At 38.6% G+C, this 57671-nt stretch carries 65 protein-coding genes, 1 tRNA gene and 1 pseudogene (1 of these 67 running past the window's edge); 8 read left to right on the forward strand and 59 right to left on the reverse strand.

What is annotated here, in order from left to right; translation table 11 throughout:
• Nucleotides 1-360 precede the first annotated feature (360 nt).
• The 8 genes from J6O61_RS04115 to J6O61_RS04150 form a co-directional block, all read right to left on the reverse strand.
• Nucleotides 361-828, reverse strand: coding sequence for a CvpA family protein (locus tag J6O61_RS04115; RefSeq protein WP_292209947.1), 468 nt, complete (start codon nucleotides 826-828; stop codon nucleotides 361-363).
• Between the two features lie 9 nt (nucleotides 829-837).
• The gene (locus tag J6O61_RS04120) at nucleotides 838-2064 is read right to left on the reverse strand and encodes a DUF5711 family protein (RefSeq protein WP_292209948.1); all 1227 of its coding nucleotides are present in this window, start codon (nucleotides 2062-2064) and stop codon (nucleotides 838-840) included.
• A gap of 29 nt (nucleotides 2065-2093) precedes the next feature.
• Nucleotides 2094-3134: an aldose epimerase family protein gene (locus J6O61_RS04125; RefSeq protein ID WP_292209950.1), complete on the reverse strand. Its 1041-nt coding sequence runs from the start codon at nucleotides 3132-3134 to the stop codon at nucleotides 2094-2096.
• 24 nt (nucleotides 3135-3158) lie between these two features.
• On the reverse strand, nucleotides 3159-3758 hold the full coding sequence (gene recR, locus J6O61_RS04130; protein ID WP_292209952.1) for a recombination mediator RecR: 600 nt from the start codon (nucleotides 3756-3758) through the stop codon (nucleotides 3159-3161).
• The gene (locus tag J6O61_RS04135; protein WP_292209954.1) at nucleotides 3758-4105 is read right to left on the reverse strand and encodes a YbaB/EbfC family nucleoid-associated protein; all 348 of its coding nucleotides are present in this window, start codon (nucleotides 4103-4105) and stop codon (nucleotides 3758-3760) included. Before J6O61_RS04135 ends, recR begins: the two co-directional genes overlap by 1 nt.
• 3 nt (nucleotides 4106-4108) lie before the next feature.
• Nucleotides 4109-5713: a DNA polymerase III subunit gamma/tau gene (gene dnaX / locus J6O61_RS04140; protein ID WP_292209956.1), complete on the reverse strand. Its 1605-nt coding sequence runs from the start codon at nucleotides 5711-5713 to the stop codon at nucleotides 4109-4111.
• Between the two features lie 38 nt (nucleotides 5714-5751).
• Complete coding sequence (locus J6O61_RS04145) at nucleotides 5752-6825, reverse strand: 6-phosphofructokinase (RefSeq protein WP_292209958.1); 1074 nt, start codon at nucleotides 6823-6825, stop codon at nucleotides 5752-5754.
• A gap of 117 nt (nucleotides 6826-6942) precedes the next feature.
• Nucleotides 6943-7896, reverse strand: coding sequence for a GGDEF domain-containing protein (locus J6O61_RS04150; RefSeq protein WP_292209959.1), 954 nt, complete (start codon nucleotides 7894-7896; stop codon nucleotides 6943-6945).
• A 173-nt stretch (nucleotides 7897-8069) separates the two neighbouring features.
• On the opposite strand from J6O61_RS04150, the gene J6O61_RS04155 reads away from it, so the two are divergent.
• Nucleotides 8070-8158, forward strand: a tRNA-Ser gene (locus J6O61_RS04155).
• A gap of 41 nt (nucleotides 8159-8199) precedes the next feature.
• Here the strand turns inward: J6O61_RS04155 and J6O61_RS04160 are convergent.
• The 13 genes from J6O61_RS04160 to J6O61_RS04220 form a co-directional block, all read right to left on the reverse strand.
• On the reverse strand, nucleotides 8200-8748 hold the full coding sequence (locus tag J6O61_RS04160) for an ANTAR domain-containing response regulator (RefSeq protein ID WP_292209961.1): 549 nt from the start codon (nucleotides 8746-8748) through the stop codon (nucleotides 8200-8202).
• A gap of 15 nt (nucleotides 8749-8763) precedes the next feature.
• A complete protein-coding gene (gene glnA, locus J6O61_RS04165) occupies nucleotides 8764-10080 on the reverse strand; it encodes a type I glutamate--ammonia ligase (RefSeq protein WP_292209963.1) in 1317 nt (438 codons plus the stop codon).
• A gap of 122 nt (nucleotides 10081-10202) precedes the next feature.
• Nucleotides 10203-10904 carry a LytR/AlgR family response regulator transcription factor gene (locus J6O61_RS04170; protein WP_292209966.1) on the reverse strand — a complete coding sequence of 234 codons (702 nt, stop codon included), beginning with the start codon at nucleotides 10902-10904 and terminating at the stop codon, nucleotides 10203-10205.
• Between the two features lie 28 nt (nucleotides 10905-10932).
• Nucleotides 10933-12552 carry a hypothetical protein gene (locus J6O61_RS04175; protein ID WP_292209968.1) on the reverse strand — a complete coding sequence of 540 codons (1620 nt, stop codon included), beginning with the start codon at nucleotides 12550-12552 and terminating at the stop codon, nucleotides 10933-10935.
• Between the two features lie 22 nt (nucleotides 12553-12574).
• Complete coding sequence (locus tag J6O61_RS04180) at nucleotides 12575-13381, reverse strand: FRG domain-containing protein (RefSeq protein WP_292209970.1); 807 nt, start codon at nucleotides 13379-13381, stop codon at nucleotides 12575-12577.
• A 158-nt stretch (nucleotides 13382-13539) separates the two neighbouring features.
• Nucleotides 13540-14346, reverse strand: coding sequence for a hypothetical protein (locus tag J6O61_RS04185; protein ID WP_292209972.1), 807 nt, complete (start codon nucleotides 14344-14346; stop codon nucleotides 13540-13542).
• Between the two features lie 99 nt (nucleotides 14347-14445).
• Nucleotides 14446-16041: an ABC transporter substrate-binding protein gene (locus J6O61_RS04190; protein WP_292209976.1), complete on the reverse strand. Its 1596-nt coding sequence runs from the start codon at nucleotides 16039-16041 to the stop codon at nucleotides 14446-14448.
• A 236-nt stretch (nucleotides 16042-16277) separates the two neighbouring features.
• On the reverse strand, nucleotides 16278-17027 hold the full coding sequence (locus J6O61_RS04195) for a carbohydrate ABC transporter permease (RefSeq protein ID WP_330613722.1): 750 nt from the start codon (nucleotides 17025-17027) through the stop codon (nucleotides 16278-16280).
• A gap of 77 nt (nucleotides 17028-17104) precedes the next feature.
• On the reverse strand, nucleotides 17105-17995 hold the full coding sequence (locus J6O61_RS04200; protein WP_292209981.1) for a carbohydrate ABC transporter permease: 891 nt from the start codon (nucleotides 17993-17995) through the stop codon (nucleotides 17105-17107).
• Nucleotides 17992-19086: an ABC transporter ATP-binding protein gene (locus J6O61_RS04205; protein WP_292209984.1), complete on the reverse strand. Its 1095-nt coding sequence runs from the start codon at nucleotides 19084-19086 to the stop codon at nucleotides 17992-17994. The genes J6O61_RS04200 and J6O61_RS04205 overlap by 4 nt, the downstream gene beginning before the upstream one ends.
• A 12-nt stretch (nucleotides 19087-19098) precedes the next feature.
• Nucleotides 19099-19269: a DUF6472 family protein gene (locus J6O61_RS04210; RefSeq protein WP_292209986.1), complete on the reverse strand. Its 171-nt coding sequence runs from the start codon at nucleotides 19267-19269 to the stop codon at nucleotides 19099-19101.
• Nucleotides 19266-19598 (reverse strand): cupin domain-containing protein, encoded by a 333-nt coding sequence (locus tag J6O61_RS04215; RefSeq protein WP_292209989.1) that lies wholly within the window; start codon nucleotides 19596-19598, stop codon nucleotides 19266-19268. Before J6O61_RS04215 ends, J6O61_RS04210 begins: the two co-directional genes overlap by 4 nt.
• Before the next feature lie 14 nt (nucleotides 19599-19612).
• Entirely contained in the window at nucleotides 19613-20935 is a 1323-nt protein-coding gene (locus J6O61_RS04220; protein WP_292209992.1) for an ASKHA domain-containing protein, read from the reverse strand.
• Between the two features lie 162 nt (nucleotides 20936-21097).
• On the opposite strand from J6O61_RS04220, the gene J6O61_RS04225 reads away from it, so the two are divergent.
• The 5 genes from J6O61_RS04225 to J6O61_RS04245 all read left to right on the forward strand — a co-directional run bounded on the left by J6O61_RS04225 (nucleotide 21098) and on the right by J6O61_RS04245 (nucleotide 27803).
• Nucleotides 21098-22288, forward strand: a complete 1191-nt coding sequence (locus J6O61_RS04225; RefSeq protein WP_292209995.1) for an SPFH domain-containing protein — start codon at nucleotides 21098-21100, stop codon at nucleotides 22286-22288.
• A gap of 40 nt (nucleotides 22289-22328) precedes the next feature.
• Nucleotides 22329-23363, forward strand: coding sequence for a hypothetical protein (locus J6O61_RS04230; protein ID WP_292209998.1), 1035 nt, complete (start codon nucleotides 22329-22331; stop codon nucleotides 23361-23363).
• A 21-nt stretch (nucleotides 23364-23384) separates the two neighbouring features.
• Nucleotides 23385-24245 carry a TPM domain-containing protein gene (locus J6O61_RS04235; protein WP_292210000.1) on the forward strand — a complete coding sequence of 287 codons (861 nt, stop codon included), beginning with the start codon at nucleotides 23385-23387 and terminating at the stop codon, nucleotides 24243-24245.
• Between the two features lie 95 nt (nucleotides 24246-24340).
• Complete coding sequence (locus tag J6O61_RS04240) at nucleotides 24341-26119, forward strand: GGDEF domain-containing protein (RefSeq protein ID WP_292210003.1); 1779 nt, start codon at nucleotides 24341-24343, stop codon at nucleotides 26117-26119.
• Nucleotides 26109-27803: a GGDEF domain-containing protein gene (locus J6O61_RS04245; protein ID WP_292210006.1), complete on the forward strand. Its 1695-nt coding sequence runs from the start codon at nucleotides 26109-26111 to the stop codon at nucleotides 27801-27803. Before J6O61_RS04240 ends, J6O61_RS04245 begins: the two co-directional genes overlap by 11 nt.
• 112 nt (nucleotides 27804-27915) lie before the next feature.
• Here J6O61_RS04245 and J6O61_RS04250 read toward each other — a convergent pair whose 3' ends face one another.
• From J6O61_RS04250 to J6O61_RS04290, 9 genes are all read right to left on the reverse strand, one after another.
• The gene (locus J6O61_RS04250; protein ID WP_292210008.1) at nucleotides 27916-28851 is read right to left on the reverse strand and encodes a radical SAM protein; all 936 of its coding nucleotides are present in this window, start codon (nucleotides 28849-28851) and stop codon (nucleotides 27916-27918) included.
• A gap of 27 nt (nucleotides 28852-28878) precedes the next feature.
• On the reverse strand, nucleotides 28879-29829 hold the full coding sequence (locus J6O61_RS04255) for a GTP-binding protein (protein ID WP_292210012.1): 951 nt from the start codon (nucleotides 29827-29829) through the stop codon (nucleotides 28879-28881).
• A gap of 129 nt (nucleotides 29830-29958) precedes the next feature.
• Nucleotides 29959-30438: a Cys-tRNA(Pro) deacylase gene (ybaK, locus tag J6O61_RS04260; RefSeq protein ID WP_292210014.1), complete on the reverse strand. Its 480-nt coding sequence runs from the start codon at nucleotides 30436-30438 to the stop codon at nucleotides 29959-29961.
• A 172-nt stretch (nucleotides 30439-30610) separates the two neighbouring features.
• On the reverse strand, nucleotides 30611-31294 hold the full coding sequence (locus J6O61_RS04265; RefSeq protein ID WP_292210019.1) for a GNAT family N-acetyltransferase: 684 nt from the start codon (nucleotides 31292-31294) through the stop codon (nucleotides 30611-30613).
• 96 nt (nucleotides 31295-31390) lie between these two features.
• Complete coding sequence (locus J6O61_RS04270; protein ID WP_292210021.1) at nucleotides 31391-31558, reverse strand: hypothetical protein; 168 nt, start codon at nucleotides 31556-31558, stop codon at nucleotides 31391-31393.
• 327 nt (nucleotides 31559-31885) lie between these two features.
• Complete coding sequence (locus J6O61_RS04275) at nucleotides 31886-32668, reverse strand: class I SAM-dependent methyltransferase (protein WP_292210024.1); 783 nt, start codon at nucleotides 32666-32668, stop codon at nucleotides 31886-31888.
• A gap of 289 nt (nucleotides 32669-32957) precedes the next feature.
• On the reverse strand, nucleotides 32958-33827 hold the full coding sequence (locus tag J6O61_RS04280) for a BRO-N domain-containing protein (RefSeq protein WP_292210027.1): 870 nt from the start codon (nucleotides 33825-33827) through the stop codon (nucleotides 32958-32960).
• The gene (locus J6O61_RS04285; RefSeq protein WP_292210030.1) at nucleotides 33817-34929 is read right to left on the reverse strand and encodes a hypothetical protein; all 1113 of its coding nucleotides are present in this window, start codon (nucleotides 34927-34929) and stop codon (nucleotides 33817-33819) included. The genes J6O61_RS04280 and J6O61_RS04285 overlap by 11 nt, the downstream gene beginning before the upstream one ends.
• A 141-nt stretch (nucleotides 34930-35070) precedes the next feature.
• Nucleotides 35071-35262, reverse strand: a complete 192-nt coding sequence (locus J6O61_RS04290) for a hypothetical protein (protein ID WP_292210032.1) — start codon at nucleotides 35260-35262, stop codon at nucleotides 35071-35073.
• Between the two features lie 182 nt (nucleotides 35263-35444).
• Between J6O61_RS04290 and J6O61_RS04295 the strand changes: the two genes are divergently transcribed.
• Nucleotides 35445-35792: a helix-turn-helix domain-containing protein gene (locus J6O61_RS04295; protein ID WP_292210034.1), complete on the forward strand. Its 348-nt coding sequence runs from the start codon at nucleotides 35445-35447 to the stop codon at nucleotides 35790-35792.
• 198 nt (nucleotides 35793-35990) lie between these two features.
• Here J6O61_RS04295 and J6O61_RS04300 read toward each other — a convergent pair whose 3' ends face one another.
• The 21 genes from J6O61_RS04300 to J6O61_RS04400 all read right to left on the reverse strand — a co-directional run bounded on the left by J6O61_RS04300 (nucleotide 35991) and on the right by J6O61_RS04400 (nucleotide 51627).
• Nucleotides 35991-36230, reverse strand: coding sequence for a hypothetical protein (locus J6O61_RS04300; RefSeq protein ID WP_292210036.1), 240 nt, complete (start codon nucleotides 36228-36230; stop codon nucleotides 35991-35993).
• 125 nt (nucleotides 36231-36355) lie between these two features.
• Entirely contained in the window at nucleotides 36356-36607 is a 252-nt protein-coding gene (locus J6O61_RS04305) for a DUF3990 domain-containing protein (RefSeq protein WP_292210037.1), read from the reverse strand.
• Complete coding sequence (locus J6O61_RS04310) at nucleotides 36579-36803, reverse strand: DUF3791 domain-containing protein (protein WP_074892036.1); 225 nt, start codon at nucleotides 36801-36803, stop codon at nucleotides 36579-36581. Before J6O61_RS04310 ends, J6O61_RS04305 begins: the two co-directional genes overlap by 29 nt.
• Nucleotides 36804-36829: 26 nt before the next feature.
• Nucleotides 36830-37030, reverse strand: coding sequence for a helix-turn-helix domain-containing protein (locus J6O61_RS04315; protein WP_074892034.1), 201 nt, complete (start codon nucleotides 37028-37030; stop codon nucleotides 36830-36832).
• 73 nt (nucleotides 37031-37103) lie between these two features.
• Nucleotides 37104-38345, reverse strand: a complete 1242-nt coding sequence (locus tag J6O61_RS04320; RefSeq protein WP_292210043.1) for a hypothetical protein — start codon at nucleotides 38343-38345, stop codon at nucleotides 37104-37106.
• A gap of 6 nt (nucleotides 38346-38351) precedes the next feature.
• Nucleotides 38352-38867: an RNA polymerase sigma factor gene (locus J6O61_RS04325; protein ID WP_292210046.1), complete on the reverse strand. Its 516-nt coding sequence runs from the start codon at nucleotides 38865-38867 to the stop codon at nucleotides 38352-38354.
• Nucleotides 38868-39459: 592 nt separating this feature from the next.
• Nucleotides 39460-39780 carry a type II toxin-antitoxin system RelE/ParE family toxin gene (locus tag J6O61_RS04330; RefSeq protein WP_292210048.1) on the reverse strand — a complete coding sequence of 107 codons (321 nt, stop codon included), beginning with the start codon at nucleotides 39778-39780 and terminating at the stop codon, nucleotides 39460-39462.
• Nucleotides 39777-40082, reverse strand: coding sequence for a type II toxin-antitoxin system RelB/DinJ family antitoxin (locus tag J6O61_RS04335; RefSeq protein ID WP_292210051.1), 306 nt, complete (start codon nucleotides 40080-40082; stop codon nucleotides 39777-39779). Before J6O61_RS04335 ends, J6O61_RS04330 begins: the two co-directional genes overlap by 4 nt.
• Before the next feature lie 130 nt (nucleotides 40083-40212).
• Nucleotides 40213-40947 (reverse strand): hypothetical protein, encoded by a 735-nt coding sequence (locus J6O61_RS04340; RefSeq protein WP_292210052.1) that lies wholly within the window; start codon nucleotides 40945-40947, stop codon nucleotides 40213-40215.
• A 286-nt stretch (nucleotides 40948-41233) separates the two neighbouring features.
• Entirely contained in the window at nucleotides 41234-41386 is a 153-nt protein-coding gene (locus J6O61_RS04345) for a winged helix-turn-helix transcriptional regulator (RefSeq protein ID WP_292210056.1), read from the reverse strand.
• A gap of 22 nt (nucleotides 41387-41408) precedes the next feature.
• Nucleotides 41409-41591 carry a hypothetical protein gene (locus J6O61_RS04350; protein ID WP_292210059.1) on the reverse strand — a complete coding sequence of 61 codons (183 nt, stop codon included), beginning with the start codon at nucleotides 41589-41591 and terminating at the stop codon, nucleotides 41409-41411.
• A gap of 48 nt (nucleotides 41592-41639) precedes the next feature.
• The gene (locus J6O61_RS19690; protein WP_442861692.1) at nucleotides 41640-41744 is read right to left on the reverse strand and encodes an ATP-binding protein; all 105 of its coding nucleotides are present in this window, start codon (nucleotides 41742-41744) and stop codon (nucleotides 41640-41642) included.
• Nucleotides 41745-41831: 87 nt separating this feature from the next.
• Entirely contained in the window at nucleotides 41832-42125 is a 294-nt protein-coding gene (locus J6O61_RS04360; RefSeq protein WP_292210061.1) for a hypothetical protein, read from the reverse strand.
• 25 nt (nucleotides 42126-42150) lie between these two features.
• The gene (locus J6O61_RS04365; RefSeq protein WP_292210063.1) at nucleotides 42151-42459 is read right to left on the reverse strand and encodes a hypothetical protein; all 309 of its coding nucleotides are present in this window, start codon (nucleotides 42457-42459) and stop codon (nucleotides 42151-42153) included.
• 6 nt (nucleotides 42460-42465) lie between these two features.
• Nucleotides 42466-42615: an ATP-binding protein gene (locus tag J6O61_RS19695; protein WP_292210065.1), complete on the reverse strand. Its 150-nt coding sequence runs from the start codon at nucleotides 42613-42615 to the stop codon at nucleotides 42466-42468.
• 94 nt (nucleotides 42616-42709) lie between these two features.
• Nucleotides 42710-42874, reverse strand: coding sequence for a DUF7695 domain-containing protein (locus tag J6O61_RS04375; RefSeq protein ID WP_292210203.1), 165 nt, complete (start codon nucleotides 42872-42874; stop codon nucleotides 42710-42712).
• Nucleotides 42875-42897: 23 nt separating this feature from the next.
• Nucleotides 42898-45285, reverse strand: coding sequence for an AAA family ATPase (locus tag J6O61_RS04380; protein WP_292210067.1), 2388 nt, complete (start codon nucleotides 45283-45285; stop codon nucleotides 42898-42900).
• Between the two features lie 57 nt (nucleotides 45286-45342).
• Complete coding sequence (locus J6O61_RS04385) at nucleotides 45343-47454, reverse strand: class I SAM-dependent DNA methyltransferase (RefSeq protein ID WP_292210070.1); 2112 nt, start codon at nucleotides 47452-47454, stop codon at nucleotides 45343-45345.
• Nucleotides 47454-48659 carry a restriction endonuclease subunit S gene (locus J6O61_RS04390; RefSeq protein ID WP_292210073.1) on the reverse strand — a complete coding sequence of 402 codons (1206 nt, stop codon included), beginning with the start codon at nucleotides 48657-48659 and terminating at the stop codon, nucleotides 47454-47456. Before J6O61_RS04390 ends, J6O61_RS04385 begins: the two co-directional genes overlap by 1 nt.
• Nucleotides 48660-51407, reverse strand: coding sequence for a type I restriction endonuclease subunit R (locus tag J6O61_RS04395; RefSeq protein WP_292210076.1), 2748 nt, complete (start codon nucleotides 51405-51407; stop codon nucleotides 48660-48662). It lies immediately after the preceding gene.
• A complete protein-coding gene (locus J6O61_RS04400) occupies nucleotides 51397-51627 on the reverse strand; it encodes a helix-turn-helix domain-containing protein (protein WP_292210079.1) in 231 nt (76 codons plus the stop codon). Before J6O61_RS04400 ends, J6O61_RS04395 begins: the two co-directional genes overlap by 11 nt.
• A gap of 459 nt (nucleotides 51628-52086) precedes the next feature.
• On the opposite strand from J6O61_RS04400, the gene J6O61_RS04405 reads away from it, so the two are divergent.
• A complete protein-coding gene (locus J6O61_RS04405; protein WP_292210082.1) occupies nucleotides 52087-52329 on the forward strand; it encodes a hypothetical protein in 243 nt (80 codons plus the stop codon).
• Between the two features lie 245 nt (nucleotides 52330-52574).
• Here J6O61_RS04405 and J6O61_RS04410 read toward each other — a convergent pair whose 3' ends face one another.
• The 8 genes and pseudogenes from J6O61_RS04410 to guaA form a co-directional block, all read right to left on the reverse strand.
• Nucleotides 52575-52862: a helix-turn-helix domain-containing protein gene (locus tag J6O61_RS04410; RefSeq protein WP_292210197.1), complete on the reverse strand. Its 288-nt coding sequence runs from the start codon at nucleotides 52860-52862 to the stop codon at nucleotides 52575-52577.
• A gap of 37 nt (nucleotides 52863-52899) precedes the next feature.
• Entirely contained in the window at nucleotides 52900-53046 is a 147-nt protein-coding gene (locus tag J6O61_RS04415; RefSeq protein WP_292210085.1) for a hypothetical protein, read from the reverse strand.
• A gap of 101 nt (nucleotides 53047-53147) precedes the next feature.
• Nucleotides 53148-54596 carry a hypothetical protein gene (locus tag J6O61_RS04420; protein WP_292210088.1) on the reverse strand — a complete coding sequence of 483 codons (1449 nt, stop codon included), beginning with the start codon at nucleotides 54594-54596 and terminating at the stop codon, nucleotides 53148-53150.
• A 116-nt stretch (nucleotides 54597-54712) separates the two neighbouring features.
• Entirely contained in the window at nucleotides 54713-54892 is a 180-nt protein-coding gene (locus J6O61_RS04425; protein ID WP_292210090.1) for a DUF6462 family protein, read from the reverse strand.
• Nucleotides 54879-55487 (reverse strand): hypothetical protein, encoded by a 609-nt coding sequence (locus tag J6O61_RS04430; RefSeq protein ID WP_292210092.1) that lies wholly within the window; start codon nucleotides 55485-55487, stop codon nucleotides 54879-54881. The genes J6O61_RS04425 and J6O61_RS04430 overlap by 14 nt, the downstream gene beginning before the upstream one ends.
• Nucleotides 55488-55696: 209 nt before the next feature.
• Nucleotides 55697-56044, reverse strand: a complete 348-nt coding sequence (locus tag J6O61_RS04435; RefSeq protein ID WP_330613724.1) for a helix-turn-helix domain-containing protein — start codon at nucleotides 56042-56044, stop codon at nucleotides 55697-55699.
• Between the two features lie 783 nt (nucleotides 56045-56827).
• A pseudogene (locus tag J6O61_RS19700) lies at nucleotides 56828-56974 on the reverse strand (helix-turn-helix domain-containing protein); the annotation flags it as partial.
• Nucleotides 56971-57671, reverse strand: the 3' end of a protein-coding gene (guaA, locus tag J6O61_RS04440) for a glutamine-hydrolyzing GMP synthase (RefSeq protein WP_292210093.1). 850 nt of this gene lie beyond the right edge of the window; 701 of the gene's 1551 nt are visible here — the last part of the coding sequence; the start codon falls outside the window, past its right edge — the gene reads right to left on this strand; its stop codon occupies nucleotides 56971-56973. The gene guaA and the pseudogene J6O61_RS19700, both read right to left, overlap by 4 nt.

Consider the following 57671-nt stretch of genomic DNA (forward strand, 5'->3'; position numbering starts at 1 on the left):
GCCAGCGTGCATCCTGAGCCAGGATCGAACTCTCACGTTTAAAAGTTTGATCTGGTCAAAACTTAAGCTTGGCTTTCGTTCTGTCCGTTAATTTACTATCTTTGTTCTGAATAATTCTCTTGGAATTTTTCAGGGTTGCATTACTGTTTATTTGTCAAGGTGCTTTGTTGTTGTGCTCTTCAGCAGCAACTCATTCAGTATATCGCAGCTTCAGATGTTTGTCAACAACTTTTTTAAATTATCTTTTTCGACTCATTGAAATGTTCAATTGTCGGAAATCCGCTTATTTACTGAGGTTGTTCCCCTCACAGCGGGTAAAACAAAGTATATCACTACTTTTTTTACAATGCAACAGTTTTTTTAATTATTTATAAAACTTTCATTAAAAACCTTGTAAATACAAGCATACAGCTGCATTAAAACAGTCATTACACCGGTTATTATCTCTAAATCAGTAACATATTCTATGAGATAAATTATAGCTGCAGCTTCAACAGCTCCAAGCACTGCCCCCAAAAACCTGTCCAGGGCTCCGAATATCGGAACATCTCTCATCTTCTTAAAAGCATCGCCAATAGCAGTCATGATCTTATAAACCACGAAAGCAACCAATAAATATCCCACCTTAGGTATTATTACTCCGTAGTTCTGATCAAGTACACTCCCGGTAATATTTATAATGTAATATACCGAGGCAAATGCGGCAAAGACAGCAATAAGGCCTGTAGCTTCCGCAAACAGGCCATTATTTTTTCCATATGATATTCTCCAAAGGAACAGGCAGACAACAACTATAGTCAAAACCACTTGTGAAATATCAAAATTCATAAATTTCCCTTACTTTAATGTATATGTATCAACACTGTCAGCTGTAACAAGTATAAACTTATTTCTGATATTTGTTGGAACCATAGTCCTTACAGGTTCTTCAAATGTTCCGGTGAATTTGTCGTGCCCACTCATATCTTTTATGATACATTCGTCTTCATTATATATAACAATCTGTTTGTTGTTAAATATAATCTCAGAATAATCAATATCAAAGTATGTATTAAGAACGAGTTCTCCGGAGTTATTATAGACCTGAAGTCTATAATTCCCTTCATCAGTACTGTTTGAGAAGACCAGCCCCACGTAAGACTCATTAAAAAACACAGATCTTACCTGTTCGGTTCCTGTAAAGTTTTCACTGAGACTTACCGGCTTTTCCTCACCGGAATAAAACATTATTCTGTCATCGGAAACCGCAAATGCCGAGCTTGAGTTCATAAACTGTACATATGGAACAACCACTCCCGGGTAATCATATCCGCTTGCATAGTTATCAATTGAGTTCTGTCCTACCGATCCAAAGTTAAAAAACGCTACGCTTGTCTTTACAGTTCCGTCTTCAGGGTAGATATATGAAACACAAACCAGTTCTCCATTTGGTGAAATGCTGACACTGATAGGATATCCACTGTCTTTCATAGTGGTTTTGAAATTAGCAATAGTATTTCCCTTCGAATCATAAAGATAAATCCAGGTAACGTCTGTTCCATCAAGCACAACTGCCACTACACCCTGAGCCGATACACAAAAGTCTCTTATAGGAAGATTGGTGTCAATTTCACCCAATGCGCCGGATGAGTTACTGACATAAACGTTATGTCCATTGTAGTCGCCCACAGCAATTACATTCTGACATGTACGGGCTATAGGATTCTGCATCTCATAAGTCTGATTCCAAAGAACCTTTCCGCTTTCATCGATACAGCTGATACCATCCTTACTATACTGAACTATATATCCGCCAAGACCGATAACCTTGGCATCTGCTCCGTTGGTTATTCCTGCACCCCGAGTGACAGTAGCTTCTGAATATTCTTTATCGCGCCAACTGATATAGATTGCAGAAGCCAAAAGAACTACTATAGCAGCTATGCTCACGGTTCTAAAAAAAACTGCCAGCTTATGACTTCGTATTTTTTCCTTATATGAAGTCTCCCTGTTAGAGTTTCCTTTATCATCACCGCTATTATTCAATTTTCCGGCATAAGCGCTAAAATCTCTTACTTCCGCCAAAATATATCTCTCCGTTAAAATATTGTGTTTTAACAGAACTGGTATACAGTCTCTGTATCATATTCTCTGCTTGGTCCAAATACAGGCTCCGGGAAAGAAGGCTGATTAATCGAATCCGGATAGAACTGTGTTTCAAGGCAGAATCCATTTCTCGGTGCATACGTTGCGCCTTCTTTTGCATTGTCTGCCTTTAAAAAGTTACCTACATAGAGCTGGAATCCCAGAAGAGTTGTAAAACACTTCATTGTGATTCCTGTATCAGGAGAAGAAGCTACAGCAAATTCTTTTAAAGTTCCATCGGCCCCATCAACTACAAAATTATGATCATAACCACCGACAAACTTTAACTGCTCATTGTCTGCATCAATATCCTGTCCTATTGTCTTGGCTGAAGTAAAGTCAAAAGGCGTATTATCAACAGATGCAATTTCTCCTGTCGGAATTGCAGCAGAATCAATTACAGGTGTATACTTTTTGGCATTCAGTTTAAGCATATGACCAAGGATACTTCCTGAATTGTGTCCGCCCAAATTGAAATATGAATGATTGGTCATGTTGATTAACGTCTTTGCATCACTGCTTGCATGATAGCGAAGTGATAACTCATTATCTTTTGACAAAGATATTGTAAGTGTAAATACCCTGTTTCCGGAAAAGCCCATATCTCCATCGGGAGAATTTAGCGTGAATTTAACTGAATTATCGCTTTCTTCTCCATTCCATACACGCTTATGAAAACCTTTATTCATATCAGTATGCAGGTTGTTAGGGCCATCATTTACCGGAAGCTTAAATTCTTTTCCATCAATGCAGTATTTAGCATTTGCAATCCTATTAGCGCTGGGGCCTACTGTAGCGCCAAGAAAACAATCATTGACAAAATATCCCTCAAGATTATCAAATCCTAAAGCAACATCTACTTTATTTCCATTTTTATCAGGAACAATAATATTTCTGATTATGCAACCATAATCCAATACGACAACTTCCATATTGTCGTTGCTAATGTGATAAGCATGTACCTGCTCTCCACTTGGTGCTTTTCCAACAAGTTCTTTTCTTACTCCCATAGTTTTCCTCCGATTTAAGTGCGATTATAGTTCTGTTCTTCCCTCTAGCGCTCTTAAAAGTGTAACTTCATCAATATATTCAAGATCACCACCAACCGGAACTCCACTGGCTATCCTCGTAACCTTAATCCCCGTAGGTTTAACGAGTTTACTGATATACATAGCAGTTGTCTCGCCTTCAAGACTTGAATTAGTTGCAACAATCACTTCTCTCACATCTTCAGTCTGAAGCCTTTGCATAAGTTCTGTCAAACGTATATCACCAGGTCCTATTCCGAGCATAGGTGAAATTGCTCCATGCAACACATGATATACACCTTCAAACTTACCTGTCTTTTCATATGCAGCCAAATCCCTGGCATTTTCTACAACCATAATTGTTTTATGATCTCTGTTAGGATTATTACATATTGGACAGATATCATCATCGGTAAGTGTACAGCACACCTTACAATAGTGTACATTTTCACGAGCATTGGTTATTGAGTCCGCAAGCTTTTTAACTCTGTCCTTGGGAAGACCGATTATATAAAAAGCAAGTCTCTGTGCTGACTTACCGCCTATCCCGGGCAGAGAAGCAAGTTCATCAATCAGTCGGTTAATATGTCCGCTGTATAAATCCATTAGAAAGGAAATCCTCCGCCAAGACCGCCTGTCATCTTGCCAAGCATTGCTCCACTGGCTTCATCAGCCTGCTTCATGGCTTCATTTACGGCTGCAACTATCATGTCCTGAAGCATTTCTACATCATCAGGATCAACTGCATCAGGTGAGATTACAATACTTTTAACACTCTTATTGCCAAATACAGTAGCTTCTACCGCTCCGCCACCGGCTTTTGCAGTAAACTCTTTTGTCTCAAGTTCTTTTTGGCTTTCTTCCATCTGACGCTGCATTCTTTGCGCCTGTTTCATTAAATTGCTCATGTTACCGGGCATTCCTCCGCCCGGAAATCCACCACGTTTTGCCATTAGTTAATTCTCCTTTTCTTCGTCATCCTCAGTAACTATATTAAAATTGATAGCCTGTAGATTTACATAATTTTCTTCAAATACAACCTGCGGTTCAATAAACCTTGTTTCAAATTCCACATGTTTACCAAGCGCCTGGTCCAGCACATTCTGAAGTTCCTCAGAAGATGCGCCGTTTGAATATTTATCCGATAACTGCTTATTGTCAAAAACAATCTGCAAAATATCTCCATTTCCAAGGCTTAACCTTGCTTTTTGCAAGTAAGTCTTCATTGGATTGTCCATTCGGGAAAGAATTTTAGGCCAATCATTCACAAGTCTTTTTATGTCATCCGGGACAGCCCTGTCAAGAGTTTTCTTTTGTCCCTGTGTCATCGCTGCATTTAAAGGAGCTGCCGCACTATTTGAAGCAACAGTAACCTGCCCTGTCTGAATTTCCTTTAAAAGTCTGCTGTTTTCCTCATCATGCTGTTCAAGAATTCTAAGTCGGTCTTCAAAAGCATCTTCAGCCTTATCCATTTGGGGCTTACACATTTTTATCAGCGTTATTTCTATTAAAATACGTTTTTGCGTAGCATAACGAAGCTGCGATGACAGTTCCGAAAAAATTCTGATATATCTTAATATTGTATCAGTATCTGCACCTTCCGCCTGCTCTTTTAATGCTTTCAGATTGTCAGATGATATATCGATAACGTCCTCCATCTGATCCGAAGCCTGAACAAGCATAAGGTTTCTTAAATACCAGACAAAATCATTGACAAATTGATTAAGCTCTCTGCCCTGTATTACTATATCTGCCAAAATTGTAAGCGCATCATTGGCATCCTGTTTATACAGCGCGTTGAACAGTCTGCTGAAAACTTCAGTGTCTACAGCTCCAAGCACTCCAAGCACCTTGTCATAAGTCAATTCCTGACCGTAGTTAAAAGCAAGGCACTGATCAAGAAGGCTCAAAGAATCTCTCATGGAGCCATCAGCAGTCTTGGCAATATATCTGAGAGCTTTCTCTTCAACAGTTATGCCTTCTGCATCTACAACTTCACGGAGCCTTCCCTCTATTGTTTCTATCGTTATCCTGTGGAAATCATATCTTTGGCATCTGGATAAAATAGTAATTGGAATCTTCTGAACTTCTGTAGTAGCCAGAATAAACATAACATAAGAAGGAGGTTCTTCAAGTGTCTTTAGCAGTGCATTAAATGCTCCTGCCGAAAGCATATGCACCTCGTCGATTATATATACTTTTCTTTTACCTTTAGTTGGTGAATAGGAAACTTCGTCGATGATTTCTCTGACGTTATCAACACCATTATTGGATGCAGCATCAATTTCTATAACGTTCATGCTATTTCCTGCTGCAATCTCTCTGCACATCTCACACTCACCACAAGGGCTGCCATCAACAGGATGCTCACAGTTAACTGCCTTGGCAAGAATCTTCGCAACAGAAGTCTTACCTGTTCCGCGAGTTCCACAGAACAGGTAAGCGTGTCCAACTCTATCAGATTTAATCTGGTTCTTAAGTGTTGTAACTATATGATCCTGTCCTTTAACATCTTCAAAAACAGGAGGTCTGAATTTTCTGTAAAGAGCTACATAACCCATTTAAAACAACTTCCACCTATAACAAAACTTTTTTATAATCAATCCCCAAAGCAAACTCCCAGCATTTTGGCTTCCCTGATAATGCTGGCATCCGGCGATACATATTTGAGCTTGCCGGCAATCTCTGAAAGAGGAACCTTAACGATTTCTCTGTTCTTGTAAGCCACCATAAAACCATATTCTTTATTTAAAATAAGCTGTCCCGCCTCTGCCCCAAGTCTTGAAGCGAATACTCTGTCATAAGGATCAGGCGCTCCGCCTCTTTGCATGTGCCCGGGAACAGTAACTCTTACTTCGTGTCCACTCTTTTTCTGAATTGCCTCAGCTATTTCATACGACACAGAAGGATACTTGTAATTGGCCATCTTCTCCTTGTATTCTTTCTTGGAAAGTTTGGCATCTTTTTTAGAAATTGCACCTTCTGCAACCGCTATGATAGTAAATCTGCTGCCGCGTTTATCTCTTGCCTGGATTGCTTCGCAAATCTTGCCAATATCGTAAGGAATCTCCGGAATAAGGATAACATCCGCGCCACCTGCAAGTCCTGCATTGAGCGTAAGCCATCCAACCTTATGTCCCATTACTTCTATTATAAATACACGGCCATGAGAATCTGCTGTTGTATGTATATTATCGATGACCTGTGTAGCTACATCTACAGCACTCTGGAAACCGAAAGTCATATCTGTTCCCCAAAGGTCATTGTCTATAGTCTTGGGAAGTGATACAACATTGAGTCCCTCTTCGCTTAAAAGATTAGCTGTCTTCTGAGACCCATTTCCGCCGAGAACCACAAGGCAATCAAGTTGCAGCTTATAGTAGTTCTGCTTCATAGCCTCTACTTTATCAAGGCCGTTCTCATCAGGCTCTCTGATAGTCTTAAAAGGAGTTCTTGAACTTCCAAGAATTGTCCCTCCCTTAGTCAGAATACCTGAAAAGTCGTGAGACGACAGCATTCTAAAATCGCCATAGATAAGCCCTTTATAGCCATTTTTGAAGCCGTAAAACTCAACTTCCTCACCGCTGTGCGCAATACACTTAACCACTCCGCGCATCGCTGCATTCAAAGCCTGACAGTCACCACCACTGGTCAACATACCGATTCTCATCATGTGAAAAGGCCTCCTTTGAATTAATATGCTAAAAAGTTATTTGTAAACGCACATACTACTGACAATTATACAAAAAAAAGTAATCAATGCCAAGTAATACGCAAACCTGTTTCCGAGCTATTCTCCTGTATTTTTCACGCCACTGCGATCAAAAAAAGTAATAGCAGAGCCACAGATCTTTTTACTCTTATAAGCGCTGTTGTCAGCTCGTTTATATAACTCTCCAAAAGAAAATGAATCTGTCGGATAGTAAATTGCCGCACCGACGCTAATATCAATTTTCCTGTCTGACAGCCTTTCTATATTAAGGTTATGGATACTGTCAATCAAGCGCTTCATTATGAGTTCTCCATCTTCTCTGCTGTATACTCCCGGCATATAAGCAGCAAACTCATCTCCGCCAAGTCTCATTACTATATCTTTATCTCTGAAAACACGGACCATCTTCTCTGCTATACCAATCAGAACCTCATCTCCAACGTCATGTCCGTAGTTATCATTAACCTCTTTAAACTTATCAACATCAAAAAGGAAAAACAAGCCTCCAATATTCTGCTGCAATAAGTCACGAATTTTCTTTTCCCCGCTTCCCCTGTTGTTAATACCGGTAAGCTGATCGGTTTCTGCCAGAAATTTTAATTTGTCTCTTGTTCTTTTCTCCTCATCAATTGATTCCGTTGCAAAAATCACGCAGATGACATTTTTGTCAGAATCTCTTTCTTCTACGATAAAGCGGGCGCGATACCATATATGATCATAATTAAGAAACTCTAATGTGATTGTCTCTTTTCCTAACAGTCTCTTGTTCAAAGTGGACAGATCCATGAATTCATGCATGTCGTCCAAGGATCTTGACTCAACAAAGCTATTTGTCACTTCTTCCACAATCCGGGCGGCGTTATGGCGTCCCTTTGCAAGCTTTTCGGTTATTCCGTAGTCAGTGGATATTATGATTTCCAGATCATCATGAGCAAGATCGATCCTGACCATTGTTCCATAAATATTAGCAATAGCTCTTAATCCTCTTGCCTTAACAAAAGAATCCAAAAATCTAAAAATTTTATTTGACATTTCTCTCCTTAATACTGATTACCATTCACACAACTATTGTATTATGTTTTTTCGATCGCTTCTATTACAAAACAATAATAAAAATAGAAATAAAGTATAAACGTTCTCATTGACGACAGTTTAGGAAAAACGTATAATAAAAATCGCTGCAGTTATTCTGCAGCGTCATTTTTGGAGTTGTACCCAAGTGGTTGAAGGGTCCGGATTCGAAATCCGGTAGGTCGGCTCGTCCGGCGCAGGGGTTCAAATCCCCTCAACTCCGCTCTATATGATGTTCGTGCTTTCATGCTTCCACTCTCAATATCAAACACTGTTAAGCGATATCACCATCTCTGCAGCCTCAAGCATTGTTGTGCCTGAGTTCATGGCGCACTTTTGCAGGTACTTGTGTGCTTCGGGTTCAGACATATGATGTCTCTCCATCAAAAGTTCTTTGGCTTTGGTTATGGTCTTCATATCGGCTTCACTTTTATGAAGCCTTTTTTGTTTAGCCTTTTTTCTGGATAAAGTAACACCTTCAAGCATCATGTTGATAGTTGAATAAAAGTCTGCTTTTGAAAATGGAGATGGAAGAAATACCAGTTTTTCTCCATATTTATCAAAAGGAGCCTTATCCGCAGATGCAATCATCAGCATCTGAAAATAACCGGGAAGGTCCTGCGCAAGTTCAGAAAAGAGCATGTCATTTAAGCGGTAGCCACATACTATGACTCCGCTCCCGAGATCCTCCATGGCAGAAAGCGCCTTCACACCTGTTGTACAGACAATTACGTTATCATATCCGCCACGCAGCAATATGCTTTTTATATGCTGAGCATCCTCTGCTCTTGAAAAAGCTACGATTATATTCACTCAAGCTGCCCCGAATCAGAAATTATTGAGATACTTATCGATTTCCCACTTTGTCACACAGGTTCTAAACTCTTTCCACTCAGTTTTCTTGGCTTCAAGAATCTTGTTATGAACATCCGCTCCAAGAACTTCTCTGGTAAAAGAGTCTGTCTGATATGAATAAAGCGCCTCTCCAAGTGTGTGCGGAAGCACATCAAGATCCATTCCTTTGTTGTCATCTTTTTCAGATACTGCTTCCGGAGGTGTCATCTTTTTCTCTATTCCATCAAGACCTGCTGCCAGCAAAAGAGCTATTGCAAGATATGGATTGCAGGTGGCATCGGGATTTCTCACTTCAATTTGTGGATTTAAGTCAAGGTCTTTTGAAATTCGAATAAGGGCACTTCTGTTAGCCGAATTAGAAGACCATGATATATTAACAGGCGCATCATAACCGGGAACCAATCTTTTATATGAGTTAACAATAGGATTGGTTATCAGTGTCATCCCCTTCACATGGCAGAGAACACCGGCAACAAACTGCTTTGCTGTATCTGAAAGCTGTCCATCATCGCATGTAAAGAGATTTTTTCCATTTTCATCAGCACATACAAAGCTCATATGCATTCCGGATCCGCTTATACCTTCTACAGGCTTAGGCATAAAAGTTGCATAAAGTCCGTGCTTCTTGGCAATTGTCTTTACTGCCATTCTAAAGGTCATAATCATATCAGCCGCCCTCACAGGTTCCTCTCCGGAAAACTGAATTTCATGCTGTGCAGCCGCTATCTCATGATGTGAGGAAGCAATATCAAATCCCATTTCCTCCAGATTAAGGATTATTTCTCTTCTGACATTCTCCCCCTGATCAAGAGGTGCAACATCAAAATATCCGGCTCTTTCCTTGGTAGTGGTTGTGGGCTGACCATTATCATCATAATCGAACAAAAAGAACTCGGGCTGAGGATTTACTTTGAAATTGAGCCCCATTTCCTTTGCTTTTTCAACCACTTGTTTAAGCACATTTCTGGGATCTCCGGAAAATGGCCTGTTATCTGCGGTATAAACATTGCAGAACATTCTGGCAACCTTCCCCGCCTGTGGTCTCCATGGATATATCTCAAAACTGTCAAGATCAGGATAAAGATACATATCACTCTCTTCATTTCTTACAAATCCCTCAACAGATATTCCATCAAAGGCGTACTTGTTGTCCAAGGCCTTTTCAAGACCACTTGAAGGTATGGCAATATTTTTGGGTACTCCAAAAAGATCACAGAACTGGAGCCTTATAAAAGCCACATCCTCTTCATCAACGATACGTATAATATCCTCTCTGGTGTATTTGCTCATTTTTCCCTCCATACAAATAACAAAAATGGCGCACAAAACAAACGATCCCTCTGATCATTGTCTTGGCGCCCTTGCCACTATTTTTATATTATTTATTTTTGTCGTCACTGTCAACGAACAAATCAGAAACTATACTGTAAAACCAAGTCACTTATAATCCTGTAAGTCCCTCTTGGAACCGCAAACTCTATCCCGTCTTCCATTGTCAGAGCATCCTTTGTTATTCTTAGTACTTTTTTTAAGTTTACAATGACGTTCTTGCCCAAAAGATAAAAGTATGAAACATCCCCAAGGTCATCCATCAGCATTTGCATTGTACTTCTTACAAGGTAACTTCTATTTACTGTCACAATCCGCTTATAATGGTCCTCTGATTGAATATAAATTATATCATCTACAGAGACTTTACTGACTTCGCCGCTGTCCCTGACTGTGATGTAGTGAATCTCTTCTTCAACGCACACCCTATCCATAGCAGCAAAAAACTCTTCCTCAAGAATTGGCTTTTCCAGATAATGAACGGCATGTATTCTGAAAGCCTCTTTATAGAATGCATTAGAAGAAGTCATAAAGATAATCTGACCGCCACTATCTTTTTTCCTGATTGCATCTGCTATTTCTATGCCATTCATCTTATCAATATAGATGTCCAAAAGATATATGTCATAGCTGTCTTTTTCCATAGCGCCAAGAAGTTCTATAGATGAGTTAAAGATATCCACTTTAAAATCAACACCTGATTTTGATCTTTTATATCTTTCCAAAAGCTTTGCCGCCTCAGCAGCTGAGCTTTTTTCATCATCACAAATTGCAACCTTGTACATAAAATCCCCCGGTTTTTCTATTGTTACTTTATTTTTCAGCACTGAATTCTTCAGATTCAACGACTTCTCCGGTCTCATAATCTACCTTGCTAAAAATAATCTTATTCTCCGTTTTGTCATATTCTTTTTTATACACATAACGGATTCCTTCTTCAATAGCTTCACGGTAGCCATACCACATCGGGCATCTATTTATGAAACTGTTTGAGCTTTGAACCTCGCTGATCTCATTGGACACTTCTTCGGGTATTCCGTAATCGCTGTCATATTCGTATTCAAAATCAGCATAATCACCTACTTCAGCATCTTCTCTTTCTATACCGGAAACATACTCCTGAGCATAGCCTCGCTCTAACTTATTAAGCTCGTTGAAATCATCTTCATCGGTAGTTATGCATCTGGCCCAAAGATCTTCAGGGAACATTCTTTTTATTGAAGGAACAAAGTTACTTCCGTCTTCAGCCTCTTCATAACTTACAAGAGTGTATTCCTTTGAATCATTCAACACAAATGTGATAACCGTAGGTATAGCTCCGCTGCCCGAGCACTTTACAAAATTGCCATTCTGGAACTCATACTCGCCATACATTGCAAGGCAATACGCTTTCACCTGCGGTCCATCCTCCTCACTGCTCATAAGGATATGTCCCTCTGCTGCAAGTTCTCCCTGAGAATACATTCCTGCATTTGACTTAAGGATTGCAGAAGAAATAGCATCATCCAGCGCCGTTGGATTATCAAGGGATACCTGGTTGTAGGCAAGAGCAGATAATGCCTTGATCTCGAAATCATTATAAACGCCATCGCTTCCCATTGTAGGCACTAAAGTTCCTATAATAGTCGGCATGTTCTCATAGTCCGCTTCTGAGCTTCCCGTTGTCTTAATACCGGGTGTAACCTTGACTATCAGGTCATTTCCCGCATTCAGTGTATAACTGATATGATCACCAATGCAGATACTTTCTACATCTCCCGGATTATTGATCTCGCAGAGATTATTTCCATCACTGTTAAAAGAAATCTTGTCTTCAGTTACATTTAATGTAATCATTTCAAGCAGTTTTTCCTGAACAAGTACAGGATCAACCGCATAAATCATCTCAGACTTATCTGTTCCGATTGAGAAATAATACGGAATTTCTGCATGAACACCATTTTCTGAAATCGCTTCACCAACAAGCCACATGGTATTGTCATCATAGTCTACACCTACAGCCGGGCATCTTCCATGCCTTACTTCAGGATAAGCTGTCTTATACTTGCCGGAGCCTGTCACAACCACTGTTCCATAGTCGTTGTAATCCTTGTTTCCTTCGCCAACGCTTAATAAATCCCACACGCTGACTTCCATACTAAGATCTCCATATACCCTCTGAAATCTGCTGTCATCATCAAGTTCAGCTATTTCCTCTTTTTCCAGAATGTTAGACATTTCACCGTAATCTTCATCAGAAATGTGATCGGTAGCCCATCCATACTCAAGAGTACCTTCAAGTTTTATTTCCGGTATGTTATTTACGGTCTCGTCAACACTTGCCTCTACAGATGAACTATCTGCAGCAGTTTCTTCGCTCACCTGGCTTCCACATCCCACAGCCATAACAATCATCATTACAGATAATAACCCTGACACAATTTTCTTCTTCATAATTTCACTCCTTTTTGATAAATCACTTGACGTAATAGTGACGTGCTATCCACTTGGAAAGTCCTTCAAGTCCAGGATAAACAATTCGCTCACTCATATTGAGCTGGTCGAGCATATCTCGAACTCTCCACCTTAGCTTTTTATCAATAATATATTTAACGGTGTCCTCTGTATTGTCCGAAAGGAACTTTTCTATATCCTTAATACCTGTCGGAACTACCGCGAAAAACGAGTGCTGATTAATGATTCTCTGATTGAGAGATGGCGGCTCGATTATAACCATTGATGAATCTCCCATATCCGTATCATACTGTTTTAAGCTGTTTCCTGTAAGTTCTTTTAGCATATCTACTGTAAAAATCGTTGAGTGTTTTCTGTTTACCGCATATTTATACGGTTCGGGAAGATGATCAACCATTTCGGACATATTGATTCTCCAAACCATACAATCATGTTTGTCCATCTCTTCCAGATTCTCTTCTGTCATAGCAAAATTCAGCCCTACCAGTGCCGATTGTGTCCAGTCCAATAACCTTGTAGGAAGTCCGTAGTGCTGTCCCAGAATCATCTGTCTCCAAACAGAGTGCCCTATGGAAGGCTCATCATTTATGGCATACTTGGCAAAATTCTCCAGAATCGCCGGTTCCAGCTGTTTTTGAAGATCTTTGCAATTTCTGCTAAGACTTGTGTACATCTTAAATGACGAATCAGACATTCCCCTGTATACATATGGGCTTCTGTTTCTATCAAGATCTGGCCTGTACTCCTGTTCTGTCAAAAGAGGCAACAGCTCTTCCAAAGTATCAATATGTATTTCTTTAATCATCATTTATCCCTTTCAGTATATCTCCGGTCAAGATAAGTATAGCATAAAAAAGGAAAACCCCACAGCATACGCCGTGGGGCCCATAAATCATTTAGATTGTTATCACTTTCTCACACAGCCTGCAAAATAACAACGGCTGTTTACTAAATAATAACTTTAGATTACTTTACAGTAACTTTTGTGATGTGTGGATTAGCTCCTTCATACCAGTAAAGGAAACCTTCAACATCTACAACTGTGCCGGCTTCAAGACCACTTACAAGGTTGTAGAATTCTTCATCGCTGCCGTTTAAGTAGTACTCAAGGCAGAAATCGTAGCTAGCTCCATCCTTTGAAAGTGTAACATAGATATCATCGCCGGGCTGATCATTCTTAAACGCAACAGACTCAACTGTCATATCAGAGAAAGAAACAAGCTGATTCTGAAGGTCAATGAGTTCGTCCTTGCCAAGGAGATCTGTAGCATCCTTAGCTTCTGCTACGAAATTACCCTCTTCAATTTCATATGTAGCATCAACAATCTCAACTTCGCCTGACCACTCTGACTTAACACCAGTAACCTTAATCTTTGTACCCGGTACAAGCTTGTTATAATCGTCTTCTGAGCATGCCATTTCATAGATGAAGTAAGCGCCATCCTGATCCTGTGTATAGAATGTTGCTTTATCTTCCCACCATGACTGCTTAGCCTGTACATAAGTCTCAACTACAACCTCTGTTTCAAGCTCAGCTGCTGCGAACTCAGCGTATGTCATAACGCCTTCTGACTTAGCATCATCTGCTACTGCCTCTGATGCCTCTGAAACTGCCTCTGCAGCTACTTCTGATGCAGCTTCTGTTGCTGTCTCAACTGCCTCTGATACAGCCTCTGTTGCTGTTTCTGCAGTCTCTGTTGTTGCCTTGCTTCCACATCCTACAAATGAAAGAGCAAGACCCATTGTCAAAACTACTGCTAATGTCTTTTTCATAATATCCCTCCATGAAAAAAAGTTATGAGACATCCACTATAGATGTCTAACAATACCAAACAAAGAAATTATACTAAATAATAATTAAAATACAAATATTTATTTGGATTTACCACTAATTTTGTCTCTGATTGCAAAAGCACCTATAATCACCCAGGCTGAAAACAAGAGGATTAAGAACACTACTGATTCGGAAGGGAGCGCACCAAGTTCTTTTTTCTGTCCGCCTATGGCCCCACTGCTTCCGCCCTGATCAAGATGATAGAGAGATTTCACCTCTTCATAAAGATCATCAATAAACTTATCATCTACTGTTTTCTTTCTTCGAACAGCTTTTGTAACATTTTCGATCATCTGCCCGGCGGCATCTCTAACAGATGTTGAACCGTTAAATACCGGTGTGACAAAAGTATTCTCAGTATTGTCCATAAGAAGCTTTGCAGCATCTATTTTCACCTGATAATGATCATCATTATCAGTTCCGGCTTTAGCGATATAATCCTGATATTCAGATGCGTTCTGGGCTTTTAACGTAACAGGAACATATCCTTCTGTTTCTGAATAAGCTATCTGAACATCATTAGTCAAAAGATATTGAGCAAAAAGCCAAGACGCCAAGACTTCCTGTGAGTCAGACTTATTAAATACACAAACAGACGGTCCCTGTGATATCATCTTTGGATTTTCAGGATCATATTGTGGAATTGTCATTACCTTAGTCTCAAAATCCACCAGTTTATCTTCAGCAATATCTACAAGAGGCGCATCACTTCCCATCCAGGTAGCACCTGCTGTTGAATCAATAGCAAATATACACTGTCCGGCATTTAAGAAATTTGCAGGATATCCGGAAATCTTAAAGGTTGAAAATGCTCCTGATTTAGTGTGCTCTGAAATGGTATTCAGGATTTCTTTTGTCGTATCGTTAAATAACAATATATTACCGTCGGAGTCAGAATAAGGAGCCCCCTTTTGCCACAGGCTCTGTATCATCATATTGTCAGTGGACTTATAAATGAATGGAATCATAACCTGCTGCCCATTTATCTTAAAGGTTCCATCTGCATTTTTTTCCATGGCTTTCTCTGATACTTCCCAGACAAAATCCCATGTAAGAGTTTCGGGAAGTTCGTATCCAAGAGCCTCAACATAAGTCTTGTTCACATAGCATGCCTCAGTTGATCTCATGTATGGAACAGCATAGTGATAGTCCCCTATTACGCACTCATTCAAAAATTCCGGCACAATCTCATCGACTTTTACCGAATCAAACTTTACTTCACTTCCGCCAAGACCGTATTTCTCATCTGCAAACAAACCATCAAGCGGCACCACAGTATTGCTGCCTGTCAGATATGTAGCAATGTGATCCGGATATGTAATGCAGACATTCGGCGTTGTATTGGTTGATATATTCGTGATTACGTCATTATAGATCTTGCCATAATCCGTATACAGTCTCATATTCACAGTTATGTTCGGATATATATTCTCAAAGTCCTCTATCGCTTTATTGTATATCTCTGTCTGGACCTTATTTGTATCATTTTTTGCCCAAAATGTTATCTCTATATTCTTCGATTCATCAAATGATTCCGGTATATTAAACTCACTTCCACCTTTAGAACCATGACATCCCGTTAGCACAATTGCTGCAAATATTGATAAAGTTATAGTTTTCACATTTATAGTCATAGTAACGTCTCCGTTCTGAAATATCAGAAGCTATCATAAACCATTCATTAGCAGATGATGGTTTCATAATCAGTCTTTGTGGGAACGTCCCCAAAGCGATTATGTAACTTCATCTGCCCATCAATACTTATAAAGCTTCTTCCACCACTTGAGAGGAACAAGGAAGTTAAACCTCACTGTGTTCGGTTTAACACGTTCGAACTAGCTTCGAAAATACCTCAGCAAGTTCTCACAGCTCAGCCCTTCGTGCCGCCTCTTGCAACTCCTTCCATGATCTTATCCCTGAATACCAGGAAAAGAACCACAAGTGGCACAGATATTACAACTACTGCTGCCATCATTGCAGGAACATTCTCTCGTCCAAAACCATTCTCTCTTATCTCCTGAATACCGTTTGAAACAAGGAAATAATTCTGATCATCGGTAATGAGCCTTGGCCATACATAGGAGTTCCAACATTCAATAACCTTAAGAATCGTAATCGTAACTATGGTAGGCTTTGAAATAGGGATCATGACTCTGAAAAGATATCTGAAATCCGAGGTTCCATCTACTTTAGCAGCCTTATAAAGGTTTTCCGGTATCTGCTCAAAGTTTTCTTTTAAAAGATAGATGTAAAACACTGAAGTTACAGACGGTAAAATCAGTCCCGAAAATGTATTTCTCATATTCAAATTGGTAATAGTAACAAAATTTGTGATAATAACCAGTTCATTTGGAATCATCATAAGAGAGAGGAAAAGAGAAAACAAAAGGTCTTTCCCCTTAAAATCAAGCCTCGCAAAGGCAAATGCCGAAAGCACAACAACCACCAGCATCATTCCTGTTGTAATTACTGTGAAAACAATAGTATTAAGGAAATACTTGGCAAGCGGAACTGCTGTAAATGCTGTTACATAGTTCTCAACAGTTGGACTTAGAGCTATGAACTTCGGGACATATTCAGAATTGTATGAGCTGTAGCTTTTTATAGAGGTTAATATCATCCAATAAAAGGGAAACAGCACTATAATTGCCCACAACGTGAGAAAAGCATAAATTATCACATTTCTGGTTTTATTTTTCATTGATAATACACCGTCTTTCTACTTACCATGAGGTTTATGGTTGTAATTGTAAATACTATTGCAAAAAGAATAAGCGCTGCAGCTGATGCATATGAAGGGTAGCCGCCGCTGTTTCCGTAGAGCATATCATATACATATCCAACAATCGTATTCATCCCTGCTGCATTAAGGTCAGTTCCAAACAAAGCAACCTCATCGCTGTATGCCTTAAAAGCTCCGATGAATCCCGTGATAACCAGATAAAAAACCATAGGAGAAATCATAGGAAGTGTTATCTTGTAAAAAATCCTCCATTTAGGCGTGTCATCCACAATTGCCGCCTTATAGTACATCTCATTTACTGATGCCAAAGCACTTGTAAGGATCAGTATCTTAAATGGCATAACTATCCAAATTGTATAGAAGCACATAACGAACATTTTGGCGGCATATGGTCCGTCAATAAAATCAACGGAGGGACCTCCAAAAAACTGGATAAGAATGGAAATAAGTCCATCCGAGTACGCAGTCTTTTTAAATAGGATCATAAATACCAGTCCTACTGCCAGTGTGTTGGTAACATAAGGAAGGAAATATACAGTCTGAAAGAAATCCCTTAAAACCTTGATTCTGCTAAGCTCTAAGGATATTAAAAGAGCGATTCCGGTAGATAACGGAACCGTAATTATTACTATTATAAAGGTGTTTTTAAGAGCCTGAATAAAAAACGGATCATGAAGAACATAGGAATAGTTGTATAGACCTGTCCCCCAAAAACTCTGCGATGCAAAGTTATAGCCCTCTTCAAAGGAATAAACAAATACATCAAATAAAGGGTAAACCATAAAAATACCCAAAAACAATATAGCCGGCAAAAGGCAAAGCCACGCAGTCAGGTTCTTCTTCATAGCCTTATCCTCTCTTTTGTATTTCCATCAAAAACATGTACCTTGCCCCTCTTTAGTGAAAATCTCACTTTCCCGTCTGATATCTTGACTTCAGCATCGGAAGGAATTATTCCTCTTATCTTCTCGCCCGTAAAATCAGGGTGAGTAACAATTAAACTTGTGTCTCTTCCCATGATCTCGCGGTTTTCGTAACCACATTCAAATGGTCCATCCTCATCAAGAATAAATCCTTCAGGACGAACAGCCACAAAAACCTCACCATCCTTTGCCCCTTTGACATCAAGGACAACGGCGTCTCCAATCAAGACCTTTTCGTTTCTTATCCTGCCGTTAAATACATTTATCTGAGGCGTTCCAAGAAAGCTTGCCACAAAAAGATTATCAGGATCATCATATATATCCTGAGGTTTTCCCATCTGCTGAAGAACTCCCTCTTTCATCACAACAATCAGATCAGAAATGCTCATGGCCTCTTCCTGATCATGCGTTACGAATACTGTAGTTATTCCTGTCTCAAGCTGGATTCGCTTAAGTTCTTCTCTTGTCTGAAGTCTGAGTCTGGCATCCAGATTGGAAAGGGGTTCATCCAGCAAAAGAACCTGCGGCCTTTTTACAAGAGCTCTGGCAATGGCCACTCTCTGCTGCTGTCCACCCGACATCTCATTTGGGCGTCTGTCCATAAGCTCTTCAATCTGAACAAGCTTTGCAGCCTCTTTTACCTTGGCATCCATCTCTTCCTTGGACAGTTTCTTGTCGCCTCTTAAGTTTTCCAATGGAAATTTGATATTCTCATAGACAGTCAGATGCGGATAAAGCGCATAATTCTGGAACACCAGTCCGACTCCTCTTTTTTCAGGGGCCAGTTCTGTAACATCTGTGTCTCCAAAAATTATTTTCCCTTCTGAAGGCTTTTCCAATCCGCATATCAGATTAAGCGCTGTACTTTTTCCACAGCCGGAAGGTCCCAAAAGTCCGATGAGTTTTCCGTCGGGTATAGTAAAGTTAAAATCATTAACCGCAATGACGTCTCCCTTTATCTTTTTGTTCCTGTTTGGGAACCTCTTGGTCAAATGCTCTAAAACAATTTTCATACTCTCCTCCAGTTACATCTGATGTCTTACTACTTTATATTCATCATTATCCTGATAGTAGGGACATTCTAAGCGATTTCCAGACATCATTCTGTAATAGTCATCCTCATCCATATTTACCATGCATGTATAGCATTCCCAATCATCATCATACACATAATTGGCACAGGTATCACAGATCATACAAAATCCTCTCTCATAGGGTTAAAAATATCCAGAAGGATACCCTTTTCAAGGCAAACACATCCATGCTCTACACTGTTTGTCTTAAGCATTGTATCGCCGGCCGTAACAATCTTTTTTTCTCCATCAATGTTAAATTCAAATTTACCACTGACTACATATGTTATCTGAGTGTGCGGGTGATGATGGAGCGCCCCGATAGCCCCCTCTTCAAAAGTATTCTCTACACACATAAGGTCCTTACTGTAAGCAAGAACCCGCCTTACCACACCGTTTCCCTGATCTTCAGGTTTTACGTCTCCATGGAATACCCATCTTTCGTCTATCATCTTTTATCTCCTTACTAAAAATTGATTGCTTCTATATATTCGCTGTCAAACCGGTCAAGCTCCGCCAGTTGCACAACCTGTGAAACCTCACATATTTTCTCTATATCCCAAAGAGCTTTCCTGCTATTTCCTGTGAGATGCTCCACCACATACCTTATACATCCTTTTAAAGAAGTATTTCCCGCTGCAAGAATATTCCCTGTTATATCCTTTGGAAACATCTTGAGATTCATGATTTTATCCATATGGATGTGGGATCCAAATCCACCGGCAACAAAGAGATTGTCCACGTTTTCCCCGTTTGTCACAGTATAAAGGCCTGAGTAAATCGCAGCTTTGGCAAGCTGTACACTTCTTATGTCATTCTGCAACAGCTTTATATCTCCGGTAACAGTAAGAGGATAGCCTTTTTCAAAATATTTTTCACTTAAAAGCCCCGTATCATCAATGATTCCCACTCTCAAGAGCTCTGATACCGCTTCAAGAACTCCGGTACCGCACAGACCAATCGGCTCAACACCTCCTATTATATCCAATTCCGGGGAAAAATTCTTAATATTTATATGTTTTATTGCCCCTTTTACGGCAGGTACTCCGCAACTAATCCCGACTCCTTCAAACACAGGACCTGCCGCAGTAGACGTAGCATGAATGACACTCCCGTCAAAAAATGCTATTTCTCCGTTTGTTCCAAGGTCAAGCAGTAGGCTACTTCTGTCCGGATTGCTCAAAACATCAAGCGCATATAGTCCTGCAACGATATCTCCTCCCACAAAAGCAGCGATTCCCGGAAATATAAATACAGTACTTTCTGACAGCGCATCGTCAAATTCCATTCCCGATAACACTTCATACTCAAGGGACTGCGGTGTATACGGATACTTTCCAAGTCCCGAAACATCATACTTTCTTAAAAGGTGAATCATTGTGGTGTTTCCGGCAATGCATATTATATCTATGGAAGATCTGACCTTTCGGGAAAGCTCTTTTACCAAGCCTGAAATATCTCGTTTTACCAGCATTTGCATATCTGATGCCGCAAAGCTGTCTGATGCTTTGTCAATGCGACTGATGACATCGCCGCCATAGCGCCTCTGATGATTGACACAAGATGCTGTATCCAAAACTTCACCTGTGTTGTCCTCATTGCTAATTCCCACAAGAGCCGCTGCAATGGTTGTGGTTCCAAGGTCAACTGCTATACCGTAAGCATCATAGTTTTTATCAAAAGATCCATCTATGAGCGTGCTCTGAATTTCTATTGCTTCTGCATCGCTGCACTTCCTGGGACACTTATAACAATTTCCCATGCAGCCATGGGCCTTGTATATATTCATTTTTCTTTGGGAAATACTTGTATTTTTCATCCTCATAATTGTATCAGCATCAGTAGATTTGGGCAAAAAAAAATAGTATTTTGAATGTTTTTGTGAGAAAATAATAACTGTCTACACAAAATATCAGACAATTACTGTTTTTTAGTATGAAAGGAGATTGTTATGGGGCTTATTCAGGCTGCACTTGCTGCAGGTGGTAATGTTTTAGCAGATCAGTGGAGGGAGTATTTTTATTGTCCATCTCTTACAAATGACGTACTCCTTACAAAGGCTGAGAAAAAGGCCGGAAAGGGAGCAAACAAAAAGGGCTCTGACAACATTATTTCTAACGGCTCTGTCATCGCAGTAAATGAAGGACAGTGTGCCATTTTAGTTGACCAGGGACAGATAACAGAAATTTGTGCTGAAGCCGGTGAATTTGTATATGATACTTCAGCTGAACCTTCTGTATTCTTCGGTGATTTAAGCGACTCTATCGCTGAAAGCTTTAAGGAATTTGCCAAGCGTGTCGGCTTTGGCGGAACTGCTGCAAAGGATCAGAGAGTTTACTACTTTAACACAAAAGAAATTATCGGAAACAAATATGGCACTGTTAATCCTGTTCCTTTCCGTGTAGTTGATACAAACATCGGACTTGACCTTGATGCAAGCATTAAGTGCCATGGTGAATATAGCTACAAAATTGTTGATCCTATTCTTTTCTATAAAAATATATGCGGAAACATTGAAGGTGAGTATCGAAAAGATAAAATTGAATCTCAGCTTAAAAGCGAGCTTTTAACAGCTCTTCAGCCGGCATTTGCAAAAATTTCAGCAATGGGAATCCGTTACAGCCAGCTTCCTGCACATACGAATGAGATTGCAGATGCTCTTAACGAAGTTCTCTCAGATAAATGGACAAAAGTTTACGGAATCAAGATTTCAAGTTTTGGAATAAGCTCCGTAGTTGCATCTGAAGAAGATGAAAAAACAATCAAAGAGCTGCAGAGAGCCGGTGCGCTCCGAAATCCCAATATGGCTGCAGCAACTCTGGCAAGTGCACAGGCTCAGGCAATGCAGGACGCTGCAAAAAATACTGCTACAGGTCCAATGATGGCATTTGCAGGTATGAACATGGCTGCTCAGACCGGTGGAATGAATGCAGGTCAGCTCTTTAATATGGGTACTCAGCAACAGCCACAGGTTCAGGCTCCATCTGCTTCTTCAGCATGGACATGCTCATGCGGAGCAACCTCTACAGGTAATTTCTGTTCTAATTGCGGAAAACCAAAGCCATCAGCAAACTGGACGTGTTCCTGCGGTGCTGTTAACTCAGGTAATTTCTGCTCCAACTGTGGAAGTCCGAGACCTTAATACTTAACACTTAATATTAGATTTTTATTCAGAGGATAATATGGCTTTACAAGAATATGAATGCCCCGCCTGTGGCGGGGCTATGGAGTTTAATCCCCATACTCAAAAGTTGAAATGTCCTTTCTGCGATTCTGAGTTTGATGTAAAAGATTATGTCGCAAACCATAATTCTGAAAGCAGTGGTACTCAGTCAGAATCCAATGAAGAAATGTACATATACAGCTGTGGTTCCTGCGGTGGAGAAATACTGGCCACAGAGTCGCTCGGTTCACTTAAATGCCCCTTTTGCAGCAACAACGTTGTTGTAAAGGAAAAATTCACAGGTGAATTCAAGCCGGATTACATTATTCCATTTAAACTCACCAAGGATGATGCTGTAAAAACATATACAGATTATGTCAAAGGAAAGCGCCTTGTTCCGAAGGTCTTCCTTGAAAAGAATCATATTGATGAAATAAAGGGTGTCTATGTTCCATTCTGGCTCTTTAATGCAACCCAGAACTACTCCGGTTCTTTTGAAGGAACCAAAGTCAGAACCTGGTCAGACAGTAAATACTTGTATACCGAAACCAAATATTTCGACATAGTAAGATCAGGTAATGAGAGATTTGAAAGAGTACCTGTTGATGGTTCCAAAGAAATGCCCGATGATCTTATGGAGTCACTTGAGCCATTTGACCATAATAAAATGGTTCCTTTTAATATGGGATATTTAGCCGGCTTTTTGGCAAACAAGTACAACGTCGAATCGGATACATGTAAAAACAGAGCGTTCGAAAGGATGTCTGCTTCTGCTTCTGCAGATTTCAGAAATACAATAGTCGGATATGACTCACTAAAAACCAGGCATGAAAGCTGCAGCACCGGCAACTCATCTTGCAAGTATGCACTATACCCTGTGTATATTTTAAACACAACCTGGAATGGCAAAAACTTTCTCTTTGCAATGAACGGACAAACCGGAAAGTTTATCGGAGACCTGCCTTTTAGTATTACGCAGGCATTAAAATATTACATTCCAATTGGATTAATTGCTACAATCATCATTTACATTATTATTATTGCATTTATTTAATACCGGAAAGATTGGCCAGATATGAACAAAATCAATAAGGTTTTATTATTATTTTTAGCTCTTTTTATATTCACTTCTTTTAATATAACTGCATACGCTGACTATGATGAGCTTTGGAACAGTTATTCCATTCCTTCGTCCAGACAAAAAGAGCTTCTTTTAGATGAAGCCGATCTTCTGTCTGATGATGAGGAACAGACTATTTTGCAAAAGCTTTACACAGTCAGTCAAAATAGAGAGTGTAACATCGCCATACTTACTGTAGATGACCACACCGGTCCTATTCAGGACTTTTCCGACGATTATTTTGATTACAATGCCATGGGTGCGGATTACGATGGGAATGGTATCCTTTTTATGCTCAGCATGTATGACAGAGAATGGGCTATAAGCACTGCCGGAAAAGCCAAATATGCCTTTACCGATTATGGGCAGGAAGAGCTTGTGGATAGAATGTCCCCTTATCTTTCCAATGACGAGTATTATGATGCATTTATGTCATATGCAGATATCTGCGACATTTATTTGCAGGAATACGACAATGGCTATGCCATCGATGTCAATAACCCCTATCATACACAGTATGATTACCTTAAATTACTGCTTATCAGCCTTCTTTGCGGCTTTGGCGTTGCTCTTATTCCTATCCTTGTTATGAAATCACAGCTTCACACCGTTCACAGCAAATCCAATGCCTCAGGCTATCAGTCACATCAGGGATTAAATATGATATCCCATGAAGACAGATTCATAACTTCCAGAATCACCCATACTCCGATTCCCCGAAACGATAATTCTTCGAGGGGCGGAGGGCACGGCGGCTCTACTATACACACATCAAGTTCAGGCACTTCACATGGCGGAAGCCATGGTCATTTCTAATCAATAAATATTTTATCTTTTCTTTATTATCTATATACTGTTCATATTTTATTTTTTGGCTGTATACTATAAGTGAGATAATAGGAGAAGTGTAAGTGGGTATAAAAGCACGGATAAATGCTGTTCTCCTGACAATCCTGGGCTTTTTGATAATAGTCCTTACTGTGGGTGTTCTGGGAACAGCAAAGTTTAATACTCCAAGCGAATTTGAGCTTATCCAGCTGAATTCCGGCTGGACTATTTCTCGTGGAAACGAGTACCACTATATAGAGTCACTGGTAGACTCTTATACAGGACTTGCCAACAAGGGCGATTCTATTGTTATCAGCACCGTTCTCCCGGATTTATCAACTTATACATCTGTACCTCTTGGTGTATGTTTCAGAAGTATTCTCTCAACCGTTGACGCCTATATAGACGATGAACTAATATATTCCTATGGGCATGATTATGTAGAAAAAGGCAGAATGGTGCCAAAAGTCTACAACTTTGTACCACTCCCCCAAAATTCCGGCAAAAAAACATTGACTATAAGATTCACAGCGCAGGAAAACAATGCATTTTCCGGGTTTTCTCCGGTTTACCTTGGTTCATATAAAGATATTACCAATACGCTTATAGAGCCTAAAAGGCTTTCCATTGTCGTTGGCATCTTTCTTATGATGTTTGGATTTATTCTCCTTATAATGTCACCATTCATATTGTTTTCAGCAGGAAATGACTCATCACTTTTCTTTAGTTCTACTATATCCCTGACTATGGGCGTGTATATTTTTTGCTTTAATGACCTGTTCTGGCTTATTTCAAGTAAACCTGCCATCTATACTTTTCTTGAATATCTTTCACTTTTTATGATTCCTGCCAGTATAATCGGCTTCATACTCTTTACCGGAAAAGACCGAAATAAAAAAATTGTAACTTATGGATTTTTAGGAAATCTTCTGTTTATACTAACAGTTTCCATGCTTCACATTTTTAACATTGCACATATTTGCCATTTCGTGACCTTTTTCCATTTCACAGTTTTTGTTGAAGGTATATATCTCGTAATAACTCTCGCCATTTCATTAAAAAAACTCATCCGTGAAAAAAATGAATTGCAAAGCATAACGCTTTCAAGTATCTTTCTCGTTTCAGGTCTCCTCTTATTCATGGTCTGCTCCATGATAGATATTATCGGTTTTAATATGCACAAGTACTCTGTAAGCGGAGAGCAATTAATCAATATCAACTTCACTACTGTTGGCGCTTTACTTTTTATGATATGTCTTTTCCTTAACTACTTTTTCAAGAGAATTGAGTTTTTCAGTGAGCTGACTGTTAAAGAAAAACTTGAGGGCATTGCTTATACAGATGCCCTTACAAAAATTGCCAACAGAGCCAAATGTGAGCTTACTTTGGCACAGCTTGACGGAGATTATACAATAATTAGTCTTGATCTTGATTATCTTAAATATACCAACGATAACTATGGTCATGCAGAAGGTGACAAGCTTCTTAGTGGTTTTGCAAACATTTTAAAAGAAAGCTTTACTGAAGCCATCTTAATAGGCCGCATGGGTGGAGATGAATTCATAGTTGTGCTTCCTTTCATTAATGAAGAGCGGTGCGAAAGAGCAATAAAGTGCATGATTGACCTTATGATGTATAGAACCAGTAAAGAAGAGCATATTAGATATTCTGCATCATGGGGATCTGCCACAAGTTCAGACCTTAAATTTAAGCCGGACGCCACTGCCGGAGATGTATATCTTCTAGCGGACACCAAGATGTATGCCATGAAAAAGCAGCATCATAATCAGTCTCTCGGAAGGCTGTATGATGATTTGATAAAAAATATGAATAGTACAGGAGGTAGCGCAAATGAATCTTAAAAAGCGAATATCTCCAATAATCACATCAATATTACTACTTTTTGCTATCGATATTTTATGCCATATTTTTCTTTCTTACACCCCAAAGTATGCTATGTCAGCTTTGGATAACGGATGGGAAATTGATATTAACGGAAATCTATACGAAGATAAAAGTATTAATGAGTTTTATAAACTTCTCACCAAGCCACTTGAAAGAGGAGATCGCGTCACTTTTAGAACAACTCTGCCGGATTTAGGTTTTTTGCCTTTCCCTGCAATTCAGCTTAGAAGCAGATATACCACACTTGAATGCTATGTAGGAGATTTCCTTGTTTACGAATATGCCCCAGATATGTATGAAAAGGGTGCTTTTATAGGTAAAAGTTATCAACTTATAACTCTTCCAAGAGACTATGCAAAAAAAATACTCACAATAAAAATGGTTGTCTCAGAATATAATGCTGCCACCAATTATAAAGCACCAATTCTGGGAAACAGCGATGATCTGAAAACAGGTTTTATCCATGATAATATAGTTGTTATTGCCACCGGTGTATTTATGACTATATTCGGAGTTATTTACCTGTTTCTTTCATTATTGTTTTTCTCTGTGATCCCAAACAGTAAGGCTCAGGTATTTGAGTCTTTCCTTTGCATGAATCTTGGTGCGTGGCTGCTGAGTTATTACAATTTATTCTCTCTTTTTTACAATACAAAATTAGAAACGCAAATAGAGTATTTTACCCTTTATCTGATTGTGCCGTATTTTTACCTGATTTTGCTATCGATACAACCAATAAGTAAGAAACGTGCTTTCTACACTATTACCTTTATAAGTTGTCTCATTCCGGCCATTCAATATATGCTCCACTATGTATTTAACATACACATGCGTCGTACTGTTTTTGTTTATCACATTGATGCTTTTGTTTGCTTTTGTATAATCCTCTACTTCCTATACAACAATATTAAAAATCACAATATTGAAAAATCTGACATGATACAGATGAATGGAATATCAGCATTCGCAATTGCCCTGTTTATACATTTCATATCCTATATTCTTGATATGGCTCATCTTGATTCATTTTACCGCATAAACAAAACAATCATGTGCTTTGGATATCTTATTCTTGCAGTTTCTATGCTGGCTAACTATTTTATCTTCATTACAAGATCCTATGCACAAAAGCAGGAACATGCATCTTTATCACACCTTGCCTACGCAGATGGACTGACCAATCTTCCTAACAGAGCAAAAGCTGATAAAGAACTAAGCGAGCTTAAGAATGAGACTAATGACTATTGTATTGTCAGTATTGATCTCAATGGTCTCAAAACTGTAAATGATAAATTCGGTCATCCGACAGGGGACAAATATATAAAAGATTTTGCAAAAGTTCTTTCCACTACTTTTGGGGAAAATGATTTTTGCGGAAGAATCGGCGGCGATGAATTTATTGCAATTATAAAGAATGCATCCAACAAAGATATTCCTTCAATGATTGACAGAATGAACAGTGCATTAAATGTAATGAATGTTATTTATTCGGAATATCACAGAAGTGTTGCATCAGGATTTGCTTTCCTTCATGAGTTTAGTGATAATGACCCTCACGAAGTATATTTGCTGGCAGATCAGAGAATGTACGAAAATAAAAAAATCATGCATGAACAACTGGGAATCCACTTAAGACTGTAAATGATATTAATATTTAATGCCAACTCCGTAACATATTTTTTTCTTTCATAATTGTTCATTCAAAATAGATGGTTGCTCAAACCATTTTGCATTTTAGAAGTACTGCGAAGGCTCATACTCCTTCGCAGTTAAAATCCGGTATGAAGCTTTCATCGGCAGTTTCTCCAAACTGAATAAAGCCGTTGGTAAGTCCCATGTTTTCTGCATACTTTATGAGACTATGGTATTCGCTTTCTTTAACAGGTCTGTTTATTTCAGGGTAATCAGAAAGCTCTCCATTTGGTGTAAACTGGTTCATAAGGCTTATATATATACTGTCTCCATATTTCTCATAGAGATATTTTATTATCATCTTGGCCTGAATAACTTTACCCGGCATTAAAAGATGCCTTACTATAACCCCGTTTTTCATAAGATGCTGACCTTTTTCATCGTCATAGAAGATACATTCCGGCTGCTGCCTTACCATTTCATCAATTGCATCTTTGGCAGACTCCACATATCCCGGCGCTCTACTGTACCTTATAGCATCTTCATTTTTTATGTACTTAAAATCAGGAAGGTAGATGTCTATTAAGCCTTCCAAGCTCTTTAATGTTTCAACATTTATATAGGATGCTGTATTTAGTAAAAAGGGGATTTTCAAATTCCTTTCTTTGGCACTTTCAATAGCTCTTTTTACTGTAGGAATGAACATATCTGCGGTAACAAGATTGATATTGTTTGCACCTTTTTCCTGTAATTCAAAGAAGATATCCACAAGTCTTTGCGTGGAAATATTTTTTCCTACCTCACCACGACTAATTTTCCTATTCTGACAAAAAACACAGCCCATATTACAGCCTGAAAAAAAAACTGTTCCGGAGCCATTGGTTCCGGAAATACATGGTTCTTCCCACATATGAAGTGCTGCCCGGCTCACATGTAAAACATCTTTTTCTCTGCAAAAACCTGCTGCTTTAGTTCGGTCAACTTTGCAGTTTCTCGGGCATAAGGTACAGGAAGTATATTCCTTTAATATTTCCGATTTGAAATCAATATGATTCATTATATCTTTTTACCAATTCTGTTTTTTTTACAACGAAACTACCGAGCAGTAATCTTTCCAGATTTCGTTGATGTAAGCCTTATCAAGATGCTCTCCGATTATAATTATCGCATTTCTACTACTATTAACCGGCTCAATTTTTATTTCTTTTTCTGTGGCATTTATTTCAACCTGCGTGGAGTCGGATGTTTTAGCAAACCCTTTTATTCTTATGACCTTTCCGGCTTTTTTATCGCCTATAAGGTCATGCGCTGTTTTCCTTAAAAGCGCCTCATCCATAGCCACATCAAAGTAAAACAGGGGTTGATAATGCGAATCATCTACCTGAATCTTCGTGTATGATGAGCGGCGATAGCCTGCGTTTTCCAAGGAACTAAAATCATCTTGAGAAAGCTTATCAAAACGCTTACTTACGATATCACTGCGTTCAAATCTGGCACTGCAACCATATTCTTCCATGGTTTCATTTATAAAATTGCATATCTTTTCCGAATCTGTATCTTCACTTATTTTACTTAGCAGCAGCTTTCCTGCCCAAGCTATCTCTGACATAAACAGATATTTTGAAGTTCCTTCAAGAAGAAGCACTGACTCCGAATCGACTATAGAAATAACACTTCCTATCTCATACCACCTGTCCAAAGGTTCATCATAAAGTACATCAAAAAATTCATCTGCGTCATAGATTCCCGACGGCTCTATTATCACTCTGTCGTATCCGCTCATCCCCATAGAAATAAGCTTGGTCCTAAATCGTCTTCTATGAGCTTCTTTTCCATCTCCACCAACAATCATCTCAAGGTTACAGTTTTCACCCAGCAGATCCTGAAGAAGTACCATATCTATATTTACTGCACCATAATCGTTTTCAATTATGCAGATCTTTTCGCCCTTTGATATAAGGTATTTTGCATATTCTCTTATGAAAGTTGTCTTCCCGGATCCCAGAAATCCGGTTATCAGATCTATTTTTATCATTGCAATTACTTCCTTACAGACTATGATTCATCTCTTGCGTTGCTTTAAAATAATCATGCCCTGTACTATATATTCACATGTACATATCCGGCTTGCTCAAAACAAACTTAAACATTGACTAAAGAATGCTTACTCAGAGCATATATCCGCAAATGTATATCTTACAACCTTTTCTATATCTTTTACTGAAACTTCTACCTGGTAGCCCACTTTTCCTGCAGAAAAGAATATCTCCTCATAGCTTGAAGCGCTCGCGTGGATAACTGTAGGAAAGGACTTTTTCATTCCTATGGGTGAACATCCTCCATGAACATACCCTGTAAGAGGTAACAGCTCTTTTTGGTGTATCATGGAAACTGACTTCTCCGATACTGCTTTCGCAGCTTTTTTTAGGTCAAGCTCCGCTTTAACCGGAATAACAAAAACGTAATACTGCCCTGTTTTGCCTTGTGTCACAAGAGTTTTAAAAACTCTGTCGGCATCCTCTCCAAGAATTTCTGCTATTTCTTCTCCGCTAAGTCTTGCATCAGGTTCATACATATGACTTTTATAGGATATCTTTTTACCATCAAGAACTCTCATTACATTTGTCTTTTCATCTTTTGCCATTTAATTTCATCTCCGGTTTTAACTTTTTAATCAGCATTTCGTCTTACTGATCTCTGAACTGCTTCATTATTAAGATTACATCCAATGGACTTCATTGTCTATTGGATGCAAAATCATTTACACCTTTATGATTTTGCAAATTTTATTAAAATCACAGTGAAAATGCCCGAGATCATGCGCTTTTCACAAGGTCTTGGGCATTTCCCAACTTTGATGATAATTCGTTTCTGACAATATCTACCTTACTCTGGTCGATATCTTTTGGAACATTGAAACCAAGATAACAATCATCATATCCATCAAATAAGGCAGACTCTCCGTTCAAGCACATGTTCTTAGCATCTATCAAAGCATCAACCGCATTTTCATCAGAAACTACAATAATCTCTTTGCCAAAAAGTCCCATGGATGGATCAAATGTCTCTACAAGACATTCGTTTCCAATTTTCTCTTTGACCTGATAATCCTTACCAAATATTGAAAAGCTGCCTTCTTTCACCTTATCCGCAGAACTATAGCGGAATATCTCATCTTCACCAAGGCTTATGTTTTCACCTGTGTATTCATTATACTGGTCGGCTGTGATCAGATACATGACACGCATCTGAGAGTAATCTGCAGTCCTTGCTTTCCTAAAAATGGTAACAAAAAAGGAAATGCCTTGCCTTTTATTTGGCTTACATTTCCTGTAACTTAGCTTACGTTTTTGTAAGAAATCCAGAGTATGGGCATGTTCTTCCTTACGAATTATGGCGATTACATAATCCAGTAACGCAGTACCATAACCTTGGTTTTGTAATTCGGGCAGCACATACAAGTCTTCTATCAGACCGCCTGTGATGGATACTACTGCCATGATACGGAATGTATATGTGCAGCAGCGATGAGGTTGTCTTCTTTTACCGGAACGACCATATATTCACTTATCAGCCATTTCATTGCTTCGTCACGGTTATAGAAGGTTATTACTTCTTTCTCCGGATATGTGGGTTCTATCCGCTTTCCAGAATAAATTATCCAGGTGATATATTGGCAATCCGGTTACGTCGTGAAGACTTCCTGCGAATATGCTTTTTCCGCTCCCGGAGCAACCAACGACAATAATCTTTTTTCTGTCCATCTAGTTCCTCAATTCCATATTATGTCCGATAACAATCGCCTTAGAGTCTGCGCCATGCCCTATTTCGGCAGTTTCCGCCACACTATCTTGGCATATATATGCTCTGCAAACACAACCTCTATTCCTTGCTTATAAAGGATAGTTTCTAAGTCCTCATTCTGCTTTTTCCATTCTTTCAATTGCCCATCAGAGCATGCTGATATTCCATTTTTCATATAGACCCTTCCATTTAGTCATATACATATCAGTTTGCATCTTGAACCTGATTAATTTGAATTAAACTCGGTTATAACTCTGTAAATTCTATTCTAACGAGTTATAATCACTCTATATTCTCCATTTCCGTATATACCAGCTGTATCCATAGAATACCAGCTGTCTTTCTCTATCAGCAAAAACCGGCGCCAATGATTCCATCATCCATTCCCTTGTCTCATCAGCGCTGACGATTCCGCTCTCAATTTGAGCATTAACATTGGACTGGATCAACATAAAATCCACGAACTTATCAAGGGTAAAATGGTACTCCATGTCATATTCTGTCTGCTTTTCCATGACAAAGCCTTCAATCAGGTCAGCCTGAGTCCACTTGTTTTCTTTTCTTGGCGGCTTAGGAAATCTGCTCAGATACTCATCCCGGTACCATTCGGTATATGCATCATTTCCCAGCATTCTGTCTGTAATCCCAAAATCATAGATTACAACAAGCCCATTATCATCTAGAATTTCAGCCATATTCTTCATAAACTTCTTTTCATCAACCCAGTTGATGCATCCTGCTGCCGTTACAATATCGTATTTTTCATCCGGGATCATTGTTTCTTCCGCCTTAGCAGCATAAAAAGAGTATGACTTGTCTGTGCCATAAATCTCATCGCATACTTCAACCATCGATTCTGCTATATCTGTTCCTGTCACCTTATCGCATATGAGCCTCAGTGCCTTGGTTGAAAGCCCTGCTCCGCAACCCACGTCTAGACCATTTTTGAACATATAATCATCAGGAAGTCTTAAATCTTTCTTGAGCTGCTCTATCACTGACTTGTGGAGCCAGGGTCTCTTGGCATAGCCATGCGCTATTCTTTTTGAGTCAAATGCCTTATTATCCATGAATACCTTATACTCCTTACCAGTATCTTATATTTTTAAAACCTCCGAATTCGAGGTTTTTAGAAAGTGCACAAGTCAGCGGATCTTCCCATTCAATTATGGCGAATTCGCAAATACAAATTTGCTATGAGGTGTAAAACATGATGTTTTCGTTTTTAAACAGTTCATTATTGAACGGTTTGAATGATTTCAATACATTTTTCCAGGATTGTATTGTCATTTTATTGTCACGTTGACAATGTGATTTTACTATATCCTATCTAAGAATCCGACAGTTTTATGAATCTTTTTAGCTTTCATTCTGGCCATCAGTTTTTCCGATATCCTCAATGAGACCAGTGACCAAGTTCTGTAATTCGTTAGCATTCTTGCTGGTTATTACAGACTTCCCTGTTCTCTTCTCAACAGCTACTCTGGCTTCTCCGGCAGCCGCTCCGCCTTCATTTGCCACAATGCGATTTTCTTCAAAAGTTTCAGGCTTCTTTTCCTTGGAAATCTCGGCAGTTGTTGCTTCTGCCAACATATTAAGTACCAGCTCCAATGTTGACATGTTATCCCTGAGGTTTTCCTTCTTCAGACCTTTGAGGTTCTTATACTGTCTTGTTGTCATCCCGGACCATGCCTTTGTTATTTCATCAGTCAGAATGGCATACTCTACGCCTTTTTTGATGCCTCGTTTGCCCCACTCATCAGTAAGCTCTTTTCTTACCTGAATGCTCTGTAAACGTTGATTGATCCATTCTCTTGAATAACCCTTTTTGGCATAGGTCTCAAGGGCGCGCTCTATTGTGAGCTCCGGATCTATTACTTCTTCCATCCTCTCACGCCCAACCTGAGCAAGCCATAGTTTAAAGGGCTCGGCTTTTTTTGATGGGATGGACTGGATAATACGAAGAAGCTGCTCTGCATTAGCTACATCCGTGTTATATCTTTTTCCATCTTTAGGAGACTTCATTTTCAGTTGGTGACAATCTGTCACCAACTGACTTCCCTCGTCTTTAAGTCTCTGCTTTAGCTTATTCCAGTATTTTCTTCCATCTACACTTTCCGTAAGCGCCTGCACGACATCAACAACAGAGAAATACCACTCCTCTTCATCCTCTACCCAGGCTGTCCTTATCGGCTGATCTTCAAATAACTGTACTTTATCATTCCCCATTGCTCTTATTCCTCATCTCTTGACACTTTTTTCGAATAAATTGCATTATGTCATCTGGCAGGTCAATTTTGCCATCATGTTTAATTATATAATCCGCTCCCATAAAATAATATTCTGTTTTGGTTGAAGATTCATACCATACCAATAGATAGTCTGTTGTAGCACGTTCCTTTCCACGCATTCTAGTCAGAAACCCTGCCCCAGGCAGATCTAATACGTTTTGGGGAGGGAACTTCCTCCTGCATTTCTTAAAATGCTCAAATGGCTGGTCAAGTATTCTCAGCGCATCGTCTAATGGTATAAAAGGATTTGTCGGAGATATGTTAATCCGAATGAAATCTGTATACGCTTTCTCTTCATTTACATCCTTAATCTTTTCCATAATCTTTGATGTCTTGTTTATCAGATTCCGATACCTCTCCATTCCATAATTCGTATCGGAAGAAAAAGAGAGGTACTCATATTCCTTATATATCCTGGTGAGTTCTTCGGCTAGAGAAAGCACTTCTTCATTAGAAGTAAAGTATCTAAAAGCATCCTGCATTTTGCGATTGATAAGAAAACTATATACTTCAATAGAGGTTTGCATTACTGTCAGATGCTCCTTCGATAAATATAAAGTAGCACATACTCCTTCTTCTGTAGTTTCGCAAAACACAGATAAATCACCATTGCTTCCCCTAATCATAGGTGTATCATAGTCTACCATTATATCCCCCTCGGGGTTCTTGTACCAAGATAACTCATATCTAAGTCGCTGTTTTATATCATATGCATTGATGGCCCTAATATCAGTTTTTTCACTCCAGATTCCCAAAGAACAGGATGAATAATCTCCCATCCCCAACAGAGACGGTATCAGGAGATTACGAATCTCCTGAAAAACCCTATGTCTTCTCGATTCCTTATTCCACTTAGAATCTATATCATAAATATAAATTTCATCAATCCGATCATATTGTCCTATCCAAATTCGGCTATACAAATCAAGCGCAGATATTACCATATTGCATTCTGCCTCCGTTAGAGTCAAAGCCAGAGTTGCTGGAAGTGCTGAAATTCTCTTTTCAATTTTATGGTCATAATCACTGTTTTTGTACATATTAATCCTCTCAATTATGCACTGGCATATTGATAATACTTTATGCCATTGGCATAATCGATATCGCCTATTATTTTAGTTCTGTAAATCCTTTCCGTGAAATCACAAATTGTGATTTCACAGAATGCTGCTATATCTGCACTAAAAAAAGTCTTTAAATATACCGCCAAAAGCATTGCTCATATCCATCTGCACTCTATGCTTTCCGTTAGAATTTCGATAGATTTTAAAACCCATTCCTTTTATCACATCCAATAATTCCATGTACTTTTCAGAATCAGTCCAATACAATGTGTTCAATCTGTTCTCCATATCTTTTATATTCGGTGCCAACGTTTGATTCCTCCTCATCCGCTCCATCAAAGCCTTCACCCCTCCAATGTCAGAGGATTTGCTTTGGGATCAAAATTTATTCTATATACCATTGGTATGTGTTGATGATATCATATTCCAATGGTATAATCAACAGATAACACCGAAATCAAATACTGTTTTCGAAGGAGTTTTCAGAAAGTATGAGTATTTCACTGAATATAAACAGATTAAAAGAGTGCAGAGAAAAACTTGGGATCAGCAAGATGGAAGCAGCCAAAAGAATGCAGCTCTCTCAACCTGCTTATCTGAGGTACGAATCAGGCGCCAGAACACCTTCTATACAGACTTTAGAAGTAATTGCTCAGGTTTTGGATACTTCCAAAGAATACCTGATGAACCTTACCGATGATTCCAGTCCCATATCCTATACCATATCAAGAGCATCAGATCCGGAACTATTCGAAATCATCAAATTATGCCAAAATCCGGAAACCGAAATGAGAAAACGGTTAATTGCATACGCAAACAAAATAGCAGGCATAAGCTAAAAGAACAGACCTTGGAAAGGAGCCTCGTTAGTCCTTTTCAAGGTCTGTTACTTATGTTCTATTTAATTCTTTAGGGATAAAACAGTTTACCTCTTGGAGGATAATCTGCTTTGCCCTATGACACATATGTCCTCACTGAGGCATCATTTAACATCTCTTCAAATGCATGGCACATAATAACCCTCATCAAAACTGCACTTACAACAGTAATAGCGCTTCCGGTCTCCCTTCAAACTCTTCTTTCAAAGAATCTAGCACTGATTCTCTTGATTCTAAAAACACTTCCGTTGAAGGATCTGTCAGTGCTGCATATACTGTGGTCTCCATCAGTAACTCCACAGCCTCATCTCTGGAACATTTTTTAATTTCCATGATCATTTCCACTAAATAGGCTGACGTTTCCCTAATGATCCTGTTTTGTTCTGAACTTGTTATCATCCAACCACCTGCCTTTTCAACTTGTCAAACGACAGTGTCTTAACTGCTTTTTCGGTTCTGAAGAAGTATTGTTTCGGTAAGTTTTCAGGCTTTAACTTTGAAATGACTTTCTCACATATTTCTCCCTAAAAATCATTTTGAACCAGTTCGTCATAATACTGATTGGTAATAGCAGTTGTTTCTGCATCAGCTGTAGGGCCTATCACTATATCATATTCATGCGTGCTGGTTTTGCAGTTTCTATTTGCAATAATAAACCTTAACCACTCGCTATCCGCTTTAGTAAATGATTTTACCAACAGCCACTCAACTTGTTCATCAAAGATATTGTCCCATGATATAGATTCTTCAATCGATGCGACCTCCCTGCATTTCAATATACTCTTTCAAATCCTCAATTATCCCCTGATTACCCGTAGAATTATAGCTCTCATAACATGTATCAATATAACTTAGAACATTATATTTTCTGAACAACTTTGAAAGCTCAGAATATGAATACTTCCATGCTTCTGCCAGCATAGGTATCAGAACTAACTGCATATTTAAGACTTCTTTTTCCCTAGTATTCATTAAGTCTTCCTCCATCAGGCATGCACTCACTCAGCTACATCAGTTGTAATCAACTGCTCAATCCGAGCCTTATATTCCATCAATCTAAAAAGATACTCCGGCATCTTACGTTTACCCGCTTCCCAATCGACCATAGTTCTGTATGGGATGGCATAGTATTCACAGAACTCTTTACGGTTCATTCCCATCTCATCTCTAAGGTTTCTTACTTCATTCGCAATATCCATACAATATCACCTCATTCTTGTGACACTATGATATCATATTTTATGCATTGCATCAATGTATACTCAGTTATAATTACATGATATGCTTCTCTACATTGATCATACTTGTACTTGCCACCTGCTTTACAACATCAAATACTGAGCCCATCATGCCCATAATGCCTCCAGACTCTCCACCATTCTCACCAGGTTTGAGTGATCCCACCATAGCAACGTTCTTAGCTACAGTATGAACAGCACTTTCCTGTTCATCTGTGCAGGAGACTTTTGCGCAGTTCTTAATCTGAAGCCTGTCACAGATAAGCTGTGGTTCTACATCCTTATCTATGGAAAGCAGAGCGCAGTTTACTACTCTCACGCCTTTTTCATTAGCCATAAGAAGTGATCTGTCAACTATTGCCTTAGCACTGTTGACTATGCTCTTTCCTTCAAATAAATACTCCACTACATCCGCGTCAATATCAACATGTTTCATATCCTGATACATGCTCTCCCTTACAATTAGGGTCCCTGTTACAGTGAGCTTTTCCAACTTATCAAGCCTTGTAAATTCTGTTGATACCGTAAGATCTCCGTCAACATACAACCTGCTTCCACTTTTATCAAACAGGGCATCATTTAGTTCTGCATCGCCTTTTACAAAAGTCATTTCTTCAGGGATTACATTTATCCTGGTTGAAATATCAAACAATCCGGCAAGCTTCTCCACCTTGCTCTCACGCATGACCACGCAGGGAGTCTCAAATCTCACATTCTTCTCCACTAACTTGTCTGCGTCAACTGCGTCTTCGATAATAAGCTTTTTAGCGATATAATACTTTTCGTTTTCCTTAACCCGGAGCGGAAAGAACTTATCCATAACAAATTTTGAATCAAGCATGACTGCATCCTCAGGATAAATTACTGTTGGCCCATTTATGAGCATTTTGTCAGTATACCTTTTCATACTTCTCGGGCAGTATAATGGACCATTTACAAGCATATATACATACTGTTCCATTACCTCCTCAGAGCCGGGCTCGATTGTGACTTTTCCATTAGCGAGCAGGATTACCTTATTCTGTGGTTTTGACCCCTTTGAAATAACTTCTTTTCCATTACTAATCCTACTCTCAACAATCTCATCCTCAGCCACATCGACAATCGCCTCACTATTGATAACAGCCCCAAGCTTGTTCAGGATCTCCCTGCTCCTTGGGCTGGCAATAAGCACTTCTGCATTTATGATTATCCTCTTATATCCTTCGTAAACATCTTCCTTCATCTGTCTTGAATCACATACTTCTGCATTTATAACAAGATTTTCTTTTGACATTCCTCTTCACCTCTTCCAATAGTTTTTCATTGATGTTCTCAGTGTTTTTCTCGCCATACTGATCTCATATCTGACCGTACCTGATGGCATCTCAAGTATCTTTCCGATATCTTCAGCAGTATAGCCTTCCACATATCTCATGTACATTATTACGCCCTGCCTGCCCGGAAGTTCTTCAAAAAGCTGCGACCACTCTATCCTGGAATAATCCTCTGACTCTTCCATCGATTCCGGAATATCATCATCCGGACTTTCCCTTAGTGTTCCGGCTCTTACTGTATCTATGTAGATGTTGCGTGCTGTTCTATAGAGCCATGATTTCACCTGATTTTTATGAAGTGTTTTCAGCAGCTCCTGATTTACAGTTGCTCTGACAAATGTTTCCTGAACAACATCTTCCGAAAGCAGTCTGCTGTCGCACATTATGTAGATGTATGCAAGCAGATCTTTATTGAATTGTTGAAAAATCTTTTCAAGTTCCATCGTTTTCTTTTCCCTACAGCACTCTCTCCCATCCTCCATATTTCTGCAAGCGGCACAGAATACTCAAGCCGCTCGCTCTTGGCCCATGCTGGTACAGAGTATGCATTCCCCTTAACGCAGCCAGAGCCATATATTTCCATGTACATATTTCGGGTATCCATGACGGTGCCTCCTTCATGTGAAATACCCTTCGGCCGAAAGGTCTTTTTGTCCTTCTATTAGTTAAGACGTAATGGATAGAAAAAGTGTTGGAAAATTTTTAAAAAATTTAAAAAAGCGGCAAGAACCAGTCCTGTCGCCCTGTATGCCTCTAAAATATGAACACAATCACAAAGATTTTGCCATCGTCAAGTCTAACGTTGTCAGAATTCCCATCATACACCACCCAATATTTGTGCCCATCCTCTTCATACTCCATTGTTCCATCATAATGAGTCAGGGTAATAAAAGCCTTATAAACCGCTTAAAATCACGTTTTGTAAGGCTTTAGTGTATTATTCCAGCTCTAGAAAAGCATCAATATTTTGCGAAATTAATTTTCTTTTGTAGCTATATGTTGTTGTGGTTTTACGTTTACTCCGTCAATTCGTTTGCTTTTTATGGCTTTTTGCAACCAAAGTGCAACCGGGAATTAATAATCTTCTTTCAGTCGCTTTTCAATATCAGAGGCACTGTATAATACTCTACTTACCGTGACAACCTCTTCCTTGAATACATAAAATACCGAGTAATTATCTACTAGCATTCGCCTAAGTCCTTGTGAGCGTTCCGGCTCAAAATCTACTAGTCTAAATTTCTCTGGAAAGAAGCCAAGTTCAAGTACACGATCAGCTATTCTGTTATACTGCCCCATAGCATTTTCCGGTGATTGCAAATTAACTGCGATATACTCATATATCCCATTCATATCACCCAATGCTTTTTCAGTAATTTTTACCGGATATTCTCTCATCTGTGGCTCTCTCTAAAAGCTGCAAATGCGGCCTTTGCATCCTGTACTCGTCCAGCTTCAATATCCTCAAAGCCTTCCTGTAATTTTGTATGAATCTCTGCAGTCGTCATAAGATCCATATTAATAGCCTCCGGTGCCTGAGGTAATGAAACTCTAAAAGGAATTCCTCCTGTAAGAGTAATCTGTCTTAAATACATATCAATAGCTGTAGACATAGGAATTCCAAGACGTGAAAGCACATCTTCAGCTGATTTTTTCGTTGTAGGATTAACTCGTAAATTGAGTGTTGCTGTTTTCTCCATATGTATCAACTCCTTTTTATTTATTGTAACGCAATTTGCGTTACAATTCAAGATGCGCTGCAAATTTCTTTCGCTCAAAATATTACTTGTAAGCGACAAGATAAAGTTTTCACACTGCATATATTCCGTCTTATTGTCTTTCTAGAAACTGCTCAAGCATATCCATTTGGGTATCCGGTATTCTTCTTACCATGCTATCTCTCACTTGCGACCAATTGTATCTATAGTTACAAGTTTGATCAATTTTTATCAATAATGCATCGATCAATGCTAACGGTTCTTGTATCTGCTTTGAAAGTTTCCGCAAAACTAAATTGGCATTGCCGTCTATTCTACCCTCTCTTTTATTTATTTCATCAGTAAGAACTGCCACCTCAAACATTCTGCAATCCCGAAGAAAACCTTGAACAACTGGAAACACAATCCTGTTATAGTTCTCTTTCTCAATTAAAATGGCATTATTGCTTTTATATGGAGCATAATCAATATAGAATACTGTATTCATCTCAGCTTCAGAATTATAGATTAATTGCTTTAATGCGTCTTTTTGTATAACCTCATTATGCTCCACAAGAAAATCAATATTCTTCAGCATGACTTGTAACTGTCCATATAAATAATTTAGATGTGAATAGAGGAATGTTTCTGTACTTTCGCGATTCTCATAATACTTTGAGATTTCACAAATCAAAACTACGAGCATGCTGGCGAATGCTCCTCCAAAAACAGCAACCAAAAAGGTATCAGGTAGCCATTTTATTTCGTCTAATCCCCAAACACTTTTGATGGAAACTAAATATGTTATAACAGCCAAAATCAGCGATAATCTAGTTGTCAGTCTAATTGTTTTTACATTCGATCTCATGTTTTTAATCCTCTGCTCCATATACGCCTTATCACGTTGCTTATACTATTTGAAACAATATTTGTTGTTTCTCTGTTGCAATTATTCATATTATGCCCATAATATTCCAATCACAGTAAATACATAATGTTATTTGCTCCACCTTCTGACGTAATAAACCCTATGTCTACCAATATTTTTCAACTATCACAAGGTTATAAGAAATGAAGCTTTCCTGCAATTTTATCTTTCTCATTAGGTTATTTAAGTTACTTATTCCTTCTGTTCCTCATTATTTATCGCTTACTTATTTCAAGCGATATTTTCTGGTCCTATTTGCTCCTTCAGCAATTATAATTCCATCATCTACCATTTTAGACAAAATTGCCCTTGTTCTCTGTGGGCTAAGGCCGGAAAACTTCGCCATTTCAGCCGTTGTAGACATCCCATGTTGTGACATATATTCTTCAAACATAGTTCTACTATCGCTTGATTTTATCGCTTGTCGCTTGCTTGTTATCGCTTACTTTTATCGTTTGCTTTTCATCTTCTGGAAGAGCACGATACATATTAACTCTAAGGGCATTTTCCATATCGATAAACTCAACCTCTGGAAGTCCATACTCTTTAGTCTGTGCTAATATCTTTGGAATACCACTCCCCATTGTTCGATAAGATTCATATAAACAAAAGCATTCGCGATACCATGATTTCTAACCTTCAAAAAAGCCCTCTTTCATCTTCTCAATCGTAACTCCCGGCATCAATCCGCCAGGAGACGAAATTTCAAGTCTATTATCATATATTGCCACCTGCACAAGACTTCCCTGCAGGTAACTGCAATTAACAACAGCATTGATAATAAGCTCTCGTATACTCTCCGGTGGCAGTTCATAAACATCCTGTCAGTGAATACCCTTGATTCTTGCTCCAAGATGAATCTTACGAAGAACAAACTGATATGCCTGCTCTACCTGATCCCAGAGATTACCTCCGTACTCTCGTTTATCTACAAAAATACCACGTGTATTTCCTTTAAAAACTGCACACTGTATCTGAGACATAACATCATCTAGGCCTCTCAGATAATAATATGCATACGTTGGACGAACAACTCCGTTCTCTTCCTTAAGAATTCCCCAGGTTAACAGATTATTCTTGGTAGGCGTTTTTACCTTTTCAGCATCTTTCTCGTTCAAGCAATTACGCTGTGCCTCTTTTCTGTTACTTCAATGTCTTTATTAACAACATTATCAAAGGATCTATTTTCATCCTCATAATACATTTCCTGAATAAAAGGTCTGTCTGCAAGCCTGGTCGGCCCGCTGTACGTATAAATGTACCCTTATCCATTCCAAGAGATTTAAGATAATAAGTTCTCTGCCTTCCTGCACTGATTTCTACAACAATAACCGTTTTATCTCCCACTGCTTGTGGTGCAATATCCGGAATAATCAAAGGTTCACAACTATCACTAATGGCATTGGTAATCTTATCAAGCATAGTAAATACCGCCGTCTTATCAACCCCCACAACCTTTCAGTCATCATTGACACCAATGATAAGTCTGCCACCATCACCATTAGAAAAGGCAACAATCGTCTTCATATATTTTTTACTGTCTTCCGGCAGTTTTTCTTTGAACTCCAAGTCTTTTGATTCACCTTGGAGAATTTCTTCAACTGTCATATATACTGTCACCCTTTCTATAAATTCAAAAAATCTTCCTTTAATACCTCGTCAGAAGTATCTGGTGGTATATTCATATACTCACTCAAATCGATTAATCTTCCTTTGGAGATGTCTCATAGCTTCTACGAAGATAATCATGTCCTCCATCTACACTACATGCCCCACAACTACAGGTCACATAATCGTGCACATTTACTGATTCTAATGTTTCGCCGCAATGTTTACACTGAATGGCATTTCTTATTATCTTGCACATACTATTCTCCATTATTATCTGAATTAAACAGATATTGCTTTACACCATGCCTCTATTATTTCTATTGCATTTTCTTTATCCTGCAAATGAGCTTGAACATGTAGCGGGTTTATTTTATATAGAAAGCAAATAACATCTCTTGCTGTTCTTTGTTTATCTGCATCTGAAATGTAATCAAAGAAGTTCATATCATCTATTGTTTTCACCTTTTCTTCCATGTGACTGCCAGTATTCAATACAAGCCTATACATTAAGTTCTCGTAATATGTCTGATCTTCTTTTGAAAGATTTGCCATAATGCTTTCATCTGTTGAAAGCTGAGACATTCCTTTCTTATATACAAATGTACCGAATGCTTCCATTACTTTTCGCATAACATTCCCAATACTTACAGAGTATTGCGCATCTATCTCCTTGGCATAATCAAAGACCGTTCCCAGTAAAGCAGTATATTCATTCCTCTTTTGTATGTCTATTTTATCGACACCTGTATTCTTAAGCTCCCAATCTCTAACATACTTGCTTGCTTTGTTTTCAGAAACACAATATTTTGTGCTTAACAATTCAAGCACAAAATGACGCATATCATAAAATGTCTGCATATCATGCGTAAATAGCAGAAATTTTGATTTATCATTTCCCTTCAGATATTGCCCCAATTTATATTTCAAATAGGATAATATACCTATGCGATTTTCCATATCGAAACTCGACACTGGATCGTCGATAACCAGCAAATACCTAGAATTAAAGACTTTCTCTTCATCCTTGTTTTCCATTATTCTATTAAAGAAATAGCAAAGCCCTATTGCATTTCTTTCTCCAACCGAAACGTTTCCGGGTTCCACTAATCTTTCATGTGAATAAAGAACATATTTATCATGATCATAATCAATCCTTAGTCTTGTCTTAGAAAAGAAAATATAGGCCAAATCGTCATTAATAGCTTTCATGGCTATACGTGCATTTTTCTTCTCCTGCTCTAATACCTCAATTTGCTTCCTAAGATCATTTGCAGTTTGATTTAATTTCTTAGATTTTTCCTCTTCTGCTTTCTTCTCTGCAATTTGCTTTTGATACTTTTCGTGTAATTCCTTCAAATCATAATATGCAATCTCATTATTTACATTAGTAAGCTCATTTATAAGAGGTTTGGTATCCGTGGCTTTTTCATTATAATCTTTTCGTGCCTTCTCTAACTCTTCCAAAGAAGCTACACACTCATCGTACTTATTCTTTAAACAAAAACCTTCGTTCAATATCGGTTCATACACATTTTCGATCTTCTGATTAATCAACTCATTTACTTGTTCTATCGAAGAATTAAGTACCTCGATTTTTTTCTCACACTCTTTGACTTTTTCTGGTGATAATTCATTAAAGACCATGAGGTTTACCTCAAAAATAGATAATCTGGCTTTCAACAGTTTACCTTGATGTTCTTCGACCTTTTTACTAAGAATCTTCTCTATACTCTGCACCAAATCATCCGCATACTTCTCATCAACATCTTGGAAACAAAATGGACAAGTTGTTTTCTGGGTTCCAGCAAAATAAGCTTTTATATTAGTCAATCTTTGATTACCGTTATTATCCTGAAGAATATGAAATAGTGATTTCTCCCTCTCTGATAAAACAGGTTTTTCTATTTTTTCTTTAAGGAGATTCACTATATCGTTCTCTTTATCCTCAAACGTTTTTAAAGTTGGAACAACAGTCTCAATTCTTTTACTACCACTTTTTGCAGCCTCTAACTTTTTCATCGTAGCATCATAATCCACAATCAACTCATCTCTGCTTTTTGTTGGATGCAATCCTACAAACTGAGTATACGTATCGCGTCTAACTTGACTATTAGTCTTTTTTTCATGAATCCTTGCATCTCTTGACGCCCAACTATTATCACCTTTTAGCACTTTCTGCATTTCGTTTATATAATACTCTGGGCAAAGAACATTACCGATGTCTACGTATTTGTTTAAAACTTCTTGCTGTGCTTGTGCTTCAGATAAACTCTTCTCATAAGTAGGCTGAATCTTCTTTATCTTGTCGTCAACATCTTTAACTGCGCCCATGACAACTATTGCACTTAAGCCGTCATCATCTATTTTAATATTGTCTTCTATAAATTCTTCATTAAATACATAAATATTATTTTTTTCTTCTTCAGAGACCACTATAGTAGATCCGTCCGCGTCGAGTAGTTCCATTGATTCGATTTGCAACTCCTCAGCGCCAGTAATCTTTCTAAATCCACGCGATATGGTACTCTTGCCACTTCCGTTTTTTCCATAAATCAGAGAAAAATTCTGTTCTGGATTGTTGGGCTTTTCTTTTTCAAATATAGGCAAATCTATCTCTGTTTCAAAAATGCCTCCTTTTATCTTTATTGATGAAATATCTTCTAGCATTTCCTTGTTGTCTCCCTCCAAAATGTATTATTACTTCCCCGGCTATTATATTAATTATTAAGATTTTATTGTTTCCTCAATCGATAAGATTCCTTCTACAATTGATATGCATCTGCAATTATATAAAATGTTTACCGCTCGCATAAATGTATCTTCTGATAGTTCATCATAGAAATACTCTCGTAAAATAGCATTTGTTGCTCGCAAACAGTCTTCCTCTGTCTTGCTGCCGTTCTGTAACGCAAGAAGAATTGCTGTTTCATTCTCTGAAAAGTTGATCTTAGTTAATGATAGTGCACTAAATACCGCTCCCAATATTGACGCAACAGAAACGAGTTTATTGTCAGATGTAGCCAATCCTGCACTACTAATACCAAGTCCAATAACAGCAGAAGCTATTTCCTCAAGCATCCCATTCTTCAAGTTAATAACAACATTAAAAGGCTTTCTATCCCTACTAGTTAACCCATTCTTTGTGTTTATAGTTAAATAACAAAATTCCAGAGTTCTTGAATGGATTAGTTCATCTCCAGCAGTAATCTCTAAAAAGCCTATCTTTTCTAACTGCTTCTCAAATGTATCAGCTTTTGCAAGTGACACATTATAACGAGCAGATAACTCTCTAATAATTACATTAGCTGGCGAGTTATAACTATAGTCCTTATCTTCTTGTATACTACGTCTCTTCAACTGCTCCTGCAGTTCCTGAAAGCTCTCTAGTGCACTCTGCAGGTTTTCGATAATGTCATCCGCAAGTTCATCCGGAGATGGCAGATTATCGAGATCCGCAAGGGATTTATCCTTGATCCAAAAGATATCAAGGCTCGTCTTATCTCTTTCTAAAATGTCGTCGATCTTATACTTGCGCCAACGTCCATCTAGATTCTCTTCCGACCAGGTTTCATGACGCTCATAACGATTCTCGGGATTATAACATTTAATAAAGTCCTGCAGATCAGCGTAGTTCATCGGATGCTGTTTCAACGTAAAATGCACATTGGTTCTGAAGTCATAAATCCAGACTTCTTTTGTCTGCATCTCAGGGCTAGCTGGTTTCTTATCAAAGAATATAACGTTAGCTTTAACACCGGGCTTATAGAAAATACCTGTAGGCAATCTCAATATCGTATGCAGGTCTGTTGTCTCAAGCAGTTTCTTTCTGACTATTTCTCCGGCTCCACCTTCAAAAAGGACGTTATCAGGTACAACAACAGCTGCCTTACCAGTTGCTTTCAAAATAGTATTGATATGCTGCACAAAGTTCAGCTGCTTATTTGAGCTTGTAGTCCAGAAATCCTGTCGATTATATACAAGATCTTCTTCCTCTGTCTCATCATTCTCGTTAGTAAATGTAATGGATGACTTCTTACCAAAAGGAGGATTTGTCAGAACATAATCTACGCGATAACCTGGGTCTGATAATAATGCATCACCAAGAGTTACCGGAATTTCTCCGTATATATCTCCAATATTATGAAGGTATAAATTCATAAGTGCTGTCTTAAATGTAGCTGCTACAATCTCGTTACCATAGAATGTTTCATTCTTAAGAAACTCCTTCTGCTCACGGTCAAGTGTATAATTCTTTGGATCTGCAAGATAAGCCTGTGCTGCAAGGAAAAATCCACCACTACCACAACAAGGATCTGCTATAGTTTTTCCCGGCTCAGGACACATGCATTCCACCATCGCCTGAATCAATGGTCTCGGCGTGAAATACTGACCTGCTCCACTTTTGATATCTTCAGCATTTTTCTGAAGTAACCCTTCATAGATTTCACCTTTTACATCAGATGACATAGCTACCCATTTTTCACCATCAATCATCTGGACAACTTTATATAGAATTGCAACATTGCTGATTTTGTTTACGGCTCCCTTGAATATCTGCCCAAGAATACCTTTCTGTTCACCAAGCTTTTCAAGAGTATTTTTATATTGAGTCTCAAGCTCTGCACCCTTAAGTGTATTCATATCGGACCAAGTATATCCTACTGGTATACCTGTCTCTCTTTTATAAGGAGGCTTTGAATACTCATCTGACATCTTAAGAAAAATAAGATATGTCAGCTGTTCTAAATAATCTCCATATGAAATACCATCATCTCTAAGGGGATTGCAGAGCCCCCATACCTTAGAAACGATTGCTGATGTATTTCCTCCTGCCATTATACAAGTCTCCCTTCGAATGCTTCTTTTAAAATGCTCTGGCGCATTGCTTCTGATTGCTTTAATGCCATATCTACAGTCTCATCAATTGCATCACATTCAGATAATCGCGAATCAATCATATCAACTATAAATTTTTGTTCGTCTAATGAACAATATGGAATCATTAGATTTTCTAAAGTTGTTAGATTTATATTCTTTTGAGCAGTCGCTGGAGCAAATGCCCATAGTCTTAGTTTTGATGCCTCTATAAAATACCTTACATACTCTTTATTAACTTTATCTTCATCTGGTGTAAATCCAACAATGCTGTCAGGAAAACAGCCATCCACACCTAAAAAGCAAGTTTCAGCAATATTAGCTGCAATTGTTATACATAACGTTCCAGCAGGCCAGAGTTTACTCTGCTGCAATCCAAATTCACCATACATTTTTTCACAATCGACCAATTCCCTTCTAGCCGATTTAACATCTCCTGTTTGAAAGAAAGGGTACTTTCCATCTTCAAATAATCTACTATCATTTCTAGGACGATGCTTAGATTTTCCTCTGCTCAAATCTCCCAAGCTCGATAAATATACATATTTCCACTCTTTAGGCAAATCAACTTCACCGTTATTCAGCGGAATAGCCTTCATGTCATCAGTTAATTTAGCCTCTGTTCTATAGTTATAATTCCATTTTCCTTCAAAAGCATCTTTTAGCACAGCCTGTCGATATATTGCCAGCTGTTTTTTTGTTTTATTCAATGTTTCAACAGCATTATCAAGAGAAGAAAGACGTTCTTCTATCCTTGAAACTATTTCTTTCTGAGCAGAAACCGATGGTACATTTATTTCTTGCTTTTCAACATCTTGGTAATGCCTTGCATATCCCTTGTCACGTATTTTAGCTGCAAGATACTTAGTCGCATAAAAAAGGTATTCTATGTACAAAGAATCATCTGCCGGTCTAATAACTTTAATTCCATCTGCTCCTGGGGCGAAAGGCTTCTTAATGAGTTTTACGCAACGTGTGTGATCTCCGAACACAATAGCTGGCAAATCACATTCTACCCTTTTAGAAAGATCATCCGTGTAGCCACCAATTATTTTCTGTCCCTGATCAATTATAGGCAATAAACCTTCGTTCATATATTCTTTCTGCTTAGTTTTCTTTTCAGCCTGAACTGGAATTTTCTTTACAATATCTTTATATAATGCCATTTATGCCACCAACTCTATATTCATCTCATTTAATATTGCTTCATACTGATCACCAAAAGCATCATAAAAAGCCGCCAATCCACCATGTTTATCAAATGGTGTTAGATCAAGATCCTCTGGCAAAATGCTTAATGATGCAATTATGTGATCCTTAATAAGCCTCAGCCACTCCATCTGCTCTTCCGTGAAGTGAACAGCACCGGTATTCTTGCGGAATGTCCATTGCATGAAGTTATAATTTACCTTATCCGCAAATGGTGACAGATTATCTGCGTATCCCATTTCAAATCTGATCAAGGCAATCAAGTCCGTAACCTGACCCAGTGTACCTTTCTTGACCATATCAGGCTTCTTCATTGCATAGGAATCCCACAAACGTTCTACAGTTATACCCTTGAATTGAAGCTTTTCATATAAAGCTTTGAGGCCTTCTATCGCCATCGGTCTATCTTTGTATGTCTGATTATAGATAATACGAAGAGCTATAATTTCATTCTTATTCTCTTCAATAAACTCATGGAAGGACTTGATCACATTGTCGGCATTATTAGCCTTTTGTGTATCGAATCCCGAGAATAAAACATGGTCAATGTTTTCATCATCTATAATCTGATCATGACTTCTGCGGACGTTCTCAATATATTCTCTGACATCCGGATTATGAAAAGGCTCTGTAGCTTCTTTTATCAGTTCTCTCTTAGCCTCTTCGAGTTCTTTCTCATCAGGCTCATCTTTGCTTGTTGTCAGAACTGCCCTATCATGGATTACATCTACATCAAAGGCATTTAACAATTTCTCTGCAACAATTCCAGCAGACTCTCCAACTACTTTGGAAAAATTCTTCTGCTCGGAAACTGTCATCTGTGCATTCAGACGGATTACTCTATTAGCCAATGAAGTAAGCGTATCTTCGTCTTTGGCACCAAGAGCCACATTCATCATAAGTTCCTTCATAGACACAGTTGGCTTTCTTTCAAGCGGTCTCGTATCAGTTTTTTTAGATGATGTAACACCTACAGCATCAACTATTACAAAGTGATCTTTATTACCGGTAGCTGACGGGGTAACCTTCTGAAGGTCATCAGCCTTTAACGTTCTGGTGCCTCTGCCCTTCATCTGCTCAAAATAATTTCTGCTTCTTACATCACGCATAAATATCAGACATTCAATAGGCTTGACATCTGTACCTGTAGCAATCATATCTACAGTTACAGCAATACGCGGATAGTAATCATTCCTGAATGCGCTAAGCACAGATTCAGGATTATCTGCCTGATAAGTAATCTTCTTACAGAACTCATTACCTTCACCAAACTCTTCTCTAACAATCTGGATGATATCGTCTGCATGACTGTCCGTCTTTGCAAATATCAGTGTCTTAGGCACTTCTTTTCTATGTGGAAACAAGTTTGTAAACAAGTTTTCCTTAAATTCATGAATGACAGCTCTAATCTGGCTTGGATTTACAACCTCTTTATCAAGTTTTCCCTTTTTGCTTCCTGAATAATCTTCTTCCTCATCCATTTGCTGCCAGCGCATCTCTCGAGACAGTCTGTCCCTATACTCAATCAAGCGCTTCATTATTTTGGCACCATTCTTAGTAATATCTGTCTCGATCAGGAATATATCTTCTCCGACATTGACACCGTCAACAATAGCCTGCTCTCTTGGATACTCACTTACAATATTTTCATTAAAGAATGCAAATGTTCTCTTATCTGGAGTAGCTGTCAGACCTATAATAAACGCATCAAAATATGTCAACACCTGGCTCCACACGTTGTATATAGATCTATGACATTCATCAACAATAATGACATCAAAAAACTCAGGGGGATACTTCTCGTTATAGACCACTTCCTTCGGTACTTTTGATTCCGCTGTTACATATTCATCAAAAGGTACTTCTTCTGCACCTTCATCAAGTTCCTCCCCCTTCAGTATGGAGTACATTCTCTGAATTGTACTAACGCATATCTGAATGTCATTAGGAATGTAAGAGTTCTTTAACCGTCTTACACCATAGAGCTGTGAAAAATTTCTGGGATCATCATTAGGCGTGTAGGCAAGGAATTCTCTTTCTGCCTGTTCACCCAGACTCTTTGTATCAACAAGGAAAAGAATCCTGTTAATCTTGGCATACTTAAGTAACCGATACGCAGCTGTAATAGCTGTAAAGGTTTTTCCCGCGCCTGTTGCCATCTGAACCAATGCCTTTGGTCTGTTATCCGCAAATGACTTATCTAGGTTATTAATAGCGTTAATCTGACACTTTCTGAATCCGTTGGTATCAAGTTCCGGAAAATGTTTCATATTATTTCTAATGGTATCCTGCGCTGCCAGAAGAGTCTTCAAGGTCTCTGGTCTATGAAATGAAAAAACTGTTCTGGAGCGATACTTGATATCTTTGTAATCTGTAAACCTTACAAGCTTATCTGTAGCTTCATAAGCAAATCGAATCTGATAATCCTGCTGTACCCATTTAAAGGTACTGTTGGCATATCTGGCCGACTGGCCTTCAACAACTGTTATGTTTTCTCCAGCTTCTGTCTTCTTGGCTTCGACCACACCCACAGGAGTTCCTTCTACAAAAAGAGCATAGTCCACCGGGCCTGTACTGGTAGGGAATTCTCTAACAGCCACGCCTATACCTGCAGTAAGGTTTAACCTCTTCATATCCTGGATAATCCATCCGGACGTAACAAGCTTCTTGTCAATTTCCTCTCTTGCTTTCGCTTCAGGACTCATTTTTGCTAGCCCCCTCTTCATCATTAACAAATTCACAGACGTCTTCTATATTACAATTAAGCGTTTTACAGATTTTTTCTAAAACCTGCGTACTTATATGCTCATTTTTCCCTAATTTAGCCAACGCATTTGTAGTGATTCCTGATTTAATTCTGAGGTCCTTTTTCATCATGTCTTTATCAATCAGGAGTTTCCAAAGTTTGTTATAACGAATTGCCATAACTTTTTACCTTTCATGTTTGCTTACAAACCTCGATTTTGAGGCATTTCACCACAAATATAATTATAACAGAGCAGTCAGCTTTCATCAATCTAAAATTGAATATTTCAATCTGCGTGAAAACTCTTCAATAACAGCATCTTCTCACAACTTCACACAAGCAGTATGCCAAGAATTGATCCGACACATCAACTCCGGTAACAAAGAAAAATAAAAAAAGGCAATTAACGCATTAACCATTATCCGTGAGTACAACAACATCTTTACTTTGGAATCGTCAAATTTTAGTCCTGGGAAATACAGCATGCTTTCGCTGATCAAGAGCTTCTTGTTCGGTTGGCCAAGGAACGCCGTTACAAAAAGCAACTTTTAATCACTAATGATCGTAGCCTTAGTAAAGATGCCTGCAATCTAAATCTTCTTCAGTCATGTAAGGGAAAGAAAATTTCCGTATGCTACATGAATTATTATGGTCAGCTGAACCCTAGCAAGCTCGAAAGTGAATCTATTTCAGACATGGGTTCTACTCCGATCAATCCTATTCCTGTTCAAGAAGCTCTCTACACCGAGAAGGATGTATCAAGTTATACAAATAGCTCTATTCTTGGATATCTTGGAGTCGCTCTAGGTGCCTTTGCCCTTGGCATCGGATCATCACTATACGGCAAAAACATTATAGCTAATGTTAAATCATTATTATGAAAGGAAGTTATGTTATGACAAACCAAATTTTACTTACTCTTTCCCAGTCGCTCTCTGGCAAAAATGGTAGACTCTTGATTGGAGTGGGTGCCATTTCAGCCCTAACCATCTGTTCTATGCTGTTGGACAATGGATATTCCCTCGAAACCCCAAAAGCAGTATCCAAGCTCCAAACAATACCAATATCAGATCTATTACCTAAGCATAAAAAGATCAGAACATTGCCGGCGAATGTTCTGATCTTGCTACAAATCTTCTAACTTAGAAAGTACCCTAAGGTATTCTAAAGCTGCTTCTTTACATTTTGGGGTTTTAATACCCCTTAAAATATTGTCTCCTTCAATAATAAAGGAACTATCTTCTTTTCCAAATAGGATATAATCTGTAGTCATTTGGAACACATCTGCCAGTGCACTGACAGTCTCAGCATATAATCCCGACTTGCCGTTTTCAATCTCTGAGATCGATGACTTATTCTCAAAATTGACCATATGAGCCAACTGCTCTTGAGAGTAGCCATTCTTTTTTCTCAGATCTCAGATGCGCTGTCCAACGACATATGGATCATACTTATACGTCCTCTACGTCAGAATCTTCGTCAATAAGAGAATATTCCGCTCCACATGACGGGCATTCTACGTCCCAATCTCCATTGAGCCACATACCAATATGGCCACAACGCTTACACCGGATCTCGTCTTCATCTATCAGAGACATACTTTGTTCCTCCTTTCGATTGAATTGATCGATCTGAAAGAAGCTTAACTCATATATGCACCGCCTCCATCCCGGTGTTAAAATTGAAAAAGTGGGGGCTATCAATACTTATCGAAATACTCGGCCAGTAAAATCTTATGATACTTCGCATAGACCCTCTTTAAGTTCTTAGATATTTGGATCTCATCATATCCAGTAAAAGCAGATAGGATATCCTCATATATACATTTTTGTACTTTATTCTTCTTTATATATAAAGCTGCAAGTCCTACTTCCCTGAACAACCCTCGACTAATCTTTTCCCGGAGAAAAATAGTAGAACTTAATTCCTCATATAATGGTGTCTCAGGTTTATTAATGTGCCTTGCTATTGTATTTGCTGTTTGGATCTTTTCAGAAGAAATCTCATACTGAAGATCATCTTCGATAACTTCTCTATAAACCACTTTTGCATGTTGCAAATGTTCTGAACCAAGATCTCGTCCAGCAGTGAGCAATAAAATATCTATTAGATTTTGCATCTCTGCAAATCTCTTGTTGAAACGTTCTTCTTTTTCTTCTTTGCCTTCTAAGAATATTTTACGCAGCTCTTTTTTTGTAGGTACTTCATCAATACTCTTATAACTGTATTTACAGTCTTCTGGTACCTCCATTACATAACTTGGATCATTCATTTGTTGTTCCAACAATTCCTGAACATTCAGTTCTGTTGCAAATGAATTTCTTCTTGTCAGGAAGAATAAATATATAGCAAATGACCAAAGTATTTCCTGCTTTGAACCTTCTTTGAAATCAATCTTGCTTTCCTTAGCCTCTAAATATATATTCTCCAAAACCTTTTCTTTTTCTGCGTAATCGATTTTGTCTGACATCATAATGCAATAGTTTATTGTCTGCAGCAATAAACTCGCAAAAATGTCAATATATACATCAATCATATATATGCATTCTACAGGGTTGTATAATCCTGTATTCACCTTCTGATCATTATGTCTTGCTATTTCAGCCAGGTACACCTTCATATAATTATGATAGAGGTTATCGAAATCACCAAAATTTCTAATACGAAACCGAATATCCGCTGTAGCTTCATTTCTGTAATTTATAGATTCCTTTCTTGAATATCTATAATTGCAAATAAAGCTGGGGTCACCATTGCTCAATATACATCTATGATTAGCTTCATTCCTGATAAACAAATCGCTTATGAACTGATCCAGATATAAATCCGCATCCTTTTTACTAAGGTTATACAAAAGCTTCCTATTAGGGCTTTTCTGCTTTGATTCTTTACTTATAAAATATCTCTGTAAAACCGGTGTTTCTAATTCTAAGATTTCTATTAAAGATTCCAAGAATATTTTCTTTTCACCGATTGAAAACAGGGAAAAATCAAATTCATTTTCATCAATGGCATCAAGTGCCTTTAAGATACGTTCAACCCTATCATGCACATTCTTATTTTCACTTTTTGTCGATTGGGTTCGATTAATGATAACTGGTTCAATCGAATTAGCTATGAAATCAATTTCATCTGAAGATAATCCCATTTTTCAAACCTCCTATCTCTGAATTCCATATATTTATTATATCGGTTATGAATTTGCTAGTCTTCAACAAAAAGATCCACCAGTCATATAAACTGATGGACCTTATCTTGATCATCTTATTTTCGAAACTTCTCCAGGTATGCCTCAAACACATCACACTTAACCAGCGGAGGCATTCCTTCGATTCTATATACGGCACCGGCCTCATTCGCTAGACGCTGAAAAGCTGTCAACCCCATACTATATAACTCAGCTCCTTCGCTGTATCGAACCATCTTTTTGTTATTCTTCCTCATCGCTTGCCCTCCGATGTATAAAGCTATACTTCAAATCAATACATTCAACCGTTGAAAGAATTACGGATTTCTTGATGTTATAGATTTGTTTCTTGAAATTTGCTAAGTCCATGTGGAACTCTGTTGCTAGATCCTGAAGAGTCTCATCTTCCTTTAGTAAATACCTTAGGAACATTTCTTCCTCTTTCTTACCTAATGCATGGATAGCGTTTCGCATAATTGTGTAATCATCCTGCATATCTTGGATAATAAGTTTCTCTCTAATATGCTGATCTAGATTGTCCGTTCCTCTCAAAACAAGACGTAATTCACTTTCTGAGTGTGCCTCTTCAATTTCGATATTTGCGATTGCCTCATTCATCGTCGGATTACTCGTCCCGCTCTTTTGAACTCTTACCCCAAGATCACCTTTATCTGCTTCCTGGTTATAACGCTTCTCCGCCTTTATAATTATTTCCCAATTTGACTGATATCCTTCGACCATCTTCGGAAAACGCTCATAATTCTTAAGAATATACTTAGCCTTACATTCAGGATCAGACCTAGAGTAATAATGTAACTTTTTCACATAAGAATATTGTGCTTCAGCACCCATAAACAGCCTCCTTATCTGAGTTGTATGATTGCCAAAGCCGCGCGCCGCTTTGTTCTTACATGCTCTATTTTATGTATAATATCCGATTCTGTCGTTTCACATCTGCCAACTATAGCTACCAAAAGTTGGCGATTTGCCAACAATTGAAAAGGAGCCATGCATTTCTGCACGACTCCCTAATTGGCGTTGATTTCAATTTTCTACTTACGTTAATTCTTATTTCTATTCATTATTTCTTCTATTTCTGAATACGACTTTCTGTATTCACATTTCTTACATGTATCCGCTGTTGGTTCTTTAGCGGTACAAACTCCTTTTAATAGATAATCTGCCGATACGTCGAAGTACTCTGTAAGAGCAATTATCTTTTCTGCATCAGGAGACCTTTTACCAGTTTCCCAGTCAGATATTGTTGACTTGTTATCATACCCTAAATCCAAAGCCAAGTTCTCTTGTGAAAGATCTCTTGATTTCCTTAATTCCTCAATACGTAAACCGATGGCCTTCGCATGAGGTCTTTTGATCCCCGGTACCGTAGAACATCGCTGACTACTAATACCTAAATCCTTCTTATCTTGCTAATCTCACCGGAGGACAATTAACAAGCTGCGTCATTCCTACTGTTGAACTCTGTTTCTCACTTAACGAACTACATATAAAACAAAAACTAAGTGTCATCATAGGCTGCCCTCCTTTCCCCAACGAAAACATCCGCCGGTTCGACGCAAAAACAAGAAAGGGGGATTATATACTCCTTTTTTAACATAAATCTTTGTTGTAACTAGATCTATGCTTTCTTTCGTAAATCATTACTGATTCTCCGTCCCCTAGTAAAAAGTCAACGCCCCCTCTTTACGTCGGGTTTCTTCATTCCGCAAAGTTTACCTGCAATCTTTGCTCCTTAGGCTCCTGCAGGGAGTGTAATGGCATTCAACCATATAGTCCATTACCCCTTTCTCTCCGGTACACATGTCACCACCTGCCCGAAATGGCCTCGATCTTATACTGGCTCACCTAGAGGTACGGTTGATGAGTCATTTTGTTTCCCCGTACAGTCGCAATCTTTTCGGCAATAGGCGCTGCGATTCCATGCCCCTCACACAAAAGCCTTACTTGGATGCCTCTCTTGTGCAAGATGCCTGACTATTTGCATCCAATTATCATTATATTCCAAACAATTTCCCGAATCAACTTTTCTCAAAAGCCGCTAGAATCTGAATTTGTTTTATGGCAGCCTCCCTAAGTTTTTGACTTTTTATTCCTTTAAAAGCACTAATCAAAATTTCAATGTCACTGTCATCCATACTATCTCCGCTCAAAATATAATCAACGGTTGTATTAAGTTTCGAAGCTAATTCTACCAAAATATCGTGAGATGCCTCTCTTTTATCATTTTCATAGCTGCTTATGGTGGATTTGCTTTCAAGATTAAGCTCAAAGGCTAATTCTTCCTGTGTTAATCCTGCCTTTTTACGAAGATTCTTTATTCAAACTCTACCGTTCCCGGTGGCTTACTTGTGAGATCGTACATTACGCGGTTAACACCTTTAACCTCGTTTATGATACGGCTCATGACTTTCTGAAGTACTGCAAAAGGAATCTCTGAAGCTTCAGCTGTCATGAAGTCCACTGTCTCAACTGCACGAAGAACCACAGCATAGTCATATGTACGCTCATCTCCCATTACGCCTACCGAACGCATATTGGAAAGAGCTGCAAAGTACTGATCAGGAAGTTTCTCGAGCCCTGCGTTTGCAAGTTCTTCCCTGTAGATGAAGTCAGCGTCTTGAACTATTCTTACCTTCTCTGCTGTAACTTCACCAATAATTCTGATTCCAAGGCCGGGGCCGGGGAAAGGCTGACGGAAAACTAGATATTCAGGAAGACCAAGTTCAAGGCCCGCCTTACGCACTTCATCCTTAAACAGAGAGCGCAGTGGCTCGATTATCTCTTTGAAGTCAACATAATCCGGAAGTCCTCCAACATTGTGATGAGACTTGATAACAACGGACTCTCCGCCAAGTCCCGACTCAACGACATCAGGATAGATAGTTCCCTGTGCAAGGAAATCAACAGTTCCAATCTTTTTAGCTTCTTCCTCAAAAACTCTGATGAACTCTTCTCCGATTATTTTACGCTTACGTTCAGGCTCTTCTACGCCCTTTAACTTATCATAGTAGCGCT

The sequence above is a fragment of the Butyrivibrio sp. genome (genome assembly GCF_017635265.1).
Lineage (GTDB): Bacteria > Bacillota > Clostridia > Lachnospirales > Lachnospiraceae > Butyrivibrio.

Excerpts from the sequence above, each read along its gene's own strand:
- J6O61_RS04180 (WP_292209970.1), bottom strand. The coding sequence starts at position 13,381 with ATGATGATTAAAGAAATACATATTGATACTTTGGAAGAGCTGTTGCCT.
- J6O61_RS04415 (WP_292210085.1), bottom strand. The coding sequence starts at position 53,046 with ATGTCTCTGATAGATGAAGACGAGATCCGGTGTAAGCGTTGTGGCCAT.
- J6O61_RS04395 (WP_292210076.1), bottom strand. The coding sequence starts at position 51,407 with ATGAGTCCTGAAGCGAAAGCAAGAGAGGAAATTGACAAGAAGCTTGTT.
- J6O61_RS04375 (WP_292210203.1), bottom strand. The coding sequence starts at position 42,874 with ATGTGCAAGATAATAAGAAATGCCATTCAGTGTAAACATTGCGGCGAA.
- J6O61_RS04405 (WP_292210082.1), top strand. The coding sequence starts at position 52,087 with ATGAATTATTATGGTCAGCTGAACCCTAGCAAGCTCGAAAGTGAATCT.
- J6O61_RS04350 (WP_292210059.1), bottom strand. The coding sequence starts at position 41,591 with ATGGGGAGTGGTATTCCAAAGATATTAGCACAGACTAAAGAGTATGGA.
- glnA (WP_292209963.1), bottom strand. The coding sequence starts at position 10,080 with ATGAGCAAATACACCAGAGAGGATATTATACGTATCGTTGATGAAGAG.
- J6O61_RS04295 (WP_292210034.1), top strand. The coding sequence starts at position 35,445 with ATGAGTATTTCACTGAATATAAACAGATTAAAAGAGTGCAGAGAAAAA.
- J6O61_RS04235 (WP_292210000.1), top strand. The coding sequence starts at position 23,385 with ATGAACAAAATCAATAAGGTTTTATTATTATTTTTAGCTCTTTTTATA.
- J6O61_RS04400 (WP_292210079.1), bottom strand. The coding sequence starts at position 51,627 with ATGGCAATTCGTTATAACAAACTTTGGAAACTCCTGATTGATAAAGAC.
- J6O61_RS04340 (WP_292210052.1), bottom strand. The coding sequence starts at position 40,947 with ATGAGATCGAATGTAAAAACAATTAGACTGACAACTAGATTATCGCTG.
- J6O61_RS04200 (WP_292209981.1), bottom strand. The coding sequence starts at position 17,995 with ATGAAGAAGAACCTGACTGCGTGGCTTTGCCTTTTGCCGGCTATATTG.
- dnaX (WP_292209956.1), bottom strand. The coding sequence starts at position 5,713 with ATGGGTTATGTAGCTCTTTACAGAAAATTCAGACCTCCTGTTTTTGAA.
- J6O61_RS04270 (WP_292210021.1), bottom strand. The coding sequence starts at position 31,558 with ATGGACAGAAAAAAGATTATTGTCGTTGGTTGCTCCGGGAGCGGAAAA.
- J6O61_RS04170 (WP_292209966.1), bottom strand. The coding sequence starts at position 10,904 with ATGTACAAGGTTGCAATTTGTGATGATGAAAAAAGCTCAGCTGCTGAG.
- J6O61_RS19695 (WP_292210065.1), bottom strand. The coding sequence starts at position 42,615 with ATGACAGTTGAAGAAATTCTCCAAGGTGAATCAAAAGACTTGGAGTTC.
- J6O61_RS04380 (WP_292210067.1), bottom strand. The coding sequence starts at position 45,285 with ATGCTAGAAGATATTTCATCAATAAAGATAAAAGGAGGCATTTTTGAA.
- J6O61_RS04390 (WP_292210073.1), bottom strand. The coding sequence starts at position 48,659 with ATGGCATTATATAAAGATATTGTAAAGAAAATTCCAGTTCAGGCTGAA.
- J6O61_RS04285 (WP_292210030.1), bottom strand. The coding sequence starts at position 34,929 with ATGTACAAAAACAGTGATTATGACCATAAAATTGAAAAGAGAATTTCA.
- J6O61_RS04250 (WP_292210008.1), bottom strand. The coding sequence starts at position 28,851 with ATGAATCATATTGATTTCAAATCGGAAATATTAAAGGAATATACTTCC.
- J6O61_RS04425 (WP_292210090.1), bottom strand. The coding sequence starts at position 54,892 with ATGAGGAAGAATAACAAAAAGATGGTTCGATACAGCGAAGGAGCTGAG.
- J6O61_RS04115 (WP_292209947.1), bottom strand. The coding sequence starts at position 828 with ATGAATTTTGATATTTCACAAGTGGTTTTGACTATAGTTGTTGTCTGC.
- J6O61_RS04320 (WP_292210043.1), bottom strand. The coding sequence starts at position 38,345 with ATGTCAAAAGAAAATCTTGTTATAAATGCAGAAGTATGTGATTCAAGA.
- J6O61_RS04245 (WP_292210006.1), top strand. The coding sequence starts at position 26,109 with ATGAATCTTAAAAAGCGAATATCTCCAATAATCACATCAATATTACTA.
- J6O61_RS04205 (WP_292209984.1), bottom strand. The coding sequence starts at position 19,086 with ATGAAAATTGTTTTAGAGCATTTGACCAAGAGGTTCCCAAACAGGAAC.
- J6O61_RS04275 (WP_292210024.1), bottom strand. The coding sequence starts at position 32,668 with ATGGATAATAAGGCATTTGACTCAAAAAGAATAGCGCATGGCTATGCC.
- J6O61_RS04190 (WP_292209976.1), bottom strand. The coding sequence starts at position 16,041 with ATGACTATAAATGTGAAAACTATAACTTTATCAATATTTGCAGCAATT.
- ybaK (WP_292210014.1), bottom strand. The coding sequence starts at position 30,438 with ATGGCAAAAGATGAAAAGACAAATGTAATGAGAGTTCTTGATGGTAAA.
- J6O61_RS04345 (WP_292210056.1), bottom strand. The coding sequence starts at position 41,386 with ATGTCACAACATGGGATGTCTACAACGGCTGAAATGGCGAAGTTTTCC.
- J6O61_RS04420 (WP_292210088.1), bottom strand. The coding sequence starts at position 54,596 with ATGGGATTATCTTCAGATGAAATTGATTTCATAGCTAATTCGATTGAA.
- J6O61_RS04125 (WP_292209950.1), bottom strand. The coding sequence starts at position 3,134 with ATGGGAGTAAGAAAAGAACTTGTTGGAAAAGCACCAAGTGGAGAGCAG.
- J6O61_RS04220 (WP_292209992.1), bottom strand. The coding sequence starts at position 20,935 with ATGAATATATACAAGGCCCATGGCTGCATGGGAAATTGTTATAAGTGT.
- J6O61_RS04300 (WP_292210036.1), bottom strand. The coding sequence starts at position 36,230 with ATGATAACAAGTTCAGAACAAAACAGGATCATTAGGGAAACGTCAGCC.
- J6O61_RS04310 (WP_074892036.1), bottom strand. The coding sequence starts at position 36,803 with ATGAATACTAGGGAAAAAGAAGTCTTAAATATGCAGTTAGTTCTGATA.
- J6O61_RS04265 (WP_292210019.1), bottom strand. The coding sequence starts at position 31,294 with ATGGCAGTAGTATCCATCACAGGCGGTCTGATAGAAGACTTGTATGTG.
- recR (WP_292209952.1), bottom strand. The coding sequence starts at position 3,758 with ATGGATTTATACAGCGGACATATTAACCGACTGATTGATGAACTTGCT.
- J6O61_RS04430 (WP_292210092.1), bottom strand. The coding sequence starts at position 55,487 with ATGGGTGCTGAAGCACAATATTCTTATGTGAAAAAGTTACATTATTAC.
- J6O61_RS04210 (WP_292209986.1), bottom strand. The coding sequence starts at position 19,269 with ATGATCTGTGATACCTGTGCCAATTATGTGTATGATGATGATTGGGAA.
- J6O61_RS04225 (WP_292209995.1), top strand. The coding sequence starts at position 21,098 with ATGGGGCTTATTCAGGCTGCACTTGCTGCAGGTGGTAATGTTTTAGCA.
- J6O61_RS04315 (WP_074892034.1), bottom strand. The coding sequence starts at position 37,030 with ATGGATATTGCGAATGAAGTAAGAAACCTTAGAGATGAGATGGGAATG.
- J6O61_RS04215 (WP_292209989.1), bottom strand. The coding sequence starts at position 19,598 with ATGATAGACGAAAGATGGGTATTCCATGGAGACGTAAAACCTGAAGAT.
- J6O61_RS04280 (WP_292210027.1), bottom strand. The coding sequence starts at position 33,827 with ATGGGGAATGATAAAGTACAGTTATTTGAAGATCAGCCGATAAGGACA.
- J6O61_RS04335 (WP_292210051.1), bottom strand. The coding sequence starts at position 40,082 with ATGGAGAAAACAGCAACACTCAATTTACGAGTTAATCCTACAACGAAA.
- J6O61_RS04325 (WP_292210046.1), bottom strand. The coding sequence starts at position 38,867 with ATGGAGGATGGGAGAGAGTGCTGTAGGGAAAAGAAAACGATGGAACTT.
- J6O61_RS04135 (WP_292209954.1), bottom strand. The coding sequence starts at position 4,105 with ATGGCAAAACGTGGTGGATTTCCGGGCGGAGGAATGCCCGGTAACATG.
- J6O61_RS04185 (WP_292209972.1), bottom strand. The coding sequence starts at position 14,346 with ATGAAAAAGACATTAGCAGTAGTTTTGACAATGGGTCTTGCTCTTTCA.
- J6O61_RS04385 (WP_292210070.1), bottom strand. The coding sequence starts at position 47,454 with ATGGCAGGAGGAAATACATCAGCAATCGTTTCTAAGGTATGGGGGCTC.
- J6O61_RS04145 (WP_292209958.1), bottom strand. The coding sequence starts at position 6,825 with ATGATGAGAATCGGTATGTTGACCAGTGGTGGTGACTGTCAGGCTTTG.
- J6O61_RS04175 (WP_292209968.1), bottom strand. The coding sequence starts at position 12,552 with ATGAAGAAGAAAATTGTGTCAGGGTTATTATCTGTAATGATGATTGTT.
- J6O61_RS04195 (WP_330613722.1), bottom strand. The coding sequence starts at position 17,027 with ATGATATTAACCTCTATAAAAAGCTACAGCTCATACAATTCTGAATAT.
- J6O61_RS04230 (WP_292209998.1), top strand. The coding sequence starts at position 22,329 with ATGGCTTTACAAGAATATGAATGCCCCGCCTGTGGCGGGGCTATGGAG.
- J6O61_RS04330 (WP_292210048.1), bottom strand. The coding sequence starts at position 39,780 with ATGAGAGAATATCCGGTAAAAATTACTGAAAAAGCATTGGGTGATATG.
- J6O61_RS04150 (WP_292209959.1), bottom strand. The coding sequence starts at position 7,896 with ATGTCAAATAAAATTTTTAGATTTTTGGATTCTTTTGTTAAGGCAAGA.
- J6O61_RS04255 (WP_292210012.1), bottom strand. The coding sequence starts at position 29,829 with ATGATAAAAATAGATCTGATAACCGGATTTCTGGGATCCGGGAAGACA.